At 65.7% G+C, this 57,671-nt stretch carries 48 protein-coding genes (2 of these 48 only partly in view); 21 read left to right on the forward strand and 27 right to left on the reverse strand.

Going from position 1 to position 57,671, the window contains the following annotated elements:
• The 6 genes from C167_RS0131630 to C167_RS0131655 all read right to left on the reverse strand — a co-directional run.
• Positions 1-458 carry the beginning of a pilus assembly protein gene (locus C167_RS0131630; RefSeq protein WP_017522325.1) on the reverse strand. 2,596 nt of this gene lie to the left of the window's left edge, so only the first 458 of its 3,054 coding nucleotides appear in the window; the start codon lies at positions 456-458; the stop codon falls past the left edge of the window.
• Positions 459-460: 2 nt separating this feature from the next.
• Entirely contained in the window at positions 461-949 is a 489-nt protein-coding gene (locus tag C167_RS0131635) for a hypothetical protein (protein ID WP_017522326.1), read from the reverse strand.
• Positions 946-2,061, reverse strand: coding sequence for a PilW family protein (locus C167_RS0131640; protein WP_017522327.1), 1,116 nt, complete (start codon positions 2,059-2,061; stop codon positions 946-948). The genes C167_RS0131635 and C167_RS0131640 overlap by 4 nt, the downstream gene beginning before the upstream one ends.
• Positions 2,058-2,609 carry a type IV pilus modification protein PilV gene (gene pilV / locus C167_RS0131645; protein ID WP_200860191.1) on the reverse strand — a complete coding sequence of 184 codons (552 nt, stop codon included), beginning with the start codon at positions 2,607-2,609 and terminating at the stop codon, positions 2,058-2,060. The genes C167_RS0131640 and pilV overlap by 4 nt, the downstream gene beginning before the upstream one ends.
• 5 nt (positions 2,610-2,614) lie before the next feature.
• Positions 2,615-3,004, reverse strand: coding sequence for a type IV pilin protein (locus C167_RS0131650; RefSeq protein WP_017522329.1), 390 nt, complete (start codon positions 3,002-3,004; stop codon positions 2,615-2,617).
• Between the two features lie 580 nt (positions 3,005-3,584).
• Complete coding sequence (locus tag C167_RS0131655) at positions 3,585-5,132, reverse strand: cyclic diguanylate phosphodiesterase (protein ID WP_017522330.1); 1,548 nt, start codon at positions 5,130-5,132, stop codon at positions 3,585-3,587.
• Between the two features lie 161 nt (positions 5,133-5,293).
• Here C167_RS0131655 and C167_RS0131660 point away from each other — a divergent pair, with 161 nt between their 5' ends.
• Positions 5,294-5,809, forward strand: coding sequence for an RDD family protein (locus tag C167_RS0131660; protein WP_017522331.1), 516 nt, complete (start codon positions 5,294-5,296; stop codon positions 5,807-5,809).
• A gap of 69 nt (positions 5,810-5,878) precedes the next feature.
• On the opposite strand, the gene lptG is transcribed toward C167_RS0131660, so the two are convergent.
• Positions 5,879-6,946: an LPS export ABC transporter permease LptG gene (lptG, locus tag C167_RS0131665; protein WP_017522332.1), complete on the reverse strand. Its 1,068-nt coding sequence runs from the start codon at positions 6,944-6,946 to the stop codon at positions 5,879-5,881.
• The gene (gene lptF, locus C167_RS0131670) at positions 6,939-8,063 is read right to left on the reverse strand and encodes an LPS export ABC transporter permease LptF (protein ID WP_017522333.1); all 1,125 of its coding nucleotides are present in this window, start codon (positions 8,061-8,063) and stop codon (positions 6,939-6,941) included. Before lptF ends, lptG begins: the two co-directional genes overlap by 8 nt.
• A 190-nt stretch (positions 8,064-8,253) precedes the next feature.
• Between lptF and C167_RS0131675 the strand changes: the two genes are divergently transcribed.
• From C167_RS0131675 to C167_RS0131690, 4 genes are all read left to right on the forward strand, one after another.
• Positions 8,254-9,744 carry a leucyl aminopeptidase gene (locus tag C167_RS0131675; RefSeq protein ID WP_017522334.1) on the forward strand — a complete coding sequence of 497 codons (1,491 nt, stop codon included), beginning with the start codon at positions 8,254-8,256 and terminating at the stop codon, positions 9,742-9,744.
• Between the two features lie 34 nt (positions 9,745-9,778).
• The gene (locus C167_RS0131680) at positions 9,779-10,207 is read left to right on the forward strand and encodes a DNA polymerase III subunit chi (RefSeq protein WP_017522335.1); all 429 of its coding nucleotides are present in this window, start codon (positions 9,779-9,781) and stop codon (positions 10,205-10,207) included.
• A 19-nt stretch (positions 10,208-10,226) separates the two neighbouring features.
• Positions 10,227-10,598 (forward strand): hypothetical protein, encoded by a 372-nt coding sequence (locus C167_RS0131685; RefSeq protein ID WP_017522336.1) that lies wholly within the window; start codon positions 10,227-10,229, stop codon positions 10,596-10,598.
• Positions 10,599-11,330: 732 nt separating this feature from the next.
• Positions 11,331-14,180 (forward strand): valine--tRNA ligase, encoded by a 2,850-nt coding sequence (locus tag C167_RS0131690; protein ID WP_017522337.1) that lies wholly within the window; start codon positions 11,331-11,333, stop codon positions 14,178-14,180.
• Between the two features lie 241 nt (positions 14,181-14,421).
• Here C167_RS0131690 and C167_RS0131695 read toward each other — a convergent pair whose 3' ends face one another.
• Together C167_RS0131695 and C167_RS0131700 are read right to left on the reverse strand one after the other, a co-directional pair.
• Positions 14,422-16,326: a M14 family metallopeptidase gene (locus tag C167_RS0131695; RefSeq protein ID WP_017522338.1), complete on the reverse strand. Its 1,905-nt coding sequence runs from the start codon at positions 16,324-16,326 to the stop codon at positions 14,422-14,424.
• A 175-nt stretch (positions 16,327-16,501) separates the two neighbouring features.
• Positions 16,502-21,463, reverse strand: a complete 4,962-nt coding sequence (locus C167_RS0131700) for a C39 family peptidase (RefSeq protein ID WP_017522339.1) — start codon at positions 21,461-21,463, stop codon at positions 16,502-16,504.
• Between the two features lie 196 nt (positions 21,464-21,659).
• Between C167_RS0131700 and C167_RS0131705 the strand changes: the two genes are divergently transcribed.
• From C167_RS0131705 to rlmF, 5 genes are all read left to right on the forward strand, one after another.
• On the forward strand, positions 21,660-23,312 hold the full coding sequence (locus C167_RS0131705; RefSeq protein WP_017522340.1) for a thiamine pyrophosphate-binding protein: 1,653 nt from the start codon (positions 21,660-21,662) through the stop codon (positions 23,310-23,312).
• Between the two features lie 96 nt (positions 23,313-23,408).
• Complete coding sequence (locus C167_RS0131710) at positions 23,409-25,238, forward strand: SLC13 family permease (protein WP_017522341.1); 1,830 nt, start codon at positions 23,409-23,411, stop codon at positions 25,236-25,238.
• Between the two features lie 25 nt (positions 25,239-25,263).
• Positions 25,264-25,560, forward strand: a complete 297-nt coding sequence (locus C167_RS0131715; protein ID WP_017522342.1) for a winged helix-turn-helix domain-containing protein — start codon at positions 25,264-25,266, stop codon at positions 25,558-25,560.
• A gap of 14 nt (positions 25,561-25,574) precedes the next feature.
• Positions 25,575-25,766, forward strand: a complete 192-nt coding sequence (locus C167_RS34165; protein ID WP_200860192.1) for a hypothetical protein — start codon at positions 25,575-25,577, stop codon at positions 25,764-25,766.
• Positions 25,767-25,905: 139 nt separating this feature from the next.
• On the forward strand, positions 25,906-26,913 hold the full coding sequence (gene rlmF / locus C167_RS0131730) for a 23S rRNA (adenine(1618)-N(6))-methyltransferase RlmF (RefSeq protein WP_017522344.1): 1,008 nt from the start codon (positions 25,906-25,908) through the stop codon (positions 26,911-26,913).
• A 61-nt stretch (positions 26,914-26,974) separates the two neighbouring features.
• Here rlmF and C167_RS0131735 read toward each other — a convergent pair whose 3' ends face one another.
• Positions 26,975-28,498: an MFS transporter gene (locus C167_RS0131735; RefSeq protein WP_017522345.1), complete on the reverse strand. Its 1,524-nt coding sequence runs from the start codon at positions 28,496-28,498 to the stop codon at positions 26,975-26,977.
• Between the two features lie 158 nt (positions 28,499-28,656).
• Between C167_RS0131735 and C167_RS0131740 the strand changes: the two genes are divergently transcribed.
• Positions 28,657-29,547 (forward strand): LysR family transcriptional regulator, encoded by an 891-nt coding sequence (locus tag C167_RS0131740; RefSeq protein ID WP_017522346.1) that lies wholly within the window; start codon positions 28,657-28,659, stop codon positions 29,545-29,547.
• Between the two features lie 19 nt (positions 29,548-29,566).
• Here the strand turns inward: C167_RS0131740 and C167_RS0131745 are convergent, their stop codons facing one another.
• Entirely contained in the window at positions 29,567-30,109 is a 543-nt protein-coding gene (locus C167_RS0131745) for a hydrolase (protein WP_017522347.1), read from the reverse strand.
• A gap of 37 nt (positions 30,110-30,146) precedes the next feature.
• Positions 30,147-30,872, reverse strand: a complete 726-nt coding sequence (locus C167_RS33430) for an energy transducer TonB (protein ID WP_017522348.1) — start codon at positions 30,870-30,872, stop codon at positions 30,147-30,149.
• Between the two features lie 201 nt (positions 30,873-31,073).
• Here C167_RS33430 and C167_RS0131755 point away from each other — a divergent pair, with 201 nt between their 5' ends.
• Positions 31,074-32,309 (forward strand): dienelactone hydrolase family protein, encoded by a 1,236-nt coding sequence (locus C167_RS0131755; RefSeq protein ID WP_017522349.1) that lies wholly within the window; start codon positions 31,074-31,076, stop codon positions 32,307-32,309.
• 29 nt (positions 32,310-32,338) lie between these two features.
• Positions 32,339-33,139 (forward strand): hypothetical protein, encoded by an 801-nt coding sequence (locus C167_RS0131760; RefSeq protein ID WP_017522350.1) that lies wholly within the window; start codon positions 32,339-32,341, stop codon positions 33,137-33,139.
• A gap of 124 nt (positions 33,140-33,263) precedes the next feature.
• On the opposite strand, the gene C167_RS0131765 is transcribed toward C167_RS0131760, so the two are convergent.
• The 4 genes from C167_RS0131765 to sbcD form a co-directional block, all read right to left on the reverse strand.
• Complete coding sequence (locus C167_RS0131765) at positions 33,264-33,947, reverse strand: Dps family protein (RefSeq protein WP_017522351.1); 684 nt, start codon at positions 33,945-33,947, stop codon at positions 33,264-33,266.
• Between the two features lie 145 nt (positions 33,948-34,092).
• Positions 34,093-34,548 carry an aminoglycoside 6'-N-acetyltransferase gene (gene aac(6'), locus C167_RS0131770; protein ID WP_017522352.1) on the reverse strand — a complete coding sequence of 152 codons (456 nt, stop codon included), beginning with the start codon at positions 34,546-34,548 and terminating at the stop codon, positions 34,093-34,095.
• Positions 34,548-38,012: an SbcC/MukB-like Walker B domain-containing protein gene (locus tag C167_RS0131775; protein ID WP_017522353.1), complete on the reverse strand. Its 3,465-nt coding sequence runs from the start codon at positions 38,010-38,012 to the stop codon at positions 34,548-34,550. Before C167_RS0131775 ends, aac(6') begins: the two co-directional genes overlap by 1 nt.
• On the reverse strand, positions 38,009-39,229 hold the full coding sequence (sbcD, locus tag C167_RS0131780; RefSeq protein WP_017522354.1) for an exonuclease subunit SbcD: 1,221 nt from the start codon (positions 39,227-39,229) through the stop codon (positions 38,009-38,011). Before sbcD ends, C167_RS0131775 begins: the two co-directional genes overlap by 4 nt.
• 133 nt (positions 39,230-39,362) lie before the next feature.
• On the opposite strand from sbcD, the gene C167_RS0131785 reads away from it, so the two are divergent.
• Positions 39,363-40,727 carry a TAXI family TRAP transporter solute-binding subunit gene (locus tag C167_RS0131785; RefSeq protein WP_017522355.1) on the forward strand — a complete coding sequence of 455 codons (1,365 nt, stop codon included), beginning with the start codon at positions 39,363-39,365 and terminating at the stop codon, positions 40,725-40,727.
• Between the two features lie 115 nt (positions 40,728-40,842).
• The gene (yejK, locus tag C167_RS0131790; protein WP_017522356.1) at positions 40,843-41,850 is read left to right on the forward strand and encodes a nucleoid-associated protein YejK; all 1,008 of its coding nucleotides are present in this window, start codon (positions 40,843-40,845) and stop codon (positions 41,848-41,850) included.
• 82 nt (positions 41,851-41,932) lie between these two features.
• Here yejK and C167_RS0131795 read toward each other — a convergent pair whose 3' ends face one another.
• Positions 41,933-42,841, reverse strand: coding sequence for a hypothetical protein (locus tag C167_RS0131795; RefSeq protein WP_017522357.1), 909 nt, complete (start codon positions 42,839-42,841; stop codon positions 41,933-41,935).
• A 185-nt stretch (positions 42,842-43,026) separates the two neighbouring features.
• Between C167_RS0131795 and C167_RS33175 the strand changes: the two genes are divergently transcribed.
• On the forward strand, positions 43,027-43,953 hold the full coding sequence (locus tag C167_RS33175; protein WP_235154369.1) for a DUF4344 domain-containing metallopeptidase: 927 nt from the start codon (positions 43,027-43,029) through the stop codon (positions 43,951-43,953).
• Here the strand turns inward: C167_RS33175 and C167_RS0131805 are convergent.
• The 4 genes from C167_RS0131805 to C167_RS0131820 all read right to left on the reverse strand — a co-directional run bounded on the left by C167_RS0131805 (position 43,934) and on the right by C167_RS0131820 (position 46,492).
• The gene (locus tag C167_RS0131805; protein ID WP_017522359.1) at positions 43,934-44,869 is read right to left on the reverse strand and encodes a glutathione S-transferase family protein; all 936 of its coding nucleotides are present in this window, start codon (positions 44,867-44,869) and stop codon (positions 43,934-43,936) included. The genes C167_RS33175 and C167_RS0131805 overlap by 20 nt on opposite strands.
• A gap of 63 nt (positions 44,870-44,932) precedes the next feature.
• Positions 44,933-45,238: a GIY-YIG nuclease family protein gene (locus C167_RS0131810; protein ID WP_037006437.1), complete on the reverse strand. Its 306-nt coding sequence runs from the start codon at positions 45,236-45,238 to the stop codon at positions 44,933-44,935.
• Positions 45,235-45,936, reverse strand: coding sequence for a glutathione S-transferase C-terminal domain-containing protein (locus C167_RS0131815; RefSeq protein ID WP_017522361.1), 702 nt, complete (start codon positions 45,934-45,936; stop codon positions 45,235-45,237). Before C167_RS0131815 ends, C167_RS0131810 begins: the two co-directional genes overlap by 4 nt.
• 73 nt (positions 45,937-46,009) lie before the next feature.
• Positions 46,010-46,492, reverse strand: coding sequence for a nuclear transport factor 2 family protein (locus C167_RS0131820; protein ID WP_017522362.1), 483 nt, complete (start codon positions 46,490-46,492; stop codon positions 46,010-46,012).
• 124 nt (positions 46,493-46,616) lie between these two features.
• Between C167_RS0131820 and C167_RS0131825 the strand changes: the two genes are divergently transcribed.
• Positions 46,617-47,573 carry a GlxA family transcriptional regulator gene (locus C167_RS0131825; protein ID WP_017522363.1) on the forward strand — a complete coding sequence of 319 codons (957 nt, stop codon included), beginning with the start codon at positions 46,617-46,619 and terminating at the stop codon, positions 47,571-47,573.
• 111 nt (positions 47,574-47,684) lie between these two features.
• Here C167_RS0131825 and pcsA read toward each other — a convergent pair whose 3' ends face one another.
• The 5 genes from pcsA to C167_RS0131850 all read right to left on the reverse strand — a co-directional run bounded on the left by pcsA (position 47,685) and on the right by C167_RS0131850 (position 53,041).
• On the reverse strand, positions 47,685-48,380 hold the full coding sequence (gene pcsA, locus C167_RS0131830; protein ID WP_017522364.1) for a phosphatidylcholine synthase: 696 nt from the start codon (positions 48,378-48,380) through the stop codon (positions 47,685-47,687).
• 420 nt (positions 48,381-48,800) lie between these two features.
• Positions 48,801-49,577, reverse strand: coding sequence for an amino acid ABC transporter ATP-binding protein (locus C167_RS0131835; RefSeq protein WP_017522365.1), 777 nt, complete (start codon positions 49,575-49,577; stop codon positions 48,801-48,803).
• Between the two features lie 12 nt (positions 49,578-49,589).
• The gene (locus C167_RS0131840) at positions 49,590-50,687 is read right to left on the reverse strand and encodes an amino acid ABC transporter permease (protein ID WP_017522366.1); all 1,098 of its coding nucleotides are present in this window, start codon (positions 50,685-50,687) and stop codon (positions 49,590-49,592) included.
• 22 nt (positions 50,688-50,709) lie between these two features.
• The gene (locus tag C167_RS0131845; RefSeq protein WP_017522367.1) at positions 50,710-51,894 is read right to left on the reverse strand and encodes an amino acid ABC transporter permease; all 1,185 of its coding nucleotides are present in this window, start codon (positions 51,892-51,894) and stop codon (positions 50,710-50,712) included.
• Between the two features lie 118 nt (positions 51,895-52,012).
• Positions 52,013-53,041 carry an amino acid ABC transporter substrate-binding protein gene (locus tag C167_RS0131850; RefSeq protein WP_017522368.1) on the reverse strand — a complete coding sequence of 343 codons (1,029 nt, stop codon included), beginning with the start codon at positions 53,039-53,041 and terminating at the stop codon, positions 52,013-52,015.
• 512 nt (positions 53,042-53,553) lie between these two features.
• On the opposite strand from C167_RS0131850, the gene C167_RS0131855 reads away from it, so the two are divergent.
• From C167_RS0131855 to C167_RS0131870, 4 genes are all read left to right on the forward strand, one after another.
• A complete protein-coding gene (locus tag C167_RS0131855) occupies positions 53,554-54,207 on the forward strand; it encodes an alpha/beta hydrolase (protein WP_017522369.1) in 654 nt (217 codons plus the stop codon).
• 31 nt (positions 54,208-54,238) lie between these two features.
• The gene (locus C167_RS0131860) at positions 54,239-56,131 is read left to right on the forward strand and encodes an acyl-CoA synthetase (protein ID WP_017522370.1); all 1,893 of its coding nucleotides are present in this window, start codon (positions 54,239-54,241) and stop codon (positions 56,129-56,131) included.
• 151 nt (positions 56,132-56,282) lie between these two features.
• Complete coding sequence (locus C167_RS0131865) at positions 56,283-57,221, forward strand: GGDEF domain-containing protein (protein ID WP_017522371.1); 939 nt, start codon at positions 56,283-56,285, stop codon at positions 57,219-57,221.
• A gap of 75 nt (positions 57,222-57,296) precedes the next feature.
• On the forward strand, positions 57,297-57,671 hold the 5' portion of the coding sequence (locus tag C167_RS0131870; protein WP_017522372.1) for a dipeptidase. The gene runs 783 nt beyond the window's last position; only the first 375 of its 1,158 coding nucleotides appear in the window; it begins with the start codon at positions 57,297-57,299; its stop codon lies beyond the right edge, outside the window.

Raw genomic sequence — 57,671 nt, forward strand, 5'->3', positions numbered from 1 at the left:
TAGGGAGCACTGGCCGAGTAATACAGCCAAGCTTCCTCCATTGCCTTGGCAGCCTTGCCGCCGTTGGATTTGTCGGCCCCAACATCCAGAGCATTGACCAGAGCCTGGTATTTGGGCTTGTTCGTCGCATCAAGCAGACGGATCGCTGCCCGTACATAGGCGCCATCGTTGCCCTTGTTGCCCCCGCCGGACTCGGTGTACATCATCAGGCCGACACGGAACTTGCTGGCCGCCAGGCCATTGATCACCGAGACCAGAGCGGCTTTTTCGTTGGTGAATGGCGTATTCCAGTTGGCGGTATTGTCCAGGATGATAAGTACGTTGGGCGCATCCGCGGAATTGGGCGGCGTGCCGACGAACAGGTCGATATCCTCGGCGAACACGGCCATGGAGCAAGCGAAGAGCGCGCAGAGTGCAAAGGCGCGTCGGAACAGCCTGAGATTGCGTTGAGCTTTCATCGTCATACTCCGCACACTGCAAGCTTCTGCGTATTGGTCAGTTGTACTCGCACACCCGACCGCACCTTGACCGCCGCCCCGCTCACCGCATCGGTGACCGTGGCATTGAGTTCCCAGACGGTATTCCAGTCCTGGCTGCACATGGGCTGAGTCTGCTGGCCGCAGAGCGAGGCAACCGAACTCTGCTTGGCGCTCAGGCAGACCGGGACAGCCATCGAGACCTGATAGTCGGTAGTGCCGTCATTGTTGATATCGACATTGAGCTGTTCCGCCTGTGGCGCAGTAGTAAACGCCGACCCCAGTACCCGCTCGATGCCGATATTGGCCGAGGCGATCGCCTCGTTGCGGAACTGCATGTTGCCCACCGCCTGGAGATTGGTGCCGCTGAGGGTGTAGGCGCTGCCCACCATCAGCATCAGCATCAGCAACATCACCAGGGCAACCACCAGGGTCGCGCCGCGCTGGCCGACCCGCTTGCCGTTCATCTTCATGGCGTCTGCCTCCGCCGGGAAACGTTCACCAGCGTGGCGCTGGAGGTGAACAGGTGCCGTTTGTAGCCATCGGTGTAGGGGCCAAGCGTGGCCCCGCCCAAGGCAAAGGTCTTGTCGGAGCTGTATCCGGGGGTCGTGGTGCGCGCACGGGCGAGAACATAGAGCCGCGCCTGGACGACGTTGATCAGTTCGGCGGCTGTGCAGGAGGTGGAACCGCAATGCACGAAGTTGCCGTCGGGTATCCCGTCGCCCCGGTTGGTGGGCGAGGTCTTGGTGGTGATGTCGGCCCAGGACACGGCCTGTGCATAGTTCACCGCGGCGCCGGCATCGCTCAGGTTGTCCAGCCCCAACTCGACGCGGAACGCCTCCACCCCCTCGATCAGCGGCAGCGCTGGCTGGAGCACGCTGGGAGCGGTGCCGTCGGGCGAATCGAACTGTGCGCGCATCAGGGTGGGAATGCCGTCGCCACTCGTCACGGCATAGGTGCGCACGTAATAGACGTTGGTGATGAACTTGCGCCGCTCGGCCAGGGTCGTGCAGTCCCGCTTGTGCAGCAGGAAACCGCTGGTGCCCAGAACGAAGGCATTGGCGGTTTCCGAGTCGCAGAACGAGGACTGGAAATACACCTTGCCACTGACCTCCGCCGCGCAATTGCCTACTCCCGGCGAGCAGGTTTCGGCATGGCGGATCACTACCACATCGGAATTGGCGGCGAGGTTGGTGATGATCGATGAACAGCCGCTGGGCACCGCCGAATAGGTTTGCACGACGATTCCCACGGCGTTGACCTTGTCCTGCGGCGTCCAGGTAGAGAACTCAGAGCACACTGGCGCGAGGGCCGTGGGCACGTCGGCAGGGATGTCGCTGGCCGTGAGGTCATCGAACTGCGGCACGTAGCCGTTCCAGAAACCGGCATGGGCGAAGTCTTCCTGCAGCAGCCCGATCGCGAAGCGACCGTTCTCGATCAGCGAGTTGGTCTTGGCCATGTCGTCGTTGGCCCGCCGCAGGTTCAGGTAAAGCGTCAGGACGCCCGCCATGATCAGCAGACTGACGGTGGCTGCGACCATCAGCTCGACCAGGGTGAAACCCTGCTGCCGGGTTGCGCGCCTCATAGCGTGGCCACCCGCACGACGGTGGTGACCACACGCCGGCACAGGTCATTGGCGCAGCCTGTGCCGTTGTAGCTGCCACTGCCACAGGACACGCTGGTGGGCGGTGCCGAAACAGGGCTCATACCCTGCCAAGCCACCGTGATCATGTACTGGTTGCTGCCCAGCGACTGGATGCAACCACGGCCGCCCAGCATCGCACCGGCCTTGACGTTGCCGCCACCAACCTCGGCAGCGCCCTGGAGGCTGTTGCACCAGTCCGCCAGATCCGACTGCTGGCGCGTGGCTGTGGTGGTCGGACAGGTCATGCCCGAGCCAACCGGTGAAGTGGTCCCGGTCACGTAGTTGGCCGCGTTGTTGGCGTTGGCCAACATCCGGCTGGAGATGTCGTTGAGCAGCAGCAACGCCTGGGCGCGCTGGTAGGACTCCATATCCGACAGTTGCATGCGCATCTGCAGCTTGGCGAGGCCGAGCAGGCCCAGCGAGATGATCAGGATGCTGATCAGCAGTTCGATCAGGGTCAAACCTCGTTGCCGCCGGAAGGTCGCCATGTCGGTCACCACTTGCCCGACGGCGACCTGCTGCCGTCGCTGCCTAGAGTCAGGTTGCCGTCGCTGGCCTGGGAGCCACTCGGGGTGAAGGTAATGGTGAAGGTCGGCGGCGTGCCGGAGCCGACGGTGATGTCATAGCTGTAATTGCTCGACACTTCGCTGGGCAGTGCGTAGCCGCCACTCTCCAACTGCGTCTTGCTGGCATAGGCGCGGTTGGCAAGCAGGTACTGCTGCTGCCGATTGGCGATATCCATCATCTGGGCCTGGGCCGCTGAGCGCTTGCCCCGGATGACGTACTGCTGGTAGCTCGGATAAGCGATGGCGGCCAGGATTGCCACTATCGCCGCGACTACCATCAATTCGATCAGGGTAAAACCACGGGAACTAACCGGCATTATCCAGACTCTCTTTTAACGGTCCTTTTTCAAAGACTCTATTAGTTAAATGGCGAATCGCCACCCCGCCGACCCGGTAATTCAATACCAATCGTCGCCAGCGGGACCGCAATATAAGTAAATAGCTAACCAGAAAGTGCTGCTATTCCAACGCCTGAAAAGGCCCGGAGCGTCAGAAAATACGCGGCATTAGAACGAAACTTCACATACGCGACAAGGGCCACTTCTCAAGCAGTCCAGCAACAGAATCAACGCCGAACAACTCTCCCGACCTCATCTTTTCGAACTTCCGTACCAATTATAAAAATCACATAAATAATTTGTGAAAAAAGCGTCAAACGAAGTTCAGGCGTCTGTATTAAATGCCGAGCGCAATTGCGTCGATCACAATAAAAAAACGCAGAAAACTCGAAAACCGACGTGAATTTCAATAATCCGGGAAATTCTTCAGCGGTATTCATGAGCGAGCTATCGAGTCAAGTTCTTCGCGGATAAGAACGATGAAGACCGGAAATTATTTTTTCCAGGTCGAAAGGCAGGCGAAAAAATCGTCATGGCCGATCCGCCCAGGCAGTTCGTTTCAGGGCGGGCTGCGCCGCTCCTGCAGCAGGCCTACGAACCTGGCCAAGGGCATCGGTCGGTCAAAAAGGTACCCCTGCAGCACCCTCACCCCACGAGCGGCCAGGTACTGCCGCTGCTGCTCGGTCTCGACACCTTCGGCAATGATCATCAGGTCCAGCTTGCCGCACAGTTCGACGATGCTGTCCAGGACATGGGATGACAGCGCGTCCACTCCGATCATCGCCACGAAGCTCTTGTCGATCTTCAGCGCATCCACCTTGAAGCGGTGGAGGTAGGCCAGGCTTGAATTGCCGGTGCCGAAATCATCGATGGCGAGCTTGACGCCCAACCCGTGGAGCTTGGCGAACAATTCGTCGGTCACTTCGCTGGAAACGATCAGCTCGCGCTCGGTGAGTTCAAGGGTCAGTTCCGGGCGATGAGGCAGAAAGCGCGCCTGGAAGGCCCGGCAATCCTCGAACAACCCAGTTTCGGTGCAGTGCCGGGCGCTGATGTTGAAGCTCAGGTGAAAGCCCTTGCCCAGCAGATGCCCGTGCGGCGCCAACCCGTCGGCGACCTGGCGGAACAGCTGTCGGGTCATCGAGACGATAAGGCCGGATCGTTCGGCCATGGGGATGAACAGATCAGGGCCGACCATGCCTTCACGTGGGTGGACCCAGCGCATCAGCACTTCCGCGCCGACCCACCGGCCGTCCCGGGCATCGACCAGCGGTTGCAGGTACGGCACGAATTCGCCAGCGAGCAAGGCCCGCTCCAGTTCCAGGCTTGGCGTCGCCGAGCGTCCCCACAGCCAGTAGCAGGCCATCCCGGATACCCCGCCCAGCATCAGCATCAGCGCAACCAAGGGCAGCGAATCCTCGCGGATATGCTTCCATTGCGCCCCCGCGGGGAAGCCACCGATCACCTTGTACGGAAAACGCTCGGAGGCCAGCTCGACATGCCCCAGCGGCAGCGGCGCGGGAATACCGTCCAACACGCGGCCCTGCTCGTCCATCCACTGTCGGCCAACCTGCAACTGCAGGTCGCTGCGCTGGTCGACCAGTTGCAGGGTGTTGCTCAGGTAGCGGCCATCCACGGTCGCCAGCGCGGCAAATCGCCCCTGCGCGAGGCGCAGGATCAGCAGCGCGTAATCGGGCGTCACCTCATTGCCCGCCATCATGCGTAGCTGACCCGCAACATACAGGTCAATGTCCAGCGGTGCCTGGAAGTCACCAAACAGGGACGTGCAATAGATGTTGTCATTGCGGGTCAGGTTGACCGAGCGGACGAAAGGCACCACGGCCACCTGCTCGCGCAACACCAGGGTCGCGTCGTCGCAACCCTCATCCACATGCAGCAAGGCCACGCGTGCGGCGCCCGCCGCGTTGTTCAGCATGACATCGAACAGCCGCACCGCCTCGTTGGCGGCGGTCCGCGCTTCCACGGACAGGGTTCGCAGGCTCTGCCAATAAAGGATGGCGCTGCCCAACAGAAGCGGCAGCAGCGCCATGGAAACGGCGAAGACCAGACGGGGCAGCAGCCTGCGCCGGGCATAGCTGTGTAGCGGCATCCTTGTTCCTTGCGCGACGGCGCCGCGACCTGCGACGCATTGCCACTCCCCGGCGGGCAGCGACATGGTTTGAGCTTAGAACAGCCCCGGCCACAGAGCGCCGGACGGCGGAACCCGTATAATCCCCGCCCTCTTCCACCTGATCGCTACAGAAGACACTCATGCCCAAGCCGCAGCAGCTCAAGCCCCAGGGAGACTTCCCGCCCGCCACGCTCCTCCGCCGCTTCGCCGCGATGTTCTACGACTTCCTGCTCTGTGTGGCCTTGCTGATGGTGGTGACACTGATCTATCAGCAAGTGTTCCTGCGCCTGATCTACGGCAGCGAAAAGCTCCGGCTGCTGGCCGACCAGGGCGCGCTGACCGGTGACCCGCTGCTCTCCAGCCTGCTGTTCATCAGCGTGTTCGCCTTCTTCGCGAAGTTCTGGACCTACAGCGGCCAGACCCTGGGCATGCAGGTCTGGGGCGTGCGCGTGCAGAACGCCAACGGAACGCGCATCACGCTGATGCAGGCGCTGTTGCGTTTCGTCATCGCCATCGCCTCCTGGGGTTGCGCCGGCCTAGGCTTCCTCTGGATGCTCTGGGACAAGGACAGGCGCACCTGGCACGACCGCTATTCGGAAAGCGTGGTGATCCAGATCCCCAAGGCGGTGCGCAAGGCAACGCAGGGCCGCGGCTGAACCTCAGGCAATAAAAAAGCCGGCGATTGCCGGCTTTTTCATGACTGCAGGATCCATCCCACGAAGGGATCAGCCTGCCCGCTTCAGCAGCAGGGTGCCGAGCAACGCACAGATCGCCGCCGGCACCAGCACCGCCAGCAGCGGCGGGAAGTTGAACACCTGGCTGGACGGGCCGAGCAGGTCCTGGGCGATGCGGAAGGTGAAGCCCACCAGCACCCCGGTGAACACGCGCTGCCCGAGGGTCACGCTGCGCAGCGGGCCGAAGATGAACGAGATCGCCATCAGCACCAGAGCCGCGGTCACCAACGGCTGCAGAATCTTGGTCCAGAACGCCAGCCAGTAGCGGTTGGAGCTCAGGCCCTGCTCCTGCAGGTAATGGATATAGCTCCACAGACCCGTGATCGACAGTGCCTCCGGTTCCATCACGACGGTATTGAGCAGTTGCGGGCTGAGCTGGATGTTCCAGGTCTCGCTCTGCCGGTTCACGACCTCGCTGCGTTTTTCCGCGGCGTGCAGCACGGTGGTGGTCACATCCTGCAACTGCCACTGGTTGTTTTCGAAGACGGCCTGGCGGGCGAAGCTCGCGGTCTGCAGACGGCGGTTGTCGTCGAAGTTGTAGCGGGTCACGCCCAGCAGCACGCCGTCCGGCCGCACCACGTTGATGTGGATGAACTCATGCCCCTGGCGGTGCCACAGGCCCGACTTCGAGCTTTGCGAGCCGTTGCCGCTCTGGGCCAGGGCGCGGCCGCTCTGGGCAGCGGTTTCGGTGTAGGGAATCACGTATTCGCCGACCAGGATGCCGGCGAACATCAGCACCAGCATCGGCTTCATCACCGCCCAGACGATGCGCTGCAGCGACACGCCGGCGGCGCGCATGATGGTCAGCTCGCTGTTACTGGCCAGGGTACCCAGGCCCACCAGGCAGCCGATCAGCGCAGCCATGGGGAGCATGTCGTAGCCACGGCTCGGCGCGGTCAACAGGACGAACTTGAGGGCTTCGGTGAGGGTATAGCTGTCATCGATCTGCCCCAACTGGTCGACGAAGGCGAACAGCTCGGCCAGCCCGAGGATCACCCCGAGCACCGCGAGAATGGAAACGAAGACAGTCGTGCCGATGTAACGATCCAGCTTACGCATGCTTCAGCTCCCCGCCCGACTTCGCTCGCTTGGCGGCCAGCTTCAGGCGCAGCGGCTCCCAGTACAGCAGCAACAGGCCGATGGCCAGGAATATCCCGTGGATCCACCACAGGCCGAGGGCCATGGGAATCCGGCCCTTGTCGAGCATGCCGCGGCCGGCAATCAGCAGCGCCAGGTAAGCCATGTACAGCAGCACCGCCGGCAGCAGCTTGAGGAAGCGGCCCTGGCGCGGATTGACGCGCGACAGCGGCACCGCCAGCACGGTCACCACGAACACCAGCAGCGGGATGGACACGCGCCATTGCAATTCGGATTGCATGCGCGGGTCATCGCTGCCGAGCAATTGAGAGGTCGGGATGGCGTCGCGGTCATCGATCTCGCTGCTCACTTCCGGCTTGGGCAGGAGCGCAGCATAGGTGTCGTACTTGATCTCGCGGTAATCGGCCTGGCCGGGCGTGCCGTCGTAGCGATAGCCGTCCTTGAGGATCAGGTAGCGGCTGCCGTCGGCATGGATTTCCTGCACGCCGGTTGTGCCGACCAGCACCGAAGTGCCGCCGTCCTTGCCATTGCGCGGGCGGTTCTTGTCCGAAATGAACACGCCGCCCAGTTCAGTGCGTTCGTTGGCCAGGGTTTCGGTATAGGTCACCCGCGTACCGTCGCGCATCGACTGGAAGCGCCCCGGCGCCAGGGTGTCGAACTCGGTCATCGCGTCCTGCTTGTTCAGCAGCAGCTGCATCTGGGTGATGCCCTGCGGCGCCAGCCACAGGCTCAGCCAGGCCACCAGCAGGGCGATGAACAGCGCCGGCGCCAGGGTGATGGCCAGCAGGCGCTGCTGGCTCATGCCGGTGGCGGTCAGCACGGTCATCTCGCTGTCCAGATACAGGCGGCCATACGCCAGCAGGATGCCGAGGAACAGGCCCAGCGGCAGGATCAGCTGCAAAAAGCCCGGCAGGCGCACGCCCATGATCATGAACAGCGAACCCGGATCGAGCAGGCCTTGGGCCGCCTGCGCCAGGTACTTGATGAAACGGCCGCTCATGATGATGACCAGCAGCACGGCGCTCACCGCGCTCATGGTGATCAGCACTTCACGGGACAGGTAACGGAAGACAATCAAACCGGACACTCCAGGGTTGTCACGCTCAGGCGGCTACGCTCAAACTAGCCGCCGTGAAGCATTGCCGGGTGCGCGCGGACGCGACCCAGCGCAAATAGCCGGCATTATCCTGCGATTCGCCAGGCCTGTCACTGCGCAGTCCATCTTCATTCGCAGACCATTCTGCTCTTTGTCCCGGGGACACTCAGCCATGGAATTCCTTGTAAAAAGCGTACGTCCGGAAACTCTCAAGACCGCCACCCTGGTCATCGCCGTGGGCGAAGGCCGCAAGCTCGGCGCTACCGCCCAGGCCGTCGACGAGGCCACCGGCGGTGCCATCGCCAAGCTGCTCAAGCGTGGCGATCTGGCAGGCAAGGTGGGCCAGACTCTACTGCTGCAAGATTTACCCAACATTAAGGCCGAGCGTGTCCTGCTGGTCGGCGCCGGCAAGGAGCGCGAACTCTCCGACCGCGCCTACCGCAAACTGGTTTCCGCCGTCCTCAACAATCTGAAGAACCTGGGCGGCGCAGACGCTGTCCTGGCCTTGGGCGACCTGGCGGTGAAAGGCCGCAATGCCCACGGCAAGGCCCGTCTGCAGGTAGAAACCCTGGCCGACGGCACCTACGTCTTCGACCGCTTCAAGAGCCAGAAGGCCGAAGCGCCGAAGCTCAGGAAAATCACCCTGCTCGCCGACAAGGCCGATGCCGCCGCCGTCGAGCAGGGCGCCAGGGAAGCCCAGGCCATCGCCAACGGCATGGCCCTGACCCGCGACCTGGGCAACCTGCCGCCGAACCTGTGCCATCCCACCTTCCTGGGTGAACAGGCCAAGGCGCTGGGCAAGGAGTTCAAAGGCCTCAAGGTCGAAGTGCTCGACGAGAAGAAATTGCGCGAGCTGGGCATGGGTTCCTTCCTCGCCGTCGCCCAGGGCAGTGACCAGCCGCCGCGCCTGATCGTGCTGCAGTACAACGGCGCGAAGACGAAGGACGAGGCCCCGCACGTACTGGTCGGCAAGGGCATCACCTTCGACACCGGTGGCATCAGCCTCAAGCCCGGCCTGGGCATGGACGAGATGAAGTTCGACATGTGCGGCGCGGCTTCCGTGTTCGGCACCTTCCGCGCCGTGCTGGAACTGCAGCTGCCGATCAACCTGGTGGGCGTGATGGCCTGCGCCGAGAACATGCCCAGCGGCGGCGCGACCCGTCCGGGCGACATCGTCACCACCATGAGCGGCCAGACCGTCGAAATCCTCAATACCGACGCCGAAGGCCGCCTGGTGCTGTGCGACGCACTGACCTACGTCGAGCGCTTCAAGCCGCAATCGGTGGTGGACATCGCCACGCTCACCGGCGCCTGCATCGTCGCCCTGGGCTCCAACACCTCGGGCCTGATGGGCAACAACGACGCGCTGATCAAGCAACTGCTCAAGGCCGGTGAAGTCGCCGACGACCGCGCCTGGCAACTGCCGCTGTTCGACGAATACCAGGAGCAGCTCGACAGCCCCTTCGCCGACATCGCCAACATCGGCGGGCCCAAGGCCGGCACCATCACCGCCGGCTGCTTCCTGTCGCGCTTCGCGAAGAAGTTCCACTGGGCGCACCTGGACATCGCCGGCACCGCGTGGATCAGCGGCGGCAAGGACAAGGGCGCCACTGGCCGTCCGGTCCCGCTGCTGACCCAGTACCTGCTGGACCGCGCTAAGTAATGGCACCGTGCAATCTGCCGAAGGGATCGAACGCATGACCCGGGTCGACTTCTACGTCATCCCCAGCGCCGATCCCGACGCACGCCTGACCATCGCCTGCCGCCTCGCCGAAAAGGCCTGGCGGCAAGGCATGCGCATCTTCGTGCTGTGCGAAAGCGAGGCACAGCGCGAGGCAATCGATGCCCGGCTGTGGAACTTCCGGGGCGAAACCTTCATCCCACACAACGCGGTGGAAGAAGATGCCGACTCGCCGATCGTGCTCGCCCTCGGCGAGCCGCCGGAAAGCCACCGGGACCTGCTGATCAACCTGACCCTGGCCATTCCCACCTTTGTCGACCGCTTCAACCGGGTTGCCGAGCTGGTGATCGAGGAACCGGCGACTCGTCAGGCCGCGCGGGAGAATTTCCGTCGCTACCGCGAGCAGGGCTATCCTTTGCAGGACCACCGCCTGCCGCGCCCTTGAGAGCGTCTCAGCCAAGACCATGGACAACCGCAAGCCCCCGCACGACCCCGACCACCTGCTGGAAGACCTGAAGAAGATCCAGGACCTGCTGGACGAATCGGGCGCCGAGCCGCCCCTGCTCACCGAATCCTTCGAGCCGGACAACATCCCGCTGCTCTCCGACGTGGTCGCGCCCGCCCCCCAGCCGCCCACCCCGGCAGCCGTGTCGCCGGCCGCGCCAACCGTATCGTCAACGGCCAGCGAGCTGAACCGCCTCGACCTGGAACTGCGCGCCGCGGCCCAGCTCATCCTGCAGGACGTCCTCGACGACTTCGCCCCGCAGATCGAAGCCGAGCTGCAGCGCCGCCTGGAGGCACGGATGCAACGGCTGTTGGCGCAGCGCAAGCCCTGAACCGCCGCGCGGCCTCGCGCCAATCGCGGACAAGGTCCGCTCCTACGCCCCCCTTATCTGTAGGGGCGAGCTTGCTCGCGAACCGGGCTTCGCAGCGGGGGGTTGTTCGCGAGCAAGCTCGCTCCTACGAAGAGCCCTGCCCCACCCCGTCTCTGACGCTGGCTTTTTAAAGGCTTCCAGAGAAATCCCCACGCACTCCGAACGGCCCCGTTCAGGAGGCCGAGTGGAAGCGGAGTTTCAGGGGTTGAGCGGCATGGATGCCGCGAGAGCTGCGATGGGCCAGGGATGGCCCTTCGCAGCGTGCCCCTGAAACTTCGCTGGAGCGAGGGAATTTTTCGCCTAAGCGAAAAACCGGATGTCGGGGCAAGCCTTCTTGGTTACTTCTTCGGCGTCTGGAAAAAGTGACTCGCCGAGGAGCGAAACAAGAAGCTCGCGCGCACACCGAAGCGGCGCAGGAATGCCCAAGCCGAGGCCCGCCGCATCCTGACAGGTGCTGCCCCTGCAATATCACAGGGGCACGCGCCGGCCCTGCCGGCGGATCGCGGGCATGGCCCGCTCCTACAAGGCCCCAGCCGAGCGGCCGGAGGGCAAACGCGGACGGAGTCCGCTCCTACGCCCACAGCAACGCCTGTAAAAGCAGGCCCGCCCAACCCGCACTGGTGGCCTGTGAGCCCCGCCTCCCGTTATACTCAGCGGTTTTCCGTCTAGCCTTATCAGGGTCCCGCCGCGCTCATGGACAAGACCTACCAGCCCCACGCCATCGAATCCCACTGGTACCCCCTGTGGGAGAAAGAGAACTACTTCGCCCCGCAAGGCTCCGGCGAGCCGTACACCATCATGATCCCGCCGCCGAACGTCACCGGCAGCCTGCACATGGGCCACGGCTTCAACAACGCCATCATGGACGCGCTGATCCGCTACCGCCGCATGCAGGGCCGCAATACCCTGTGGCAGCCGGGCACCGACCACGCCGGCATCGCCACCCAGATGGTGGTGGAGCGCCAGTTGGCCGCCCAGGGTATCGCCCGTCATGACCTGGGCCGCGAGAAGTTCCTGGAGAAGGTCTGGGAGTGGAAGGACCAGTCCGGCGGCACCATCACCCGCCAGATTCGTCGCCTGGGTTCCTCCGTGGACTGGTCGCGCGAGCGCTTCACCATGGACGACGGCCTGTCCAACGCCGTGAAGGAAGCCTTCGTGCGCCTGCACGAGGACGGCCTGATCTATCGCGGCAAGCGCCTGGTCAACTGGGACACCAAGTTCCACACCGCCATTTCCGACCTGGAAGTGGAGAACCACGACGAGAAGGGCCACCTCTGGCACCTGCGCTACCCGCTGGCCGACGGCAACAAGACCGCCGACGGCAAGGACCACCTGATCGTCGCCACCACCCGTCCGGAAACCATGCTGGGTGACAGCGCCGTCGCCGTGCACCCGGAAGACGAGCGCTACGCCGCGCTGATCGGCACCTTCATCGACCTGCCGCTGGTGGGCCGGCGCATCCCGATCATCGCCGACGACTACGTCGACCGCGAGTTCGGCACCGGCTGCGTGAAGATCACCCCCGCCCACGACTTCAACGACTACGAAGTCGGCAAGCGCCACGACCTGCCGCTGATCAACATCTTCGACAAGGACGCGGCGATCCTCGCCACCGCCCAGGTGTTCAAGCTCGACGGCAGCGTCAACACCGAACTGGACGCCAGCCTGCCGGCCGCCTACGCCGGCCTTGACCGCTTCGTCGCGCGCAAGCAGATCGTCGCCGACTTCGAGGCCGCCGGCCTGCTCGAGAAGATCGACGACCACGCGCTGAAAGTGCCCAAGGGCGACCGCTCCGGCACCGTCATCGAGCCCTGGCTGACCGACCAGTGGTACGTCTCCACCAAGCCGCTGGCCGAGCCCGCCATCGCCGCCGTGGAGGACGGCCGCATCCAGTTCGTGCCCAAGCAGTACGAGAACATGTACTTCAGCTGGATGCGTGACATCCAGGACTGGTGCATCAGCCGCCAGCTGTGGTGGGGCCACCGCATCCCGGCCTGGTACGACGATGCCGGCAATGTCTACGTCGGCCGCAACGAGGCCGACGTGCGCGCCAAGCACAACCTGGGCGACGCCAACCTGCGCCAGGACGAAGACGTCCTCGACACCTGGTTCAGCTCGGGCCTGTGGACCTTCTCCACCCTCGGCTGGCCGGAACAGACCGACTACCTGAAGACCTTCCACCCCACCGACGTACTGGTGACCGGCTTCGACATCATCTTCTTCTGGGTGGCGCGCATGATCATGCTGACCATGCACCTGATCAAGAATGGCGATGGCAGCGCGCAGATCCCGTTCAAGACCGTCTACGTCCACGGTCTGGTGCGCGACGGCCAGGGCCAGAAGATGTCCAAGTCCAAGGGCAACGTGCTCGACCCGCTGGACATCGTCGACGGCATCACCCTCGACGAACTGCTGGAAAAACGCACCAGCGGCATGATGCAGCCCAAGCTCGCCGAGAAGATCGCCAAGCAGACCAAGGCCGAGTTCCCCGAAGGCATCGCCAGCTACGGCACCGACGCCCTGCGCTTCACCTTCTGCTCGCTGGCCTCCACCGGTCGCGACATCAAGTTCGACATGGGCCGCGTCGAGGGCTACCGCAACTTCTGCAACAAGCTGTGGAACGCCGCCAACTTCGTCATCGAGAACACCGATGGCAAGGACACCGGCGTGAATGGCGAGCCGGTCGAGCTGTCCTCGGTTGACCGCTGGATCATCTCCGCCCTGCAGCGCACCGAGATCGAAGTGGCGCGCCAACTGGACGCCTTCCGCTTCGACCTGGCGACCCAGGCCCTCTACGAGTTCATCTGGGACGAGTACTGCGCCTGGTACCTGGAGCTGGTCAAACCGGTGCTGTGGGACGAGAACGCGCCGCTCGAGCGCCAGCGCGGCACCCGTCGCACCCTGGCGCGCGTGCTGGAAACCGCACTGCGCCTGGCGCACCCGTTCATGCCGTTCATCACCGAGGAAATCTGGCAGCGCATCAAGACCGCCGCCGGCAAATCCGGTGACACACTGATGCTGCAACCCTGGCCGATTGCCGACGAGGCGAAGATCGACGCCGCCGCCGAGGGCGACATCGAGTGGGTCAAGGCCCTGATGCTGGGCATCCGCCAGATCCGTGGCGAGATGAACATCTCCATGGCCAAGCGCATCGACCTGGTGCTGAACAACGCCTCGCCCGAGGACCACCGCCGCCTGGCCGACAACGAGCCGCTGCTGATGAAGCTGGCCAAGCTCGAGACCATCCGCGTGCTGGACGAAGGCGAAGAGCCGCCGATGTCCGCCACCGCGCTGGTCGGCGACCTGCAGGTACTGGTGCCGATGGCCGGCCTGATCGACAAGGCCGCCGAAATGGCGCGGCTGGACAAGGAAATCCAGCGTCTGGAAGGCGAAGTCAAACGCGTGGGCGGCAAGCTGTCCAACGAAGGCTTCGTCGCCAAGGCTCCGCCGGAAGTGATCGAGAAGGAACGCGCCAAGCTGGCTGAAGCCGAGCAGGCCGTGACCAACCTGATCCAGCAGCGCGAGAAGATCGCCAGCCTGTAAGCCCCACCACAAGGCCCGCCAATGCGGGCCTTGTGTTTTTTGCAGATCAAGATCCCCTCTCCCTGACTCTCTCCCGCAAGCGGGAGAGGGGACCGTTCGGTGGAGGTTGAAACCACAGTATCAGCCGGCACGGACTGCCCCCTCTCCCTGAGGGAGAGGGCTGGGGTGAGGGGGACGCGCGGACACAGACGCCCCAGAGAGACCGCCTCCCTCCGCATAGCGCGTCATCCCGCGGCGCTCGTCAGTACACCGCCCCCACCGGGTACACGTAGGCATTCACGTCATAGAACGGCGTGCGCTGGTAGAACCACTGCAGGCGTGCCTGGGCGTCCTTGGCGAAGGCCTTGTCGTCCTTGAGCTTCTGCTCGAACTCGGCTTTCAGCTTCGGGTCCTCGGCGAGCATCTTGCGCGCCATCGGCTCCATCACGTATTCCTCCGGCTCCTCGGCCACCACCAGGGTCGAATTGAAGAAGCCCCAGGACCAGAACGAGTCAGGGCTTTCCGCCGTCAGCAGGTTGACCGCCAGCACGCCCAGCGGCTGGTCGGTGTCGATCACCACCGAGCCCGCCGGGTAGGTCTGCAGGCGCTGGAACGGCTTGCCGACGCCACTGACCAGCAGATGCCCCTCGTAGCCGGGAATCTCGTTGGTGGCAGCGCGATCCGGCTCGAATCCGCCGGCCAACTTGATGTCGTCCATGCGGTACAGCGTCACCTCGATGGGCGTGGCCTTGTCGAGGGTCTTCATCTGGATGCCGTGGGACTTCAGGCGCGCGATCACCTCGCTCCACTGCACCGGCACCACGTATTGCTTCGGCCGCTTCACCACCAGGTCCGGCACCGAGTTGTCGGTGATCGGCACGTTCAGCTGCTTGGGCTTGTTGCTCCAGACAATGGTCTTCTTGCCGGTGATGGGCGATTCCTCGTAGCGGTAGTCGCCCACGGTGAACGGCGTGTGCTGCGCCTCGCCCGGCTTCCAGGTGAGCGTCACCTGCTGCTGCGTCGCCAGCCGTTCGCGATCCTTGGTGATCGCCTGCTTCAGCGAATCGGCGTTATCGCCGATCACCTGGAACATCGCCTTGAGCATCACGTAGTTGCCCAGCACCTGGGTTTCATAGGGGTGCAGCGCGTGCTGCTCGATCAGGATCGAGGGCACGTTGCGGATGTCGCCGTACTGGTTGGAGAAACGCGCCAGGTCCGTGCGGTACGGGTAGTAGCCCTGGGTCGGGTCCTGGTTGTCGTTGAAGCTGATGCACTCGTGCACCACATGCCCGTCGCCCTCCAGCGCCTTGTACACCGGGCCGCGCATGACGCTGTCCATCCACTGGCTGGAGGCCGGCGACCAGCCATTGCCGTTGTGGCAGTAGGAGCTGTCGTAGGGGTACATGGCGCCGTCGGTGGAATGGGTGTCGGCGAAAAAGCTCAGGTCGTACTGGTTGAACACCCAGGCAACGTTGCGGATTTCCGCGCTGTCGAGCTTGGTGAAGTCGCGGTTGAGGTTGTAGTTCAGGCCGTTGACCCGCCAGCCGGTGACCTCTGGGCCGTTCTGGTTGATCCGCCCGTAGGGGCTGCGCCGCAGGTCGCCGTCGATGTTCACGGTGGGGATGAAGAGGATGTTGACCTTGTCCAGCACGCCGGCCAGCGGCTTGTCGCCGGTGGTCATGTCGCGCAGTAGCATGAACATGGCGTCCTTGCCGTTGGCCTCGCCCGGGTGGATTTCAGCCTCGACGAAGATCGTCGGCTTGCCGGACTTGTTCAGCCCGGCCGGCGACTTGTCCGCCTCGCGGCTGGCGGTCACAAGCAGCATCGGCTCGCCGGTGGCGCTGTTCTCCGGCAGGTCGCTCAGGGCGATGGCGCCGCCGGAGGCATCGGATAGCTTCTGCAGCCAGGCACGGGTCTGGTGGTAGTCGGAGGTCTGCCTGAAGCCGGTGGATTCGGCCAGGGTGATCAGCGAGTTGTCGGCCTTGGCGATGTACTTCGTGCTGGTGAGCTTCTGCTCGAACATCGCCGGGAGGATGCGCGTCTTGGCGGTGGCGCTGTAGCCGCTGTCATCGATGTACCCCGGCGCCGAAGGCAGGGCGGCATACAGGGGCAGGCTGGAGGTGGCAAAGAGGCCGGCGAGTAGCACTCGGGACGAGAGGTGGTCCATGAAAGATTCTCCTTTTGCAGCAAAATCGTCCTGCGGACGCGTCTGCGCCCATGCATGAACCATAGACAACCTGCGAAAAACGCCAGCGCGGTTCGTCGTCGCGCCCTGCGTCGCAGAGCGGCCCGGCTGCCCTGGATGGCCGCCGGCGCCGCCTGCTGATGTCGTTGACAGCGACTCAGTGCAGCTGAATCCGCCACCACAGGCGTTCCAGCCAAGAGCGCTGACGCCGTGCCAGCGCCGCGGCCAGTCGGCGGCGCAGCCGACGATAGGCCGCCTGGCTGCGGCTGGCTGCCGCCTGCCGGCGCGCCAATTCGAATTGCCCTTGCGCATGACGCGCATGCCCACTTTCACGCGCCTCGCGGTAGCCCTCCGCCAGGTGCCACAGGCAGGCGTAGTAAGGCCGCAGCGATTCCACGGGGATTGCCGCCAGGCCGCTGGCCAACTCGCCCAGGTTATCGCTGATCGCGTGATCGACAGCCAACCACAACCGGGCCTCCAGGTTGCCGTCATCCAGGGCCAGGGCGCGCCGGGAGGCCTCACCGGCCTCCTCGTCCCTGCCCAGCTCGCGCAGGCCCAGGGAAAGATTGTCCAGCGCCCAGGCCGGTGCATCGCTGCGCTCGCGCCAGTCGCCCAGCATGCTGGTCAGGGTGTACCACTCGCCATGGTTGGAGAGCGCGTAGCTGGCATGGGACCAGATCCGCATGTCTCTTTTCATCGTCTCGCGCAGCAGGTAGCAGGTGCTGCGCAGCACCGCACTGTCAGCAGGGCGGTCGGCCAGCAGGCCCAACATCGCCACGGCGAGGTTCCCCTGGCGGTCCTTGGGCAGCATGCGCTTGAACGCCCTCAGCAGCCCTCCCGGCACCAGCGCTCCAGCCTGGCGCCGCAGCCAGGCGCGGGCGGCCACCGAATTGGCGCTGCCCTGCTCCAGGCATTGCTCCACCTCCTGCACCAGGACATGTTCGCGCCTGGCCCCCATCACCGAATCTTCGGCCCGGCCCCAGACTTCCCCGGCGTCCTCGTCACTCTGCGCGAGGCGCTTCAGGCCGTCGCGAAGGTGCGCGGCGAAACGGTCCTCGGCCACCCCGAGGCGCACCATCCGTAGATAGAGGGCCGGCCCCGTCGTGTGGACGGCCATGGCATGCAGCATTTCCTCGCAGGCAATAGTCGCCTGGCGATCCAGGCGCAGGTCGAACAGTTGGAACCAGGCGAACGGGTAGTTGGCATCCAGCTGCAGGGCGCGTTCGAAGGAGGCCTCCGCCTGGGTAGGCTGCGCGGCGGCGACCAGCGCATGCCCCAGGAAACCATGGGCCATCGCCAGTTGCGGGCGCAATGCGACCATCTGCCGGGCGGCTTCGACATAAGGCGCGGCCTCGCCATCCTCATCGTGATAGTCGGCCAGTTGGCGCCAGCCTTCGAAGAAGTTCTCCGCCCGCGCCAGCAGTTGCCTCAGCACGCCCACCGCCTCCCGGTTCCGCCCCGCGGCGCGCTGGGCGCGAGCGCGGTACACTTCGAACTCCACCGGCGCGTTGCCCTGCCAGGGCGGCCCATCGAGCCACTGGCCCACCTCCTCGAAGCGGCGCTGCTCGATCAGCCATTTCAGATAGCCCTCTCCTGCTGCCCAGCCGAAAGGCGCCAGGCGCAAGGCTTCACGCCAGGCCGCGCCACGCTCGTCGCCCTGGCTGAGTTCGGCCAAGGCCTGCCAGGCGGCCGGGTCACCGGCGCGCAGCTCCACCAGTTGCCTGGCCAGCGTGACGGCCGCTTCCGGCGTGCGCTCGCGCTCGTCCAGCTCTCGTAGCTGAGTCCACGCCCACTGGTTATCCGGCTCCTCCTTCAGGGCCCTTTCCAGAGCCTCGCGCTGCTTGACGAAGCGCTCGACGCGCCCCAGCAGATAGGCCTGCCAGACCCGCAAGGCAGTATTCTCCGGCTCGCGCAGCAGCGCACGCTTGAGCAGTGCCAGCCCCGGCGCCAGCTCGGCATTTTCCTCCAGCAGCGATTCCAGGTAGGTGCGAATGGCCGGGACCCAGACGAGGTTGATGGCGAAGCTCTTCTCCAGCACCTCGCGACACGCGGCAAAGTCCTTCGCGACAAGGTGCAGCTGGGCCAGCTCCAGGTAAAGGCGCGGCAGCAGAGGGAAGCGCTCGATGGCGCTGTTCAGCAGGCTGCTGGCGGCCTCCTGCTGGCCGCACGCGCGTTGCTGGATCGCGACCGCCAGCCAGGCTTGCCACAGGTCGGGGCGCTGCGCCAGCGCCTCCTGCAGCGTCTGCAGAACCCCCTCCGCTTCGAGCAACGGCTGCGCGACGCGCTGGTAGCCCAGCAGGCCGTCGCCGAAGGTCACCTGCCGCTTGAGCTGGTCGGCCACCAGGGCCAGCGCCTCCAGGCTTTCTTCCCGGCTGGTGGCCAGTTCCACCAGTGTCTCGATGGCGTAGTCGTTGTCGATCGAGCGCTCCAGCGCCAGCCGCAGGTATTCCCGCGCCATCTCGCGCTCGCCGCGCCGCAGGCGCACGAAGGCCATGGTCGAAGCCCCGTTGGACGAGCGCGGTTCCAATCCAAGCGCGGCCTCGGCCAGCTCCAGCGCCTCATCGCCGCGCGCCTGGTTGGCCAGGTTGACCGCCAGTTCGCGCAGCGCCCAGGGATAGGCCGGGTTGATCGCCAGCAGATGGCGCAACGCTCGCTCCTTGTCGACCAGGGGCTCGCTCGAAAGCCATCCGTAGTGCATCTCCGCTACCCCGCAGTGATGGGGGTAACGCGCCACGAGGTCAGCCAGGTGCGCGAGCGCCGCCGCCCGTCCCTGGCGCTTCTGCAGCAGATCGGCGTACAGACGTTGCAGGCCCAGGTTGAGCGGCTCCTGCTCGAGCGCCTCGCCCACCTCCCGCAAGGCCAGCTCATGGTCGGCGCCGCTGCGCTGCAGGTGCCAGGCGTGGGCGCGCACCCAGCGCCCGCGCTGGCAGCGCGACTCGGCCCGGCGCAGGCAGGCCTCGGCTTCCTCCAGCCGGCCGTAGCGCCCATAGGCATCCGAGGCGTACAGCAGCATTTCGGGGTCCTCGGGCAGTCGCGCGAGCCCCCGCTCCAGCAACGTGAACATCTCCTGCACACGCTCCAGTTCATCTAGCAGCTGGCACAGACTGATCACCGGCCCGCTGTTGCGATTTCCCAGGCGTTCAGCCCGTTGCCGGAGGAATTCCAGCGCCACTTCGCCCTGACGCAACCAGCGGCTGGCACGGAAGTAGGCCAACGCGTGGCCTTCATTGAATTCGTCGAGGCAGGCGGCAACCCGATACAGCTCGGTGGCCTCCTCCTGCCGGCCCTCGCCCCAGAGCAGCGAGGCAAGCCCCTGCCAGGCCGTCGCCAGCGTCGGATGACCATACAGGGCACGCTGGAAAAGCGCCTGCGCCTGCGCCTGGCGGCTGCCGTCCTCGGCGAGGAAATGCGCATAGCGCACCAGCACCCAGACGTCCGCGCTATGCTCGGCGATCTGCGAATACCACTCCTGCTGCTCCGCGCGGGTCGCCAACTGCTCCAGCGACGATGCCTTGGACAACTTCAGGTTGGCGTCCTCAGGAAACATCCTCAGCAATTTTTCGGTAGCCGCCAGGCGGCCCGCCTCGCTGCCATCGTACCCGGCCAGGGCTCGTTCGGCCTGCGCAGTCAGGCGGTCATCGGGCCAGTACAGCAGCATCCTGGCGAGACCTTCCCGCGCCTGTTCCCGATGATGCACTTCCAGGGCGCCGATCACGGCGTAATAGGCATCCCACTGCACCGTGTCAGGAAGCTCCAGCCCCTCCAGGCGCGCTGACTCTTCGACCGGCAGCATCAGCATGCCGCGCGGACCGAAAGCCTTGCGTTCGGCAAAGAAGGATTCGGCGAGCAGTTCGTTGTAATCGCGCTGTGATGGGTCGCGCAGCAACAAGGTGCCACGGGGGGCGTCATAACCGATGACTGCCTGCAGGTGTCCGCTGCCGGTAGTCTGCGTGGTGAGGGTGAACGGGATGCCGCGATCGATGAGCGCAACGCAACTGTTCCAGTCGACAGTGAACTCACGCGCCAGCCAGCCATTGCGCTCGGCCCAGTTGCGCTCTGCGAAATGGGGTGTGCCGTCGTAGCAGATCTCCTCCGCGACCTGCAGATGTTCGACGCCTCGTCCCCAGAACCGTGCAATCGCCGTCAATGTCGCGGGGCCGCAAGTGACGTGATGCTGTCGAACGAAAGACACCGGCAGCAAGCGGCGCTGTCCCTGGGGCGCCTGCAGTTTCTCGGCAATCCCCTGGTAGAAGCCGGGGCCGGCCTGTTCTGCATACAGCCGGCCGCTTTCATAGTCACCGCGCAGGCAGGCGATGTCGCAGTAGCGCGCGGCATACCAGCGCTTGAGTCCCACGTCGTTGAGGCTGGCGCAGGCTTCGGCTCGGCGCAGGGTCTGCTCGGCCTCGTCGAGGCGTTGATGCTCGATCAGCCACCCGCCCAGCTGCGATAACAACGCCGCGCTCTGTGTGTTCCCAGCCGCGCCCTGCAAGCGCTCGATGGCCTCGGCGTCGCGGCCGAGCAGCATTTCCATGGCAGCGGCCTGTTGTTGGGCCGCCCGGTAATCCGGCCAGGTCTCCAGCACACGCTCGCAGGCCTGCAGCGCCTCGGCGTAGCGATCCTCCTGCTCCAGGCAATAGGCCTGCTCGACGTGCAGCCAGGCTTGCCCCGGGCTCAGTTCCAGCGCGCGTTCCATGGTCTCGCGGGAGCGAGTGAAGTCACGCAGATGCGCAGCCAGCAGCGCGATGAAAGACAACCATTCCGCCTCCTCATCGACAGTGCCATGGAGCGGAGCCAGCTGATGAAGCCAGCGCCAGACGAAATAGTGACCGCGCCGCGACAACAGCTCTCGCCCATGCACCAGGCAGCCAGCATAGCTGCGACGGTCGGCACGCCAGGCGCGCCAGGCGAAAACCCGTGCCAGCCGCTGCGCCCCCAGGTGCCGCAGCAGCCGCGCGGCCAACGCCAGGGCCTGTGGCCCCCGCCACTCCTCCAGCGGCCCCAGCCGCAAGGCCTGTTCGTAGGCATCCTGAAATCTGCCGATGTCGCAGAGCCGCTCGATGTGCGCGACGTCCGCGATGCTGCCAGCCGCGACACAGGGTTCCAGATCGAATCCGTTCATTGACTACGCCCTCCTGAATGGCAGGAAGATAGTGCCGTGCCCTCGTAGGATCGGCCAGTGACTTTTCGCCGACAACCAGGCTCTACCGGCTGCACCGCCATTCCTTGCCGGAATGACCTCCGGAAGAATCGTCGCTTGGAAGGCAGCGCTGCTTGGCTGAAGATCAGCGGCACCCATCCCCCTCAAGCGAACAGCCATGCCAGACTCTCCAGCCCGCAACGGCGGCCAGATCCTCGTCGATGCCCTGCAGCTCCACGCGGTTGACACCGTCTACTGCATCCCCGGCGAAAGCTACCTGCCGGTACTCGATGCACTGCACGACGCGTCGGGTATCCGGACCATCGTCACCCGCCACGAAGGCGCCGCGTCGAACATGGCGGACGCCTACGGCAAGCTCACCGGCCGCCCCGGAATCTGCTTCGTCACCCGCGGGCCGGGTGCGACCCACGCAGCCAACGGCGTGCACACGGCGATGCAGGACTCGACGCCGATGATCCTGTTCATCGGCCAGGTGGAAAGCGCCTTCAAGGGCCGCGAAGCCTTCCAGGAAGTGGATTACCGGCAGATGTTCGGCGGCCTGGCCAAGTGGGCCACCGAAGTCGAGGACATCCGCCGCCTTCCCGAGATCGTTGCCCGCGCCTTCCGTGTCGCCCAGTCCGGACGCCCCGGCCCGGTGGTCATCGGGCTGCCGGAGGAAGCGCTGTTCGGCTCCGCGCAGGTCGCAGACATGAAGCCGACACCGATTACCCGAGCTACGCCAAGCGCCGACTCGTTGGCCGAACTGCGTGAGCGCCTGAGCCGGGCCAAGCGCCCGCTGCTGATCGTCGGCGGCACTGGCTGGACCCAGGAGGCGTGCGCGCAGGTTCGCGCCTTCGCCCGCACCAACCGCCTGCCGCTGGTGGCTTCGTTCCGACGCCAGGACCTGATCGACAACCGCGACGAGCAGTACGCCGGCCAGCTCGGCTTCGGCGCCTCGCCCAAGCTGACCGACCGCGTGCAGGAGGCCGATCTGCTGGTCGTGCTGGGGTCGCGCCTGAGCGAAACGCCAACCGCCGGCTACACCCTGGTCCAGAGCCCGCGCCCGGTACAGGGCATGATCCACGTCTACCCCGATGCCAGCGAACTGGGCCGCGTCTACCAGGCGGACCAGAGTATCCAGGCCGGCATGCCGGAGATCGCCGCCGCCCTCGCCAACCTCGCGCCCCTCTCCGGGACGCCCTGGGCCGAATGGACCGCCGCTGCCCGCGCCGATTACCTCAGCTACATCACGCCGCCGACCGCGGAACCGCCGCAGGGCGTGGACCTCGCCCAGGTCATCCAGCACCTGAACGAGACGCTGCCGGACGACGCGGTGATCAGCAACGGCGCCGGCAACTACGCCGTCTGGGTGCACCGCTTCTACCGCTATCGCTCGCCGCGCAGCCAACTGGCCCCCACCAATGGCGCCATGGGCTACGGCTTCCCCGCCGCCATCGCCGCCAAGCTGCGCGATCCGCAGCGCAGCGTGGTGTGCTTCGCCGGTGACGGCTGTTTCATGATGTACCCGCAGGAACTGGCCACCGCCGTGCAATATGGCGCCGCGCTGACTGTCATCGTGGTCAACAACGGCATGCTCGGCACCATCCGCATGCACCAGGAGCGCGAATACCCCGGCCGCATCAGCGGGACCGAGCTGCGCAACCCCGACTTCGTCGCCCTGGCCCAGGCCTTCGGCGCCCATGGCGAGCGGGTCGAACGCACCGAGGATTTCGCCGCCGCCTTCGCGCGCGCCCAGGCCAGCGGCAAGCCGTCCCTGATCGAGCTGCGCACCGACCCGAAGCAGATCACCCCGGTCGCCCGGCTGCCGTGACCTGGGGCGTGAGGCTTCGCTAAGCTGCATCGGATCAACGCAACGTGCCCGCCACAACGGGCACAATGGCGAGCCGAACATCTGCTAGGGAAGCGCATGAGTCTGCAACTGATCTGGGTCCTCGCCCTGCTGGCCACCGCGGTCGGGCTGTTCGTCATCAACCGGCCACGGATGGACGTGGTCGCCCTGCTGGTGATGGTCGCCCTGCCGCTGTCGGGCATCCTCAGCGTGCAGGAATCGCTGGCCGGCTTCGCCGACCCCAACGTCATCCTGATCGCCGCGCTGTTCGTCATCGGCGAGGGCCTGGTGCGCACCGGCGTGGCCTATCGAATCGGCGAGTGGCTGACGCGCCGCGCCGGCGCCAGCGAAACACGCCTGCTGGTGCTGTTGATGCTCGCCGTGGCCGGGCTCGGCTCGGTGATGAGTTCCACCGGCGTGGTCGCCATCTTCATTCCCGTGGTGCTGAGCATCGCCTCACGCCTGCATGTGTCGCCGCGCCGGCTGATGATGCCACTGAGCTTCGCCGGGCTGATCAGCGGCATGCTCACCCTGGTTGCCACCGCGCCCAACGTAGTGATCCACAGCGAGCTGGTGCGCGAGGGCTCGAAGGGCTTCGGCTTCTTCAGCTTCACGCCCTTCGGCCTGGTGGTGCTGGTGCTCGGCATCGGCTACATGCTGGTGGCACGCCGCTGGCTGGGCGATGACGATGGCGACGACAAGCAGAGCGCCAAGCGCCGCACCCTGAGCGATCTGATCCGCGACTATCAACTGGCCGGGCGCGAGCGTCGCCTGCGTATCCGCGCCGATTCGCAACTGGTGGGCATGAGCCTGGGCGATGTCGAACTGCGCGCCCGCGCCGGTACCAACGTGGTGGCCATCGAGCGCATGGTGCACTTCCGTCTGAAGATCCTCAGCCCCGGCGCCAGCATCATGCTGCAGGCTGGCGATGTGCTGCTGGTGGACATCTACGGGGACCGCAGCGACCTGCTGGGCATGTATCACGAATTCGGCCTGGAGCCGCTGAGCCTGCAGGGCGACTACTTCACCGAGCGTGCCCATGAGGTGGGCATGGCCGAAGTCACCCTGCCGCCGGAATCCACTTTGTTGGGCAAGAGCGTGCTGGATCTGGAGTTTCGCAGTCAGTTCGGCCTCAACGTGGTCGGCCTGCGGCGCAACCGCGAGGCCCTGGTGGAAGGCCTGCTGGAGGCCAAGCTGAAGGTCGGCGACACCCTGCTGGTGATTGGCGGCTGGAAGGAGATTCGCCAGCTGCAGGCGCGCGGACGGGACTTTCTGGTGCTCAGCCTGCCCGCCGAGGTGGACGAGGCCGCTCCCGCCGCCAGCCAGGCGCCGCACGCACTGTTCAGCCTGGCGGTGATGGTGATCCTGATGGTCAGCGGTCTGGTGCCCAACGTCATGGCGGCACTGATCGCCTGCCTGTTGATGGGCGCGTTCCGCTGCATCGACATGGACAGCGCCTATCGCGCCATCCACTGGCAGAGCCTGCTGCTGATCGTCGGCATGCTGCCTTTCGCCCTGGCGTTACAGAAGACCGGCGGTATCAGCCTGGCAGTCAGCGGCCTGGTCGGCGCGCTCGGCAATGCAGGGCCCTATGCCATCCTCGCCAGCCTGTTCGTGCTCACGGCAGTGATCGGCCTGTTCATCTCCAACACCGCCACAGCCGTGCTCATGGCGCCGGTAGCCATCGCCACGGCCAAGGCCCTGGGCGCATCGCCGGAAGCCTTCGCGATGATCGTCGCGCTGGCCGCGTCGGCTGCCTTCATGACGCCGATTTCCTCGCCGGTGAACACCCTTGTGCTGGGGCCGGGTCGCTATCGCTTCGCCGATTTCGTCAAGGTTGGCGTACCCTTCACGATTCTGGTGATGATCGTCAGCGTTGTGCTGGTACCCTGGCTGCTGCCGCTGTAGCCGTCCGCAAAAAGGAATCATCTCGATGGAAGTGAGCAAGACCAAAAGCAGTTTCTACCGCCGTCTCTATGTGGCCTGGCTGATCGACAGCGGCGCCGCCACCAGCGTCCCGGCATTGATGGCAGCCACCGGCATGCCCCGGCGCACGGCCCAGGACACCCTGGCCGCGCTGGCCGACCTGGACATCGACTGCGCCTTCGAACAGCACGACGGCGAACGCAACAACGCCGGCCACTACCGCATCCGTGACTGGGGCGCCATCGATCCACGCTGGATCGCCGCGCACCTGCCCAGGATCAAGGACATCCTGCAGTACCCCTGAGCCCGCCCGCATGCTTGCCGTCCCGCCCTGTGGCGATCGCGCCACTGACCCTGCTGACCTTCGCCGTGCTGCTGGTACTGCTCTACCGTGCCAGCGGGCTGCATGAGGCGTTCTGTATCGACGCCCTGCGCCGAGAGCTGACCGATCACCGCCTGGGCGGGCTGAACTACAGCCTCGCCCCCTCGGGCATCGGCTTCCGGCCGTAGATGCTCGGCACCCTGCTTGGCCTGCCGATCCCGCTGCTGCTCTGCTGCCTTCTGTTCGAGCGCCTGGGCAACGTGCTGCTCGGCTGACGCGCCCATCTGTGGGAAAATCGCCCACCGCTTCCCTGTCCCGCGCGCCCTCATGTCGAAAGCATCCAGACCGCCCAAACGCCCCGCCGCCCAGGCAAAGCCTGCCCAGCCCCTGCGCGACCCCGCCGCCAAGCGGCCGAACCTGCTGCACCCACGCAACCGCCACCAGGGGCACTACGACTTCCCGGCACTAATCGAGGGCTGCCCGGAGCTGGGCCGCTTCGTCATCACCAACCCCTACGGCAAGCCGAGCATCGACTTCGCCAACCCCGAGGCGGTGCGCCTGTTCAACCGCGCGCTGCTGAAGGCGCAGTATGGCATCGGCCAATGGGACATTCCCGCCGGCTTCCTCTGCCCGCCGATCCCCGGCCGCGCGGACTACGTGCACTACCTCGCCGACCTGCTCGCCGAGGACAACGGCGGCAGCGTGCCGCGCGGGCCGGAGGTGCGCGTGCTGGACATCGGCGTCGGCGCCAACTGCATCTACCCGCTGATCGGCCACCGCGACTACGGCTGGCGCTTCCTCGGTTCGGACATCGAACCCGCCGCGCTGGCCTCCGCGCACGCCATTGTCAACGGCAACCCGGGCCTGGTCGAGGCCATCGAACTGCGCCAGCAGCACGAGCCGACGCATATCTTCCGCGGCCTTCTGAGCGCGGACGAACGCTTCGACGCCACCCTGTGCAACCCGCCCTTCCATTCCTCGCCGGAGGAAGCCAGCAGCGGCAGCCGGCGCAAATGGAAGAACCTCGGCAAGCTCGACCCGTCGCGCCAGTTGCCCAAGCTGAACTTCGGCGGGCAGAGCAACGAGCTGTGGTGCGAGGGCGGCGAGATCGCCTTCCTCCGCAAGCTCGCGGTGGAAAGCGCCGAAGTCGGCCGGCAGGTGCGCTGGTTCAGCTCGCTGGTGTCCAAGGCCGGCAACCTCGACGACTTCCGCCGCGCCCTGAAGAAGGCCGGCGCCATCAGCATTCGCACCGTGGACATGGCCCAGGGCCAGAAGCAGAGCCGCTTCGTCGCCTGGACCTTCCTCGAACCGGAACACCGCCGAGCCCAACCGTAGGGCGCATAACGCGGCACGCGTTATGCGCCGTCGTCGAGAGCTGGGCGGATAAGCGCCGCTATCAGACTTCGGCTGCCATGGCCGGTATGCGCTCCCGGCCCAGCAACAAGAACACCAGCCCGGCAACGATGAAGGTCACGCCCGCGAGCAACTGCAGCACTCGGCTGAACACCGCCACGTAATCGCTGCGCAATTGCTCGGGCGCCAGCTGCGGCAGTTGCTCGACCACCGCCGCCAGGTTGCCGATGGCCAGCTGGTTGGCGCTCATCAGCCGATCCGCTGTGGGCAACCCCAGCGGCTCCAGCTGCGCCGCGATCAAGGTCGCCAACAACGCACCGACCACCGCGATGGCCACCGCGTCGGCGGACACCCGCACCGTGTTGAAGATGCCGGTGGCCATGCCTGCGCGCTCGCGCTCCACCACGCTCACCGCCAGCCCGTCCATCAGCCCCCAGGGCAAGCCGATACCAATGCCGATTACCAGCAACGGCGCATCCGGCGCTATGCCCGCCTCCAGGCTGCGTGCAAGCCAGAGCAGCCCGCTCGCTACGATCAACAGGCCCACCGCCGACAAGCTGCCTGCACTGAAATGCTTCGCCAGCAATGCCGCAACAATGGGCACCACCAGCAGCGGCGCCGACAACGCCAGCATGGTCCAGCCTGCCTGGAGTGCGCCCTGCCCCTCGATACCGATGAAACGCCCTGGCAGCAGCACGATCAAGACCACGTAGGCGAACGCCGGCGACGCGCCCAGCAACTGCACGCCGACGAAGCGCCATTGGCTGAACAGCGACAGGTCCAGCAATGGGCGCTCCACACGCCGCTCGATGACGATGAACGCCGCCAACAGCAGGGCGCTCGCTACCAGCGTGACAATGACTGCAACGCTGCTCCAGCCCTGTTCCGGCGCCAGCAACAGACCGTAGGTAAACAGGCTGAGCGCAGCGGTAAAGCTCAGGGCGCCGGGCCAGTCCAAGCCATGCGCCTGCGGGTCCCGCGTCTCGCGGCAATGGCGCACCACCACAGGCACCGAAGCCAGCGCGCAAACCGCTGGCACCAGGAACACCCAGCGCCAGCCCGGCCCATCGGTGAGCCAGCCGGCGAGTAGCGGGCCGAATGCGAGGCCGACGCCGAAGGTGGTGCCCAGCAGGCTGAACACGCGCGTGCGGATCGGTCCGTCAAACTCTTGTGCCAGCGCCGCCATGGCGGCGGCGAAGGCCGCCGAACCACCCGCGCCCTGTAGCAGGCGCAGCACATCGATGGTCGCCACCGAACCGGCCAGCGGAATCGCCAGCGTAGTGACGCAGAACAGCGCCAGGCCGACCAGCCAGACACGCTTGCGCCCGTACACGTCCGCCAGGCTGCCGGCCGCCATCATCGCCGCGCCGTAGGCCAGCACGTAACCGTTGACGATCCAGTTCAGCGCCACGGCCGAGCCGCCCAGTTCAAGGGCGATGGCTGGCAACACCACGGCAGGGCCGGTGAAGCAGAGAGGAATCAGCACCGCCGTCAGGCTGGCCGCGAGCAACAGCAGCCAGCGCGACGTGGCGGGCTGGTTTTCGGAAGTGTCGTGGGAAGGGTTCATGGTGGGTCCGCAATGATCCGAAGAAGACCCGCCGAACGCTACTCAACCCGGCATTGCGGAAAAACAGGCTAGGATTCCGAACAAAACGGACATCAGCGTCCGCAATCGAAGGTTCGCGACGCGGCACAATGGCCGCCCGCCCAAACGGACGCATGCACATGGACAGCCTCAACGGCCTTCGCGTGTTCCTCCAGGTCGCCGAGACTCTGAGCTTCGCCCAGGCCGCGCGCCTGCTCGGTCTTTCCGCCTCGGCGGTGGGCAAGAGCATCGCCCGCCTGGAGGAACGCCTGGGCGTGCGCCTGTTCCATCGCAGCACACGCAGCCTCAGCCTCTCCAACGAAGGCCAACTGTTTCTCAAGCGTTGCCGGCGCATCCTCGACGAGCTGGAAGCAGCAGAGCAGGAGCTGGCGCTGTCCACCCAGCAGGCCCGTGGCCGACTGAAGATCAGCATGCCGCTGGTGGCCGGGCTGCTGCCCCAGGTGCTGCCGGAGTTCCTCCGCTGCTACCCGCGCATCCAGCTGGATATCGATTTCACCGACCGCCTGGTGGACGTCATCGACGAGGGCTTCGATCTCGTGGTGCGCGGCGGCGAGCTGCGCGACTCGCGGCTCAAGGCGCGCAAGCTGGGCGACTTCAGCCTGCTGCTGGTGGCCGCCCCGACCTACCTGCGCCAGTACGGTACGCCCCGGCGCCCGGCGGACCTCAACCAGCATCTGTGCCTGCATTACCGCTACCCCAGCAGCGGGCTGGTGCAGCGTTGGCCGTTGAACCTCGCACCGGGCGAAACGGAACCGCGCCTCGACGGCGGGCTGATCTGCAACACCGCCGACATGCTGATCAACGTCGCCAGCCAGGGCATGGGCATCGCCTGCCTGCCCGACTTTGCGGTGCGCAGCGCGCTGAGCGATGGCCGCCTGGTGCAGGTGCTGAGCGAACACACCATGCACCAGGGCAGTTTCCACGCCTTGTGGCCGGCGGGTCGGCGCATGCCGCTGAAGCTACGGGTGTTCCTCGACTTTCTCGGCGACCGCCTGTTCGTCACCCGTTGAGGGTGGACTCACAGACCGATCAGCGGATGAACTGCTTGCTGATCTCGCGGAAGACTTCCGTTCCGGCGCGCTCCATCCATTCGAAGGCGACCATCTCCCGCGAGACGATCACCGCCCCGGCCTGACGCATACGCTCCAGCGCCAGCGCCTTGTCCTGCGGGCGGCGCGAGCCGACGGCCTCGTCCACCACATAGACCTGGCGATCCTCGGCGAGCAGCCCGAGCACCGTCTGCAACACGCAGACGTGCCCCTCGGTGCCACACACCACGAATTGCCGGCTATCGCCGCCAGCCATCTGCAACAGTCCGGGGTCGGTGACGGCAGAGAAAGCGATTTTCTCCAGCAATTCGCCCTCGGTCAGCTCGTCGCGCAGCGCCGGCAGCGTCGGACCGAGGCCCTTCGGATACTGCTCGGTGGCCAGAACCGGCACGCCCAGGCGCCGTGCGATGGCCAGCAGCCAGGCGCTGTGTTCCAGCACCGCCTCGTTGTCGTGGATGGCCGGGAACAGGCGCTCCTGGATGTCGATGATCAGCAGGCAGGAGGTTTGGGCGCGCATCAGCATGGAGAAATTCCTCGCAGGTCCAGCCCTGTTTTTGGGCTCAGGAGCGGGCGCTGTCAACACGCGCGCGACGCATTTCCTCGCCGAGCACCTTTCCGTAGACCGCTTCGGGCTGTTGCTGGCAGCGCTCCACGACGCGAGGCAGGGCGGCATCGAACCTGCGGTTCATGATCTGCGCTTCTTCCACGCCCATCTTTCCACTGAGGGAGGCCAGGAAGACTGCACCGCCCGTGAGCTTGAACGTGTCCATCTCGTCCATCGGCTTGTCGGGGGAAGCCTGGCGGAACGCCGCAACTTCGCGATTGATAGCGCTGCAAGGCTGACCGACCAGTGCGTGAATCGTTCGCTCCATCGACACGGCGGCTTTCTCCGTCTCAGTGGCGGGTACCGCATCGATTCCGCTTTCCACGGACTTGGGGTCGAAGTAGAGGGTTCGGCTGGCGGTGCGCGGCGCGGGATACTCGGCTGTCGGCGTCCAAGGCTGGAAGCGCCAGAATTTCACCCGCTCCTCCGCCACTTTGGCGAACGCCGGATGGCCCGCGTCGAGAATACGAACATGGGTGACTTCGCCGCTCGCCTCGACATCGAACTGCACCTTCACCGAGCCCGCAATTCCCGTCGGGCGCAGGTCCTCAGGATAGTTCGGTGCCACCATATAGCGGGGCACTAGTCGTGGCCCTTGCTCGGTCGGTGCGCTGGCGCAGCCCATCATCGAAGCCAGCATCAGCGCCACAGCAACGCGTGGCAGCATTTTTCCCTTCTCCATGAGCACCTTCCCGGGCAGTCCGTTATGACGAGGGCACGGATGGTAGCGCCGCCGTGCCGGAGTTTCCATTAGGCAGCGTGATGTGCAGACGGACCTAGGCCCGCTATCGATCAGTCGCATTCGCCACTTGGCAGGCGGTCCGCCAGCACGCACCCTATGCCGCCAGAACAACACAACAACGAGCCTGGGAGAGAAGGGAACATGGGCAAGAGCATCAGCATCGCCGCGCGTGACGGCAGTGGCAGCTTCAACGGTTATCTCGCGGTACCGGCCAGCGGGCACGGCCCCGGCGTGGTGATCGGCCAGGAGATCTTCGGCGTCAACGCCAACATGCGCAGCATCGCCGACAGCTATGCCGAGGAAGGCTACGTCGCCCTGGTGCCCGACCTGTTCTGGCGCCTGCAACCCAACCTCGAACTGGGCTACAGCGAGGCCGAATTCGGCCAGGCCATCGGCCTGTTCCAACGCTTCGACGTGGACAAGGGCGTAGACGACATTGCCGCTGCCATGGATGCCCTGCGCGCCCTCCCGGAAGTCGAGGATCGCGGCATCGGCTACGTCGGCTTCTGCCTGGGCGGCAAGCTCGCCTACCTCACCGCCGCGCGCACCGACGCTGCATGCTCCGTGGGCTACTACGGCATGGGCATCGAACAGATGCTCGACGAGGCAGCGAACATCAAGGGCCGCCTGGTGCTGCACTTCGCCGAGCAGGACGTGTACTGCGACGCCAACGCCCGCGCGGCCATCGGCGAAGTCCTCGGCAAGCTGCCGAAGGCGGAAATCTACAGCTACCCCGGCGTCGACCACGCCTTCGCCCGCCCGGGCGGCATGCACTTCGACAAGCCCGCCGCACTGATGGCCCATGAGCGCAGCATCGGCGCACTCAAGCGCGAGATAGGCCCGGACTTCGACCTGTCGCAGCTGTGGGAAGACCACATCCATCACGAATTCGCCGCCCGCGACGTGCCCGCCACCATGGCAACCATGGTCGCCCAGCCCTACGTCAACCATATCCCCACCATGACCGGCGGGGTCGGCCAGGACGAACTGGCGCGCTTCTACCGCAACCACTTCGTCCACGGCAATCCGCCGGACATGAAGCTGGTGCCGATCTCCCGCACCGTCGGTGCGCTGCAGGTAGTGGACGAGTTCGTCATGTGCTTCACCCATACCAGCGAAATCGACTGGATGCTCCCCGGCGTGCCGCCCACCGGCAGGTATGTGGAGATCCCCATGCTCGGCGTGATCCGCTTCCGTGGCGACAAGCTGTGCCACGAGCACATCTACTGGGACCAGGCCAGCGTGCTGGTGCAGATCGGCCTGCTCGACCCCGCCGGGCTGCCGGTGGCCGGAGTGGAGACAGCGAAGAAGCTGCTCGACGAGAGCCTGGGATCGAACACCCTGATGACCAAGTGGAAGGACAGCGAAGGCCGCTGATCCTCCTCGATGAACCCAAGGAGCACCCGATGTATCCCATAAGGAAATGGACCTGCGCCGCGCTGCTCGCCCTTGCCGGCAGCGCCGGCGCGGCGGAGCGCACCGCGCAACCCTGCGATGACGCCACCTTGCAGACCCTCGCCGGGCAGCTCGGCCAGCAAGGCTGGCAGGCGCCGGGGGCCGCAGCGGAAGGGCCGGTGATCGCCGCCGCCTGCAAGCCCTGGCCGGACGATCCGCAGTTGCAGGTGGTAGCCGTCGCCTACCGCGCCGCTGGCGATCAGGCCGAGCCGGGCGAGCGCAACCTGAACCTGCTGGTCGGCCAGCTCGACACCAGCAGCGGCAAGCTGGTGACGCGCAGCGACGACAGCATTGGCGAAGACGCCATGGTGGAAATCGACAGCTCCAGCCTGTGGCTCGACACCGCGCGCTATCGCCTGTCACCGGAGGTGCGCGGCTTCGGCCTGGTGATCGGCAGCGTGGCGCGCGGTGCAAGCTGTCCGGACGCCTGGTCCTATGACGACTTCAGCCTGTACGCGCCGCAGGGCGACACGCTCAAGGCGGTGTTCCGCACCTACCTGCGGCAATGGACGACGCTGGAAGGCCAGACCTGCAGCAACGAGCGCACCGTGATCGAACGATCGCAACTCACCTTGTCGATCGGCCAGGAAAACCATCACGGCTATGCCGACCTTATCGTCAGCGCGAAGGTACAACGCGAGCAGGAAGGCAACGACGTCGGCGCGCCGAAGACGGTGCGCACCACCGTCACCTACGACGGCACACGCTATCCGTTCGAGGAGTTCTCCACCTTCTGGCAGAGCCATCCCTGAGCGTAGGAGCGGACTCCGTCCGCGATGGGTGTCCGGCGCGCGGCGATCCAGGACCTGCCGGCAGGCAAGAAAAAACGCCGTGGCCCATTCGGGACACGGCGTCATGGAGGACTGACCGTACCGATCAGTGACCGGTGTTGTCCCCGCGGCGGCTGGTCTCGAAGAGGAACCAGGTGCGCTGCTCGGTCTCGTCGATCCAGTTCTCGATCAGGCTGGCGGTGGCGATGTCGTGGTACTCGTCACACAAGTCATGGACCTCGCGCATGTAGGAGGTCAGCGCTTTGTTGTCCTCCTGCAGCTCGGCGAGCATGTCCAGCGGCTGGACGAATTCGGCGTCGTTGTCGAGGATGCGCTTGAGCTTGGCGATGTGACCAATGGAGCGAATGCTGTTGCCGCCGATCTTTCGGGTGCGCTCGGCGATGGCGTCGGTCATCGCGAAGATTTCGGTGGCGTGATCGTCCAGCAGCAGGTGATAGTCGCGGAAGTGCGGGCCGCTGACATGCCAGTGGAAATTCTTGGTCTTCAGGTACAACGCAAAGACATCCGCCAGCAGGCGGTTGAGCGCAGCCGACAGATCGCGGGTGGCATTCTTGCTCAGGTCCGACGGAGTGGCCAGCGCAGGGGCGCGGCGCGGAGCGGCTTTTGCCGCGGCGGCTTTTGCTGCGGTGGGTCTGGCGGCAGCGGCCTTGGCAGCCGCCGGTTTGGCGGCGGCAGGTTTTGCGGCAGGTTTGCTGGCCGCTTTGGCAGCCGGCTTCGCGGCGGGCTTGGCCGCTGCGGGTTTCTTCGGAGCCGATGCGGATTGCTTCATCTCAAATCACCTCTACGAAAGATCACGATACCTGTGGGTGCCGACTCGGGCGCGATTGGCTGAGTTACGCGGTCTTGAGCCTATCTCGCCTGGCGTCGATTGCAAGTTGACAGCACTGCCGCACTCGCGTTCCGCCTGATATGGATCAATCGTGGAGCGGCTTTCTGAAGTACACGACACGCTCGGTTTCGACGAAACCCAGGGCGCGATGCAAGGCATGGCTGGCGGTGTTGTCCAGCGCCGCGTCGGAAGCAAAATCCACACAGCCGCGTGCACCACCCCAGGCCTGTACTGCGCGTACCAGAGCCCGCGCCACGCCTTGCCGGCGGGCGTCCTCACGCACGTAGATGCCTTCGAGAAACAGCACGGGCGACCCTTCCGTGCCATTCACGTAATCGCGCCGCACCGAGGCTTCCGCAAGGCCCAGAGCCCTGCCCTTTTCATCGCGCGCCAACCACGCACCGAAGCGTTGCGGATGCGCGAGAATATCGCGCGCCTCCTCGAAGAACTCTTCCGCGTGATCGCCTGGCCAGAGTTGCAGGCGCAGGTCGACCCAGTCGGCCAGATCGTTCTTTTCGCAGTGGCGCACAGGCATGTCCATCAGCCTTTCTCCTGCTCGATTCGCTCTGGGTTGAAACGGAAACGTGCGTCGAGCTGGCTGTACCCCATGCCGACGCCCTTGTGCACCTTGAGCTGCACCGGGATACGCTCCTTCAGCGCCTCGACGTGGCTGATCACGCCGATGGTCTTGCCGCTGGCGTTGAGGCTGTCGAGGGCATCCAGCGCGACCTCCAGGGTTTCGCCGTCGAGGGTGCCGAAGCCTTCATCGAGGAACAGCGAGTCGATGCTGGTCTTGTGGCTGACGAGGTCGGACAGCGCCAGCGCCAGCGCCAGGCTGACCAGGAAGCTCTCGCCGCCCGACAGCGTCTTGCAGTCGCGCGCGGTGTCGCCCTGCCAGGTGTCCACCACTTCCAGTTCCAGCTCGCCGTCGCTGCGCCGCGCCAACTGGTAGCGACCATGGAGGCGTTGCAGTTGGCGATTGGCGAGGTGCACCAGGTGGTCGAGGGTCAGGCCCTGGGCGAAGCGTCGGTAGCGCGCGCCATCGGAGGCGCCGATCAGGCTGTTGAGACGCTGCCAGAGATCGTGTTCCTCCTCTTGCCGGGCGATTTCCGCGAACAGGCTCTGCTGGCTGGCGCGACGGCTGTCGTCGCCTTGCAGCTGGGCGCGAATCTCGCCCTGGCGCTGACCGAGTTCGCGCAGCTGCGTGACAAGCGCCTGCAACTGCCGGTCGAGTTCTTCCAGCGGCAGTTCGCCATGGGGTTCGGCCTGCAGGCGCTCGACGTCCTGCGCGGCGGCCGCACGCAGGGTGACGGCCTCGGTGATCGCCGTTTCCAGACGCTGGCGCAGCTGGCTGAGTTCGCTGCGCTGGGCATCGTCCAGCAGCGCGGCGAGGTAGGCCGTCTCGTCGGCGAAGGGGCTCGCGGCCAGTGCCTGCTGCCAGCTCGACTGGCGCTGCGCAAGGCGCGCCTGCTCCTGCTCCAGCCGTTCGGCCAGGGACTGCTCACGCCCCTGCAAGGCATCGGCCTGGCGCTGGGCGGCGGCCAATTGCTCCTCTGCCTGCACCAATGCCTGTTGCGGTGCTGCCTGCATCACCAGCGCCTGACGCGTATCGAATCCGGCAGCCTGCCAGCGCTGCTGCCAGTGCGCGGCGATCTGCTGCGCCGTACGTGCAGCCTGTTCGGCATCACGCTCGGCGGCGGCCAGTTCCTGACTGCGCTGCTGGTCCTGCTGCCATTGCTGCCATTGCGCCGTGCGCTCGGCCAGCCACTGCTCGCCGTCTTCCGGCATGCCGTAGCCCAGTTCGCCCAGGGCGGCGGCGAGTGCCTGGTCCTGCTGTTGCAGATCCGTGCGCTGGACCGCGAGTTGCTGCGCGCGCTCTTCCTGGCGCTGGCGTTCGTGGGCCCGTTGCTGGTCGAAGAGCGCCAGCTGCTGCGCCGCCGCGGCGTGATCGCGCTCTGCGCGCTGGCGTTGCTGCTGCGCCTGCTGAAGCTGGGTCCGTAGCGCTTCCAGCACCGTCAGTTGCTGCTGCAAGGCAGCCAGCGAGGCCTCATGGCGCTCGCGCTCGGCACTGAGCTGCTGGTCGTCGTCAAGCGCGACCCCCTGCGCTTCACACTGTTGCTGCCACGTCTGCTGGTGCTGCGCCAACGCAGCCTGGGCTTCGTCCAGCTGACGCTGCCCCTGCTGCAGTTGCGCATCCAGTTCGGCCAGCTCGCCACGCAGGGCGATGCCCTGGCTTTCCAGCTCGGCCAATTGCTGGCGCGCCTGCTCCAGCGCCTGCTGAGTAGAGGACACATCCAGCGCCTGGTAGGCCGCCACCGCCGGGTGCTCCGGCGAGCCGCACAACGGGCAGGCCTCGCCGGGCTGCAATTGCGCGCGCAGGTGCTCCAACTGGTGAATGCGCTGATCCTGCTGCAGGAGTTTTTCCTTGTCCGAGACCCGCTGCTTGGTCGCCTGATAACGCTCACGCAGCGCGACGATGGCCGAGTCGCGCTCGGTTTTTTTCCGACGCAGCGTATCCAGCTCCGGCTGCCATCGCGCCAGCTGCGCAGTGGCCTGGGCGCGGGCCTGGGCCAGTTGCTCGAGGCGGTCGAGCCCACGGCTTTGCAGCTGTGCGTGTTGCACACGCTCGCGCAATTCACCTTCGCTGGCGCCACCGAGCAGGGCATCGAGCTGCTGCTGATGCTGGCTTTCCTGCGCTCCAGCCGATTCGAGCTGCTGCTGCATGAAGGCGACATTGCCTTGCAGCGTCGCGCGCTGTGCGGTCGCTGCCTGCAAGGACAGGTCGGCCGTCTGTGCCTGCCGCTGCAGGTCGGCAATGGCCTGCGCAAGACGGGAGCGCTGGGAGAATTGTGCGCGCCAACCGCCGAGCAGCTCGCCCAGCCTGGCACGCTGCGGATGTTGCGCCAGACGCGCCTGAAGCGCCTGCCGCTGTTCGCTGACGGCCTTGTATTCGTCCTCGCGCGCCACCTGTGCCTGCTGCGCGTATTGGCTGGCTGCCCACAGGGCCTGGGCGATTTCCTCACGGCTGACGGCCTGCTGCAAGCGGTTGTCTTCCCGCGCCGTACGGCATTGCTCGACACTCTCGTGGCTGCTGCGCCAGGCCTGGTGCAACGGCTGCAGGCGCGCGGCGGGCTCGCTGTCTGCCAGGCGTTGCAGATCAGCTTGTGCCTGCTCCAGCGCCTGGCGCGCGCTGGCCTCTTTCGCGCCGGCCTGTTCCACCTGTTGCTGCGCGCGGGTCAGGTCTTCGCGCCAACGGCGTTGGGCCTGGACGGCCGCATGCTGGGCCTGCAAGGCAGCTTCCTGCGTGGCGGCGTCACGGCCCTGCTGTTCCAGTTCGCCGCGCTGTTCGGTGCTGAGCAGTTCGAACCCCTCGGAGCGCGCCTTGAGCTGATCGAGCACGCTGCGCATCTCCCGCGTGCGCTCGAACACACGCTGGGAAATCAGCCCGTAGATTTCCGTGCCGGTGAGTTCTTCCAGCAGCTCCGCGCGCTGGTTGGCGTTGGCTTCGAGGAAAGCGGCAAAGCCGCCCTGCGCCAGTAGCATGGATTTGGTGAAGCGCTCGAAGTCCAGGCCCGTGAGCGTCTCGGTCTGCTTCAGCTTGTCGTTGATCTTGTCGGTGAGAATCCGCCCCTCACCTGTGGTGCGGTCGATGCGCACCAGTTCCACCTTCGGCGCCTGCAACGCGCCCTCGGCCTTGTCGCGCGCGCGCCGCTGGCTCCAGAAGGCTCGGTAAGGCTGGCCCTTCACCTCGAACTCCACCTCGGCGAGGCAGTCGGCGGTGTGGCGGGTCATCAGCTCATTGCCGCTCTGCGACAGTACGCTCATGCGCGGCGTGCGGTGGTAAAGCGCGAGGCAGATGGCGTCGAGCAGCGTGGTCTTGCCCGCCCCGGTGGGCCCGGTGATGGCGAACAGGCCATTGCCGGCGAAAGGCTCGGCGGTGAAGTCGATCTTCCACTCGCCCTTGAGCGAGTTGAGGTTCTTCAGGCGCAGGCTGAGGATCCTCATGGGCGCTCCTCCTGCAGGTCAGCGACGACCTGGCGGTAGAGTCCGGTCAGGCGCTCGCGCAGCGGCGCCTCCAGGTCCTCGGCGTCGAGGCGCTGGCGGAACACATCCTCGGGGCTGAGTTCGTCGAGGGTTTCCTTGGCCTCGCTGAACAACGCTGCCTGCCCGGCACCGCGCTCGCGGCGGGTGCGCAGGACGATCACCGGCAGTTCTTCGCAGAGTTTCTCGACGCGCAGCTGGATGTCGCTCAGGTAGTCGTCGGTGTGCACCATGACTTCCAGCCAGACCGGCCGCTCCACGCTGCCTTCGCGGGCGACGCGGGCCAGTTCGGCGGGCAGTTCGGCGAGGCTGCCGGACACCGACTTCAGCGGCTGGAAGCGTGGCACCGGCAGCGCGGTGACGCTGCGCAGGCCGCTGTCATCCAGGTCCACCAGCAGCACTTCCTTGCCCTGGGTCGCTTCGTCGAAGCTCAGCGCAATGGGCGAGCCGCAGTAACGGATGTGCTCCAGGCCGCCGACCTTCTGCGGCCGGTGGATATGGCCGAGGGCGATATAGTCCGCCGCCGGGAAGGCGCTGGTCGGGAAGGCTTCCAGGGTGCCGACGTAGATTTCCCGCACCGATTCGCTGGCGCTGGCGCCCACCGTGGTGAGATGGCCGGTGGCAATGATCGGCAAATGCCGGCCGAGTTTTTCGCGCTGCGCCTCGGCGCGCTCGAACAGCTCGCGGTAATGCGCCTGGATCGCCTGCTGCAGGGCCAGCTGCTTGTCCTGCGCACTCTGTCCGGCTTGGCTGGTGAGCACGTCGCGCGGGCGGATAAAGGGGATCGCGCAGAGGATGGCGCCGGGCTGGCCGTCACGTTGCGGCAACACCAGCAACTGGCGGTCGAGGTCGGTGCCGACGGCGGCGATCACCTGGGTATCCAGACAGGCCAGCAGGTCGCGGGACTCCTCCAGCATCGCCACCGAGTCGTGGTTGCCGCCCAGCACCACCAGTCGCGCGCCGGTGTCGCGCAGCTCGACGATGAAGCGGTTGTACTGCTCGCGGGCATAGCTGGGCGGCGCGCCGGTGTCGAACACGTCGCCGGCGATGATCACTGCGTCCACGGCCTGCTCGCGCACCTGTTCGACCAGCCAGGCGCAGAACGCCTGGTGCTCGGCCTCGCGGCTCTTGCCCATGAAATGCTGGCCCAGGTGCCAGTCGGAGGTGTGGAGAATGCGCATGCCCTGAAGTCCGCAGCCGTGTTTCGAGGCTTGCGATGATAGCGGTTTGCGCCTTGCCGATGGCGGATTCGCCGGCCGCCCTCGCCCAGGCTGGCTATCTTTTCAGAACGGAACGCCGCCACAAGGACTCCCCATGCAACGCCTTCTGAACATGCTCAAGGACCTCGCCATCCTGGTGCGCGCCAACCTCTGGCTGGTGCCGGTGCTGGCCGCACTGGTCGCCGCGGTCTTCTACTTCGTCGCCCCGCCGCCGCCGATGAGCGCCACCCTGGCCACGGGCGCGCCGGGTGGCGGCTACGCAGTGTTCGGCCAGCGGCTGAAGGAGGAGCTGGCCAAACAGGGCTTCGACCTGCACCTGGTGCGCACCGCAGGCTCGCGGGAGAACCTCGGCAAGCTGCTGGACGGCAACAGCGGCGTGGACCTGGCGCTGGTGCAAAGCGGCCAGGAACTGCAGCTGGAACCCGAAGAGCGCGCCCACCTGCAGACGCTCGGCGCGGTATTCCAGGAGCCGCTGTGGCTGTTCCAGCGTCGCGAGGCGAAGATCGATCGCCTGGCCGACCTGCTCGCCCTGCGCGTCGCCATCGGTGGTTCCGGCAGCGGCACCCAGGCGGTGACCGAGGCCATCCTCGAGGCCAACGAGATTCCCACCGATCCGCTGCCCGCCGGCTGGCAGGCTCGCGGCGGCAATGCGGTGGCCAACCAGTTGCTGGCCGGCGAGCTGGACGCCGCCTTCTTCGTCGGCCCGGCAGAGAACCCGTTGATCCAGCGCCTCGCCGCCAGCCCGGACCTCAAGCTCACCGGCTTTCGCCGCGCCCATGCCTATGAGGCGCGAATTCCCTTCCTCAAGCGCGTGGAGGTCAGCGAAGGCCTGCTGAACCTGGCGCAGAACGTGCCGGACCAGGACCTGGCCACCCTGTCGCCGGTTGCTACGCTGGTGGTCAATGGCGACTTCCACCCGGCGCTCACCCCGCTGATCCTCGAGGCGGCGCGCACGGTGATGAAGAGCGGCAGCCTGCTCGATGCGGCGGGCGCCTTCCCCAGCGCCGAGCCGCGCACCCTGGCGCTGCAGGAAGACGCCGAGCGCTACTACAAGAGCGGCCCGCCGCTGCTGCAGCGCTTCCTGCCGTTCCGCATCGCCTCCCTGGCGGACCGCTACATCATCCTGCTGATCCCCTTCATCGCCATCCTGATTCCGCTGTTGAAATCCATCGGTCCGCTGTACCGCTGGCGCATCCGCGCACGCATCTACCGCTGGTACCGCTACCTGCGCGAGATCGACCGGCGCCTGGACGAGCGCACCGGCAGCGCCGAGCTGAGCACCGAGATCGAGCGCCTGGAGCAGCTGGAGGCCGAGCTGGCCAAGGTCGAGGTGCCGCTGTCGTACTACAACGAGCTGTACGAACTGCACCTGCACCTGAACTACGTGATCCGCCGCCTGCGCCAGCTGCGCCGCAACCGGCGCGAGCGTGACGAGGGGCTGGTGCCGACGGCGGACTGATCGGCGTCGCGCATCGCGCCGGCTTGTCGGGTAAACTCTGGCGTTTTCCAATCCGCCCGCCCCGCCGCCGCATCGATGCGCGCGGCGCCGCCGGCACTGAACATCCGGGTCCGCCATGCCGATTCGCCACGCCATCGTCCACCTGATCGACAAGAAGCCCGACGGCAACCCCGCCACGCTGCACGCGCGCGACGCCGAGCTGGGCGACTCCCAGGCCATCGAGAACCTGATGGCCGACCTCAACGAGAGCTACAACGCCAAGCCGAACAAGGCCTGGGGCCTGTTCCAGGGCGAATCCGGCGCCTACCCGTTCAGCGGCTGGCTGACCGAGTACCTGGATGGCGGCAAGGATTTCGTCGCCTTCTCCAAGCAGGCAGTGGAGCACCTGAAATCGCTGATGGAAGAATCGAATCTGTCCACCGGCGGCCACGTACTGTTCTGCCATTACCAGCAGGGCATGACCGACTACCTGTCCATCGCCCTGCTCCACCACAGCGAAGGCGTGGCGGTGACCGAGTCGCTGGAAGTGACCCCCTCGCGCCACCTGGACCTGGGCCAGCTGCACATGGCCGCGCGGATCAACATCTCCGAGTGGCAGAACAACAAGACGTCCAAGCAGTACATCTCGTTCATCAAGGGCAAGGGCGGCAAGAAGGTCTCGGACTATTTCCGCGACTTCATCGGCTGCACCGAGGGCGTCGACGGCCCGAGCGAGACCCGTACCCTGCTCAAGGCCTTCAGCGACTTCGTGGAAAGCGAAGACCTGCCCGAAGAACAGGCCCGCGAGAAGACCGACGTGCTGGTGGACTATGCCACCAGCCAGGCCAAGATCGGCGAGCCGATGGCCCTGGACGCGCTCTCCGAGCTGATGGACGACCAGGCGCCGCGCGCTTTCTACGACTACATCCGCAACAAGGACTACGGCCTGTCGCCGGAGATCCCGGCGGACAAGCGCACCCTCAACCAGTTCCGCCGCTTCACCGGCCGTGCCGAAGGCCTGTCGATCAGCTTCGAGGCGCACCTGCTGGGCAGCAAGGTGGAGTACGACGAGGCCCGCGACATGCTGATCATCCGCGGTCTGCCGACCCAGCTGCAGGACCAGCTCAAGCGCCGCAAGGACTGAGCCCCGGTTGAAACGAAAAGCCCGTCTCGCGACGGGCTTTTTTGTGCGTACGGGAACTGGCACTTCCTGCGGGCGGGTCTGATCAGCAGGCCCAGTCGATCTTCATGTCGCGGAAATCCAGCTGGGCGTTGCCGGTGCCGAAGTTGTACCCGCCCAGGTATTCCTCGAAACCGATGTAGTAGGCGCTGACGTCCGGCATGCCCTGCACCGGGCGCATGGTGCCGCCGATATGGTTGGGCTGGTGGCCCTGGCTCCAGGCGTGCTCCCGGTAATTGTCGCGATGAATGTCATCGTTCTCCCAGTAGTAGAACAACTGGTAATCGGTGCCACCGTACTCGTCGGGCTGGATCCCGGCGTTGGGGTCGCTGGCGCGCGGCGACCAGCGCAGCAGGTAGCGCGTCTCCAGTCCCGGTTGGGGAATGCCGCCGAACAGCCCGAACAGGTAGTCGCCCTCCTTCATGGTGGTGTCGAAGGTGCTCGCCGAGCCCGATGCCAGCCACTGCGGCGCGGCTGTCTGCGCCAGTAGCGGATTGCCCGCAGGCAGTCGTGGCGGCTGGCAGGCGGCACCGTTGAATTCCGCTTCGGTCAGCAGGATCACCGCATAGGCGCCGCCGAGAATATCCTCCATGCGGTGCAGGCGCGGGTGGCTGGCGCGGCCGGCTTGCCAGAACGGCAGCAGATCTGGATCGGCCGGCGGCTGTTCGCCCGGCGAGACAAGCTGCTCGGCAATGCCATCGACCGAGTTCGGGCCGCCGTCGTTCTGGTCCGGCGACAGCGAGAAGAAACTCAGCGCAACGATCTCCGGCCCGTGCACCCGATAGTCCTCGGGCAGGCGCAGGGTGAAGCCGTGCATCAGCGGGTAACCGGTATCCGGGTCCAGCGGCCATTGTTCGGGCGTAATACCCGGCGGCAGGCCGAAGCACCAGCCCTGGAGCTCCTCCCCGGCGGCAGGCGTTGAATATTTCAGCAATTCGATATCGTAGGCGTGCATGCGCGGCGTCCCTTCTCGTGCATTGAGTGTTCGGCAATGAGTGTCGTGCAAGGAGAGATGGACGATAGACTCCCGCGCCAGACGCCTCAAGCGACCTGCGCACAGTCTTCCGACAAAGCACCCCACAGCCCCCGCGTTGCGGCTGCTAGAGTCAAATCAGGCGCCTCTCGCTCGCGGTGGCCGCCATGTCCGCCTTGCATGCTCTCCCTGTCGCTGCGTCTCCGCTCTCCGGGCTGCCCCGGCCGCACTGCTCATGCTTCGCACTGCTGTTGCTGTTCTGTACCCGCCTGCTTTTTGCCGACCCCACACCGCAGCCACTCACACCGAATGTCGCGCGCTTCGTGCTGGCCAACGCCGAGTTCAGTGTGATGCACGAGATGGGGCACGTGCTGATCGCCGAGTACGACCTGCCGGTGCTCGGGCGCGAGGAAGATGCGGCGGACCAGCTTGGCTTCATCCTGCTGTTTCACCTTTACGCCAAACTACCGCGTGACGAGGTGGACGCGCGCCTGCTGGACATCGCTGACTACTGGCGGCTGGAATGGCAGACGCCCAAGCCGCCACCGGACCAGGTACTGGCGTGGGACAGCCACCCGCTGGACGAGCAGCGCTACTACAACATCGCCTGCCTGCTCTACGGCAGCGACATGGTACGGCTGGACTGGCTGCCGCCACTGATCGGCCTGCCCTATGAGCGGGCGGTCTACTGCGACCAGGAATTCCGCCAGGCGAGCAAGGCGTTCGAATGGATCCGGCATACGCGACGTGCGTCCTCGATTCAGCACCACGCGGCCTGGCGCCTGAGCTGGGACGCGCCGTCGATGAGTCCAGCGGAAGCCGGGCCGCTGATCGCCCTGCTGCGCGATGGCGACCACTTGCAACTGATGGTCGACGAGGTCTTCCGCCTGTTCCGCCCGCCGCGCGCGCTGAACATTCGCCTGGTCAGCTGCGGCGCGCCGGACGCCTGGTACAACAGCAACAGCGGGGAAATGGCGCTCTGCTACGAGCGCCTGCAACACTTTCGCGAGATGGCCGAGAACCTGCCGCGCCTGCGTACGCCGGTGACGCGGCAGTGTCCCGGTCCGGCCGGACTCAGGCCTGGCGGATGCTGAAGCCGATGCGTGGGAAGTGTACGTGCACCGTGCCGGCGCGCTCATCTTCGCGACGCAGGACCAGGCTCTCCAGCCCGACGTGCAGCAATTCGCCTTCCACCGGGTCGCAACCGTAGTCGGTGGCGGCGATCGCCACGCGCTGGCCGGCCTCGAAGCCGTTGGGATCGACGAGGGTTTCCTCCGGCAGTGCCGCTGGCTGGCTGTCGCGGGCCACGGCAATGGCGTCCTCGGCGCTCATCTCGCTGGACGCGCCGTGGCCGAAGCCCAGCACGCGGCCAAGCCAGGCGGCGACCGACGGGTAGTCGTCCACCAGCGGCGCGGTGACCGGCGTGCCCTTGAGGAACCACAGGCAGTGGGCCAGGGCGAAATCGGCGATGGAGGGCTCGCCGAACAGGAAGTCGCCTTCTTCTCGCGCCAGTTGCTGTTCGACGCGCGCCATGAAAGCCGGCCACTGATGCTTGGCCTGCTCGGCCGGCAACCGGCTGGCGGTGCCGCCGCTGAACAGCCGGCTGCGGTCGGCGACGAAGGCCTGGAGGAACTGCGGCGGCAGCTTGCCAAAGCGCATGGCGATGGATTCGGGCTGGAACACCAGGCTGACGGCGTGCTGGAAGATCACCGAGTCGGCCCACAGGGCGAAGCTCGCCGAGGTGAACTCGTGGCCCTCGGGGAACAGCGCGGGCACGGCCTTTTCCTGCTCCAGTCGACGGGCGATCAGCGCGGTGTCGCAGTAGATGTCGGCGCCGACCTGCAGCACCGGCGTCTTGCGGTAACCACCGGTAAGGGCCATGAGGTCCGGCTTGGGCATCAGCGGCGGGATGGTTACCGAGCGCCAGGACAGCTGCTTGAAGCCCAGCATCAGACGCGCCTTTTCGGCGAAGGGCGAAGTCGGGTAGTGGTGCAGGATCAGCTCGGACATGGGGGGCTCCAGCGGCCGGAAGGTGGTCCGGCAGCTTAACCCGTACGTAGGATGAGTCCTACCTCATCCCTCGGATGGCACGACATCCACGGCGCTGATGGTGAAGGGATTGGCCAGCACCAGGCGCTCCTTGGCCTTCTTGGTCAGCGCCTTGATCGCGCGCTCGCGGCGCAGGGCATCGCCCTTGCCGGGGCAGGCCTCGACATAGACCAGCGCCTGGGCCGGGCTGGAATGGAAGAAGCGCGCGCCCTTGCCGGTGCGATGGGTTTCGAAGCGCCGTTGCGCGTCGTCGCTGATACCGCAATACAGCGCGCCGTTCTCGGCGCGCACCAGGTAGACGAACCAGGGCTTGGGCTCGGCGGCGGTCACGACGCCCACACCCGCGCCTGCATACGGTCGCAGTAAGCGACCAGGCGCTCGTAGCTGCGCGCCATATCGTTGAGAGGGGTTTCCAGGGTGCTGAGGACGAGGTTGGCCAGCACACCGTAGGTCGCGGCATCGGCGCTGCACGGCTGGGCGCCGCCGAAGTACGGCAGGTCGCCGAGCATGCCGTCCAGGGCTTCGAGATCGTCGCGGGCGAAGCCCAGCAGTTCCTCGCGGCTGTGGCGCAGCAGCCCGCGGCCCTTGAGGTCACCGCGAATCTTGCGCTGCAGCATCGCACCCACCAGCGGCCGCAGCGGCGCGGGCACGCTACGCAACATCACGTCCTTCACCTGACGGAAGCCCTGCTCGTCCAGCCAGCGGAAGTACACCAGCAACGGCACCAGGTGCTCGTCGCACAGGCGAGTGATCGACACCGCCCAGCCACGACCACGGGCGTCGAGGCCGGCATCGAGGTCGAATTCGTAATACTGCTGCAGCGTACGCATGATGATCGCCGTGTCGGCGACAGCCTTGCCGTCCAGCATAATGAACGGCAGCTTGCCCTTGGGCCCTTTGCGCGGGTCCATCACGTGCTTGATCTGGTACTCCAGCCCGGCGAGGCGCAGGAAGGTCTCCAGCTTCAGGCAGAAAGGGCTGACATTGGGTACGTTGAAGGCGGGCGGGAACTGGAAAAGTGTGATCATGGCGGCGTCCGGCTCTCAGTCGCCTGTCATTTAAGCCTATCCCGCCGTCACGGGCGAGCCCGAAAGCCCGCGATCAGGCCTTCCCCACCCGTTGTGCGCGGTACGCCGCGAGGCTTTTCGCGGCCTGGGCGCGGATCGCCCGCTGCACCGGCGGCGCCCAGCCCAGCAGGGCGCCCTTGGCGCCCAGGGCCTGGCGCGACCACTTCCAGAGGTCGAAGCTGTCCACGTGCTGACAGATCAATCCGTCGCGGAAATGGAAATGTGCCTGGATGTGATTGATCACTTTCCGCCCCGTCTGGGTGAAGGTGTAGGACGCCACCCAGCGTGCCGAACCGCGTGTCGCGTCGGCCTCGACGCCCTCGTAGGTCAGCGAGAAGTCCTGGGCGCGGGCGGTGAGCATGCGCCACATGTCGCCGGCCTCGGCGCCGCGCAGGTCGGTGAAGACCGGGTCGCTGAACTGCACGTCGGCGCTGTAGCAGGCGACCATGGCCTCGCCGTCACGACGCTGGAAGGCCTGGTAGAAACGTTCGATCAATTGGGCGTTGGGGTGGGCCATGGCGGGGCTCGCGTCGGGAAGGGTGGTCGAAGTATCGGGACTGGATCGACTGGACACGATTGGCAATATCGACAACATTATGATCAATAGCGCCATCTCAGCCGCCAGCAGAAAGCGAGACGCCATGTTCAGGATAGCCCTGTTCGTCTGCCCGCAAACCCTGTGCTCCAGCCTTGGCCTGGCCATGGACAGCTTCCACCTCGCCAACCGCCTGGCCGGCGAGCGCCGCTTCGAGGTGCTGCGGGTCAGCGCAGATGGCGCGCCGGTGGCGTTGCCCTTCGGCCGCGTGGAAGTGGAAGGCGGGCTCGATATTGCCGAGCGTTGCGACCTGCTGCTGATTCCCGCCACCGGTGCGGATATCGACACCACCTTCGCTGCCAATCAACAGCTGCTCGACTGGCTGCGCCGCGCGCCCGCCAGCGTGCAGTTGGGCAGCCTGTGCAGCAGCGCCTTCCTGCTGGCAGAAGCCGGCGTACTGGACGAACGCCGCGCCACCACCCACTGGGCGCTGGAAGCGGCGTTCCGCCAACGCTATCCCCAGGTGCGGCTAGACATCGACGCCCTCTGCACCGACGACAACGGCTGTCTCTGCTCCGGCGGCGCACAAGCCGGCCTGGACCTGTGCCTGTACCTCATCGAGCGCCATGCCGGTGCAGCCCTGGCCCGCCGCGCGGCGGCAACCCTGGTGTTCGAACATGGGCGCGGCCGCCAGCGGCGCTTCACCCCGCTGCTGCCTGACCCGCTGCCCGCCGGCTCACCACTGCAGCCGCTGCTGCTCTGGTTGGAAGACAATTACGCGCAGCCCTTCGACCTCGCCAGCCTGGCGCAGCGCGTGCACTGCTCCACGCGCACGCTGTTACGGCGCTTCCGCGAGCAGGTTGGGATGTCGCCGAACGATTACGTGCAACGCCTGCGCATTGCGTCGGCGCAGGAGGCGCTGGGTGATCCGGCACGTTCGCTGGAGCGCATCGCCAGCGATGTCGGCTATGCCGACCGGGCGAGCTTCGCGCGCTTGTTCAAGCAGGTATGTGGGGAAACGCCGGGGGCTTTCCGGCAGAGACTGATGGGGCGGCAGGCTTGAAACCCGGGGGATGACGGGGTGGCTGTAGGAGCGAGCTTGCTCGCGAACCGCCCAACACCGGCGACGCCGGAGAAGCCGTTCGCGAGCACGCTCGCTCCTACAAGAAGAGCATCAGTGGAACCACTCCATGGCCGTGCGCCACACGCAGACGCCGACGAAGTAGGCGGAGGCGGCGAACCACAGGCCTAGCAGCCAGGGTTGGTCCACCGGATGCTGGAGGATCAGCAGCGCACTGCTGAGCATCCAGATGAAGGTCACGGCGATGTTCAACGGCATGAACTGGCGCACCCGGAAGGGGTGCAGGAACTTCATGCGGGTCAGGGTCAGCGCAGCAAGCACCAGCACGGTGACGAAGCTCACCCAGGGATGCAGGTCGAGCACGAAGAAGTACACCGCCACCACGTTCCACGCCGCCGGGAAGCCGACGAAGTAGTTGTCCTTGCTCTTCATGTTGACGTTGCAGAAGCAGAACAGCGAGGACACCAGGATCACCCCCACCGCCAGCAGTTCGGTGTGCACCGGCAGCGGCACGTAGCGATAGATGAAGATCGCGGGGATGAAGACGTAGGTGAGGTAGTCGATCACAAGGTCCAGGGTCGAGCCGTCGAAGTGCGGCAGCACCGCCTTGACGTCGAACTTGCGCGCCAGGGTGCCGTCGAGGCCGTCTACCAGCAGCGCCACGCCCAGCCACAGCAGGCAGGCCTGGGGCTTGTTGTCGACCAGCGCAAGGAGCGCGAGCAGCGCGAGGATGACACCGCTGGAAGTCACCGCATGGGCGCTCCAGGCCTTGGCTTTGCTCAGGTTCATTGGCGATAGGATCAGGTTCACGTCGGCTCTCTTCCTTTGGACGGTGGATGCAGGGGAGCTACCTCGAACGGTAGTCCATCCCTGACGAACCACTGCACATGGGAACACCGGGGAGGCGGCCGAGTTCAGCCGGTTTTTCTCACAGCGCACCGTGCGGCGGTGGAGTCAGCAGCATACGCCGTAGGGGGCTGGACGTGCCATCGGGGGAAACGAGCGTTATAAAGATGAAAGTACGGAGTGTGCGGGTGGCCCCTCTCCCCCGCCCTCTCCCTGAAGGGAGAGGGAGTTTCCGTGCAAACGGACGTGTTCCGCGTCCAATCATACATTCGCGTCAGGCTTACTCGGGAACCATCGCTGGCACGGTCCAAGTCCCCTCTCCCTTCAGGGAGAGGGTTAGGGAGAGGGAACTCCAATGCCAAATCAGTGCAGGATCTGGCTGAGGAACAGCTTGGTGCGGTCCGACTGCGGGTTGTCGAAGAACTGATCCGGCGGCGCCTGTTCGACGATCTCGCCCTTGTCCATGAAGATCACCCGGTTCGCCACGGTGCGCGCAAAGCCCATCTCGTGGGTCACGCAGAGCATGGTCATGCCGCTCTGCGCCAGGCCGATCATGGTGTCGAGCACCTCCTTGACCATTTCCGGGTCAAGCGCCGAGGTGGGTTCGTCGAACAGCATGATCTTCGGCTTCATGCACAGCGCGCGGGCGATCGCCACGCGTTGCTGCTGGCCACCGGAGAGCTGGCCGGGAAACTTGTTGGCCTGTTCCGGGATGCGCACGCGCTCCAGGTAGTGCATGGCGACCTCCTCGGCCTGGCGCTTGGGCATCTTGCGCACCCACATGGGCGCGAGGATGCAGTTCTGCAGCACGGTCAGGTGCGGGAACAGGTTGAAGTGCTGGAACACCATGCCGACTTCACTGCGGATCGCCTCGATCTGCTTGAGGTCATTGGTCAGCTCGGTGCCGTCGACCACGATGCTGCCCTGCTGGTGTTCTTCCAGGCGGTTGATGCAGCGGATGGTAGTGGACTTGCCCGAACCGGACGGCCCGCAAAGCACGATGCGCTCGCCCTGCTTGACCTCCAGGTTGATGTCCTTGAGCACGTGGAACTGGCCGTACCACTTGTTCACGCCCTTCATGGTGATCATCACGTGATCGCCGATGGCCGGCTGTGCGGTCTTTTGGGTGGCTTCAGACATGACGATTCACTCCTAACGCTTGTGGCCGGTGTCCAGCTTGTGCTCCAGGTGCATGGAGTAGCGGGACATGCCGAAACAGAAAATCCAGTAGACGACCGCGGCGAACACATAGCCTTCGGTGGCCATGCCCAGCCAGGCCGGGTCCGCGGTGGCGCGCTTGATGCTGTTGAGGAAGTCGAACAGACCGATGATGATCACCAGGCTGGTGTCCTTGAACAGCGCGATGAAGGTGTTGACGATGCCGGGGATCACCAGCTTGAGCGCCTGCGGCAGGATCACCAGGCCCATGGTCCGCCAGTAGCCCAGGCCCATGGCGGCCGCGGCCTCGTACTGGCCCTTGGGGATGGCCTGCATGCCGCCGCGCACCACCTCGGCGATATAGGCGGCCTCGAACAGCACCACCATCACCATGGCCCGCAGCAGCTTGTCCAGGTTCATCCCCTCGGGCAGGAACAGCGGCAGCATCACCGAGGACATGAACAGCACGGTGATCAGCGGTACGCCGCGCCAGAACTCGATGGTGGTGACGCAGATGACCTTGATCGCCGGCATCTTCGAACGCCGCCCGAGGGCCAGCAGGATGCCCAGCGGCATGGCCCCGCAGATGCCGACCGCGGCGATCACCACGGTGAGCATCAGGCCGCCCCAGGCGCTGGTCGGCACGGTCTCCAGGCCGAGGAAGCCGCCGTGCAGCAGCCAGTAGGCCAGGATCGGCAGCGCCACCAGGAAGCCCAGGCCGTACTTCACCTTGTAGGCAAAGCGCTTGAGGAACAGCGGCGCCGCACCGAACACCACGAAGAGCACGGTGAGGTCCACGCGCCAGCGCAGTTCCTCGGGGTAGAAGCCGTACATGAACTGGCCGAAGCGCGAGCCGATAAACACCCAGCAGGCGCCCTCGCGGGAGCAGTCGGCGCGGGTCGTGCCGGTCCAGTCGGCCTTGATGATCGCCCACTCCAGCAGCGGCGGCAGGATCAGCCAGACCAGGTAGATACCGACCAGCGTCAGCAGGGTGTTGAACCAGCTGGAGAAAAGGTTGGCGCGCAGCCAGGCGAGCACGCCCACGCTCATCGCGGGGGGCGGCAGGTCGGGCTTGAAAGTATGAGTAGTCACGGGTTTCTGCACTCCATACCGATCAGCGCTCGACCAGCGCGATGTGCTTGTTGTACCAGTTCATCAGCAGCGAAATGCTGATGCTGATGGCCAGGTACACGCTCATGGTGATGGCCATGGTCTCGATGGCCTGGCCGGTCTGGTTGAGCACCGTGCCGGCGAACAGCGAGACCATGTCCGGGTAGCCGATGGCGGCGGCCAGCGAGGAGTTCTTCGCCAGGTTCAGGTACTGGCTGGTGAGCGGAGGGATGATCACCCGTAGCGCTTGGGGGATGATCACCAGGCGCAGCGTCTGTCCCGGACGCAGCCCCAGGGAGCCGGCCGCTTCGGACTGGCCGTGGCTGACCGCCTGGATGCCGGCGCGCACCGTCTCGCCGATGAAGGCGGCGGTGTAGACCGACAGCGCGAGCACGATGGACACCAGCTCCGGTATCACCACCCAGCCGCCGCGGAAGTTGAAGCCCTGCAGCACCGGCACGTCCCAGTGGAACGGCGCCCCGGCCACCAGCGACACCAGGCCCGGCAGCAGGATCAGCAACGCCAGGCCGCTGAGGAACACCGGGAAGGCCTTGCCGGTGGCATGGCGGCGGGCCTTGGCCCACTTCCAGATCACCGCCCAGCCCACGATGGCCAGGATCACCGCGACGATGAACGGACCGAGACCATCGGCGGCAATCGGCGCGGGCATCTGCAGGCCCCGGTTGTTGATGAAGAACAGGTCGCCGAAGCTGATGCTCTGCCGCGGATTCGGCAGCGGGCCGAGCACGGCGAAGTACCAGAAGAAGATCTGCAGCAGCGGCGGGATGTTGCGGAAGGTCTCGATGTACAGGGTCGCCAGCTTGCGGATCAGCCAGTTGGGTGACAGCCGCGCCACACCGAGGATGAAGCCCAGGATGGTGGCGAAGACGATGCCGATCACCGTGACCAGCAGCGTGTTCAGCAGGCCGACCATGAACACCCGTCCGTAGGTGTCGCTTTCGCTGTAGTCGATCAGGTGCTGCGAAATGCCGAAGCCGGCGCTGTGGTCGAGGAAGCCGAAACCGGACTGGATGCCGCGATGGGCGAGGTTGGTCTGGGTGTTGTCGAAGAGGTACCAGCCGACCGCCAGGACGAAGATGACGGCGATGATCTGGAATGCCCAGCCGCGCACGACGGGATCGTTGAGCGATACCCCCCGCGGGCGCTGGGCCTTGATGGAATTCTGCATGTAAGCCCTCTCGCAAGCCGCGCCGGGCGGGCACGGGCTACGCCCGCGACCGCCCGACAGGCTTCACGTCGTTCGAAACACTCCGGCGCCCACACTCCGGGCGCCGGAACGGGTCAGGTCAGCGCACCGGCGGTGCGTACTGCAGACCACCCTTGTTCCACTGGGCGTTGAGGCCACGCTTGATCTTCAGGTCGCTGCCGTCGCCGACGTTGCGGTCGAAGATCTCGCCGTAGTTACCCACTTGCTTGACGATCTGTACCGCCCAGTCCTTGGGCAATTTGAGGTCCTTGCCGTAGTCACCTTCGGCGCCGAGCAGACGCGCGACGTCCGGGTTCTTGGTGCTCTTGGCCTGTTCCTCGACATTCTTCGAGTTGATGCCCAGTTCCTCGGCGTTGAGCATCGCGAAGAGCGTCCAGCGGGCGATGTCGAACCACTCCTCGTCGCCCTGGCGCACGGCCGGGCCGAGGGGCTCCTTGGAGATCACTTCGGGCAGCACCACATAATCGTCCGGCGCGGCCAGCTTGATGCGCTGCGCGTAGAGCTGCGACTGGTCGGAGGTCAGCACGTCGCAACGGCCGGACTCCAGCGACTTGGCGCTCTCGTCGGAGGTGTCGTAGGTGATGGGGGTGTACTTGAGGTTGTTGGAACGGAAGTAGTCGGACAGGTTGAGCTCGGTGGTGGTGCCGGCCTGGATGCACACGGTGGCGCCATCGAGTTCCTTGGCGCTGGAGACGCCGAGCTTCTTGTTCACCAGGAAGCCCTGGCCGTCGTAGTAGGTCACGCCGACGAAGTTCAGGCCCATCGCACTGTCGCGGGAACTGGTCCAGGTGGTGTTGCGCGAGAGGATATCGATCTCGCCGGACTGCAGCGCGGTGAAGCGCTCCTTGGCGGTCAGCGGGCTGTACTTGACCTTGGTCGCGTCGCCGAACACGGCCGCCGCCACGGCGCGGCAGACGTCCACGTCGATGCCTTTGTACTGGCCCTTGGCGTCGGCGTACGAGAAGCCGGGAAGACCGTCACTGATACCGCACTGCACGTAGCCTTTCTTCTTCACTGCATCCAGGGTGGCGCCGGCATGCGCGAGGCCGCTGATGCCGAACACGGCGGCGGTGGTCAGCACTGCCAGGGTGGATTTCACCATCTTCATCGATCTTCTCCGTTGCTTTTTTAGTGTTTTGGAGTCCCGGTTCCACCGCCGTACCCTCGTGAGGCACCAGCAAGACAACAAACGGGATGGAGACCTGAAGGTGAGTCTAGACGGCCTATGAAAAATCCTACGGACGCCGCGAACACACCTTCGAGCGCACAGGTCTTGCGCGCTGGAACGGGTCATCTAGGGATCATTGCGTGAAGGCGAAGGCCCGCCGCGCCGGCTGTTGACCGCAGCCAGCACGGCGGGCCCTGAAACAGCCCAAGACTTTCGCGGCGCCACTTCCAGTACAGCTTTCCGGATGGGGTCGGTAGAGTGTTACCGGAAAACGGGGCCGCACAGCCTACGGTTGCGATAGCAAGGGGCGTACCAGCTCAGGAACGCTCTCACAATTTCGTGCAGTCAAGTCCCACAAGTTATGGCCATGCGACATCTTCTTGCATCGCCCCTCCACCCTTTCTCTCACGCAGCGCCCCTTCCTAGAGCGCCCGCCCCATCCTGGAGCCTCCATGACCCAGCCCCTGATCCTCGAACCCAGCCAGCGCGTCGATTCCTGCGTCATTTGGTTGCACGGCCTGGGCGCCGACCGTTACGACTTCGAACCGGTAGCACAGATGCTGCAGCGCAGTTTCACGTCGACGCGTTTCATCCTGCCCCAGGCGCCGACCCGCCCGGTCACCGTGTTCAACGGCATGCCAGCGCCAAGCTGGTACGACATCCTCGCCATGGCCCCGGCCCGTGCCATCGACGAGGCGCAGCTGGAAGCTTCGGCCGACAGCGTGATCGCGCTGATCCAGGGGCAGATCGACCAGGGCATCGCGGCCAAACGCATCATCCTCGCCGGCTTCTCCCAGGGCGGCGCGGTGGTGCTGCATACCGGCTACCTGCGTTGGGACGGCGAACTGGGCGGCGTCATGGCGCTCTCCACCTATGGCCCGACATTCAGCGAAGGCATAAGCCTGCCGGCTACAAAAAGACAACTGTCCGCGCTCTGCCTGCATGGCACTTTCGATGATGTGGTGCTGCCCGCCATGGGCCGCGCCGCGTACGACTTCCTGCAGGCCAACGAGGTGCCCGCCCAGTGGCGCACCTACCCGATGAGCCATGAAGTGAGCAACGAGGAACTCGGCGATATCGGCGCCTGGCTGCGGGAGCGCCTGTGATCCCCTGACCCTGCGGAGAACAAGAAGAAGCATGAACGCCCCGATCAGCAGCCTGCGTGACGTCGAAGCACTGGAACAGGTCCCGCTGCAGGACCGCGACCTGCCGCCCAACACCTATGAACTGCTGCGCCGCTCGGCGCAGCAGTTCGGCCCCTCCACCGCCCTGAGCTTCCTGCTGCAGGGCTCGGCGGCGGAGGAGCCACTCAAGGTCAGCTACGAGCAGTTGTTCGCCCGCGTCACCCAGGCGGCCAATGCCTTTCACCGCCTGGGCGTAAGGCCGGGCACCGCGGTGTCGTTCCTGCTTCCCAACCTGCCGCAGACCCACTACGTGATCTGGGGTGGCGAAGCGGCGGGGATCGTCAACGCGATCAACCCGCTGCTCGATCCCGAGCACATCGCCGAGCTGGTGCGCGCCGCCGATTCCCGCGTGCTGGTGACCCTGGCGCCCTTCCCCGGCACCGACCTCTGGGACAAGGTCGCCGGCCTGCGCGAGCAGTTGCCGGAGCTGAACGCCATCGTCACCGTCGACATCGCCAACCTGCTGCCCGAGCCGCAGCGCTCGGCCATCAAGACCCAGCGCGGGGCACTGCCCGACGGCGTGCTGGACTTCGACGAACTGCTCGACCAGTGCCCGGCGGACCATCTGGAAAGCGGCCGGGTGATCGGCCCGGACGAAGTCGCCTCCTACTTCCACACCGGTGGCACCACCGGCACGCCCAAGCTTGCCCCGCACAGCCATTTCAACGAAGTGGCGATGGCCGAGATCATGGGCCTGAACTCTGACTACGACGGCAACGACGTACTGCTCTGCGGCCTGCCGCTGTTCCACGTCAACGGCGTGATGGTCACCGGTCTAGCACCCTTCATGCGCGGCGGCGAAGTGCTGCTGGCCGGCCCCCAGGGCTATCGCAACCCGACGCTGATCCAGGATTTCTGGAAGCTGGTGGAGCGCTACAAGGTCACCAGTTTCAGCGGCGTGCCGACCATCTACGCCGCCCTCCTGCAGGTACCCAGCGAAGGCCGTGACCTTTCCAGCCTGCGCTTCGCCCTGTGCGGCGCAGCGCCCATGCCGGTGGAGCTGATCCGACAGTTCGAGGCCAAGACAGGCCTGAAGGTCATCGAAGGTTACGGCATGACCGAAGGCACCTGCGGCACCAGCTGCAACCCGCGCGGCGGTGAACGCCGGCCCGGCTCCATCGGCCTGCGCCTGCCCTACTGCGAACTGAAGTCGGTGATCCTCGACGGCGACGGCCAGTACCTGCGCGACGCCGCCGTCGACGAAATCGGCACCCTCTGCCTGCGCGGCCCCACCGTCTTCAAGGGGTACCTGCAGGCCAGCAAGAACAAGGACATCTGGGTAGACGGCGACTGGTTCAATACCGGCGACCTGGGGCGGATCGACGCCGACGGCTACATCTGGCTCACCGGCCGCAGCAAGGACCTGATCATCCGCGGTGGCCACAACATCGACCCGCAGATGATCGAGGAAGCCCTGCATCGCCATCCCGCCGTGGCCATGGCCGCTGCCGTGGGCAAACCCTGCCTGAAGGCCGGCGAGCTGCCGGTGGTGTACATCCAGCTCAAGCCGGGCATGCAGGCGAGCGAAGCAGAGCTGCTCGAACACGCCGCGCAGCATGTGCCCGAGCGCGCGGCGGTGCCCAAGGACGTCTGGCTGCTGGACGCCATCCCGGTCACCGCGGTGGGCAAGACCTTCAAGCCGGCGCTGCGCCTGGATGCCATTCGTCGCGTGCTCGAGGACGAGACCCGGCACCTGTCTCCGGCCCCGCGCATCGAGGTGGTCGCCGATGACCGCCATGGGCAGAAAGCACGTCTGTTCGTCGGCGGCCTCGCCCCAGACTCGCGCGCCGCATTGGCCGACCGTCTGGGCGGTTACGCGGTCCATGTGGAGTTGTTGGAAAGCTGATGAAACACCCGGCCGACCGCCGGTCGGCCGGGTCTGGCTGCGAATTGCCAGTACTCAAATCTGACTAATACTGATGGCTCAATGTGCGAAGCGGACTACAGGGAGAGTCAGTCGTGCACATCATCAGCTTGCGCCCGATCCCCGCTGCACCATGAAAGCTGCGCAGTGGAACGAAGACATCCGCCAACTCCAGCACCTGCGTCTGTTCCAGAACGTGGCCGCGGCCAACCTGCAACAGCTGCTCAAGGATTTCCGCGCCTGTGAACTGGAGCGCGGCGAAATCCTGCTGTCGCCGTTCAACCGCAATCACTTCCTTTATATGGTCCTCTCCGGGCACCTGACGGTATACCTGGGCTCGCTGGACAACCAACCGGTAAGCACCCTGCACCCGGGCGACTGCGCCGGCGAGATCAGCTTCATCGACAGCGACCATCCTTCGGCCTATGTCGTCGCCAGCGAACCGACCACCGTGCTGCGCCTGCACCGCGAGGCACTGATCGGCCTGTTCGAACACTCCCCGCAGGTCATGCAGAACCTCCTCTCGGTACTTTGCGAGCGGGTGCGCCAAGGCAATCGGATCATTCTCGACACCGAGCAGAACGCCAACATCGACACGCTCACCGGCCTGTTCAACCGGCGCTGGCTGGAGCACATCTACGACCGCGAGAGCACACGTTGTGCCTTCAACGAGCAGCCCATGTGCATGCTCATGCTCGATGTCGATCACTTCAAGAACTACAACGACGAGCACGGCCACCTGGCCGGCGACTATGCGCTGTGCCTGGTCGCCCATACCCTGCGCAGCCAGTTGCGCCCCAAGGACAGCATGGCGCGCTTTGGCGGCGAGGAGTTCGTCATCCTCCTGCCGGAAATCGCCATCGAGGAAGCCCGGCGTATCGGCAACCGCCTGCGCCAGAGCCTGGAACAGATCGCTTCCTTCTATTCGCCGGTGGGGGTATTGCCCGGCGTCACCGTGTCCCTGGGCCTTGCCGAGATGGACATCCAGGAAAACCTGCCGAGCCTGATCCTGCGCGCCGACAGCGCCCTCTACCAGGCCAAGCAGAAAGGCCGTAACTGCCTCTGCGGCTGAATCCCGCTGCCCTGCGCCCACCCTTCTGCTAGATTGCGCCCGCAAGAAAACCAATAACAAAGCTGGGAAGCTGACATGCGCAAACTGCTGATCGTCCTGCTCGTCCTTCTGGCCGTTGGCCTGGGGATCTTCTTCAACCTGCCGGGGTATATGGATCGGAAGATGAACACCGTGGCCAGCCCGCCGCCCTACCAGGCCTCGCCCGCGGCTCAGGCGCTGCACCAGGCACTGTTCGTCGCCGACCTGCACGACGACGCACTGCTCTGGGACCGCAACCTGCTGGATCGCCACGACCATGGTCACACCGACCTGCCGCGCCTGCTCGAAGGCCACGTCGGCCTGCAGGTGTTCTCCACCGTCACCAAGACGCCGCGCGGCCTGAACTACGAAAGCAACAGCGCCGACAGCGACAACATCACCCCACTGGTCATCGCCCAACGCTGGCCGGCA

The sequence above is a fragment of the Pseudomonas nitroreducens TX1 genome, assembly GCF_000313755.1.
GTDB lineage: Bacteria > Pseudomonadota > Gammaproteobacteria > Pseudomonadales > Pseudomonadaceae > Pseudomonas > Pseudomonas nitroreducens_A.

Coding starts and splice junctions, on each gene's coding strand:
- C167_RS0131635 (WP_017522326.1), bottom strand. CDS start 949: ATGAAGATGAACGGCAAGCGGGTCGGCCAGCGCGGCGCGACCCTGGTG.
- C167_RS0131640 (WP_017522327.1), bottom strand. CDS start 2,061: ATGAGGCGCGCAACCCGGCAGCAGGGTTTCACCCTGGTCGAGCTGATG.
- pilV (WP_200860191.1), bottom strand. CDS start 2,609: ATGGCGACCTTCCGGCGGCAACGAGGTTTGACCCTGATCGAACTGCTG.
- C167_RS0131650 (WP_017522329.1), bottom strand. CDS start 3,004: ATGCCGGTTAGTTCCCGTGGTTTTACCCTGATCGAATTGATGGTAGTC.
- C167_RS0131655 (WP_017522330.1), bottom strand. CDS start 5,132: ATGCCGCTACACAGCTATGCCCGGCGCAGGCTGCTGCCCCGTCTGGTC.
- C167_RS0131660 (WP_017522331.1), top strand. CDS start 5,294: ATGCCCAAGCCGCAGCAGCTCAAGCCCCAGGGAGACTTCCCGCCCGCC.
- lptG (WP_017522332.1), bottom strand. CDS start 6,946: ATGCGTAAGCTGGATCGTTACATCGGCACGACTGTCTTCGTTTCCATT.
- C167_RS0131675 (WP_017522334.1), top strand. CDS start 8,254: ATGGAATTCCTTGTAAAAAGCGTACGTCCGGAAACTCTCAAGACCGCC.
- C167_RS0131680 (WP_017522335.1), top strand. CDS start 9,779: ATGACCCGGGTCGACTTCTACGTCATCCCCAGCGCCGATCCCGACGCA.
- C167_RS0131685 (WP_017522336.1), top strand. CDS start 10,227: ATGGACAACCGCAAGCCCCCGCACGACCCCGACCACCTGCTGGAAGAC.
- C167_RS0131690 (WP_017522337.1), top strand. CDS start 11,331: ATGGACAAGACCTACCAGCCCCACGCCATCGAATCCCACTGGTACCCC.
- C167_RS0131695 (WP_017522338.1), bottom strand. CDS start 16,326: ATGGACCACCTCTCGTCCCGAGTGCTACTCGCCGGCCTCTTTGCCACC.
- C167_RS0131700 (WP_017522339.1), bottom strand. CDS start 21,463: ATGAACGGATTCGATCTGGAACCCTGTGTCGCGGCTGGCAGCATCGCG.
- C167_RS0131705 (WP_017522340.1), top strand. CDS start 21,660: ATGCCAGACTCTCCAGCCCGCAACGGCGGCCAGATCCTCGTCGATGCC.
- C167_RS0131710 (WP_017522341.1), top strand. CDS start 23,409: ATGAGTCTGCAACTGATCTGGGTCCTCGCCCTGCTGGCCACCGCGGTC.
- C167_RS0131715 (WP_017522342.1), top strand. CDS start 25,264: ATGGAAGTGAGCAAGACCAAAAGCAGTTTCTACCGCCGTCTCTATGTG.
- rlmF (WP_017522344.1), top strand. CDS start 25,906: ATGTCGAAAGCATCCAGACCGCCCAAACGCCCCGCCGCCCAGGCAAAG.
- C167_RS0131735 (WP_017522345.1), bottom strand. CDS start 28,498: ATGAACCCTTCCCACGACACTTCCGAAAACCAGCCCGCCACGTCGCGC.
- C167_RS0131740 (WP_017522346.1), top strand. CDS start 28,657: ATGGACAGCCTCAACGGCCTTCGCGTGTTCCTCCAGGTCGCCGAGACT.
- C167_RS0131745 (WP_017522347.1), bottom strand. CDS start 30,109: ATGCTGATGCGCGCCCAAACCTCCTGCCTGCTGATCATCGACATCCAG.
- C167_RS33430 (WP_017522348.1), bottom strand. CDS start 30,872: ATGGAGAAGGGAAAAATGCTGCCACGCGTTGCTGTGGCGCTGATGCTG.
- C167_RS0131755 (WP_017522349.1), top strand. CDS start 31,074: ATGGGCAAGAGCATCAGCATCGCCGCGCGTGACGGCAGTGGCAGCTTC.
- C167_RS0131760 (WP_017522350.1), top strand. CDS start 32,339: ATGTATCCCATAAGGAAATGGACCTGCGCCGCGCTGCTCGCCCTTGCC.
- C167_RS0131765 (WP_017522351.1), bottom strand. CDS start 33,947: ATGAAGCAATCCGCATCGGCTCCGAAGAAACCCGCAGCGGCCAAGCCC.
- C167_RS0131775 (WP_017522353.1), bottom strand. CDS start 38,012: ATGAGGATCCTCAGCCTGCGCCTGAAGAACCTCAACTCGCTCAAGGGC.
- sbcD (WP_017522354.1), bottom strand. CDS start 39,229: ATGCGCATTCTCCACACCTCCGACTGGCACCTGGGCCAGCATTTCATG.
- C167_RS0131785 (WP_017522355.1), top strand. CDS start 39,363: ATGCAACGCCTTCTGAACATGCTCAAGGACCTCGCCATCCTGGTGCGC.
- yejK (WP_017522356.1), top strand. CDS start 40,843: ATGCCGATTCGCCACGCCATCGTCCACCTGATCGACAAGAAGCCCGAC.
- C167_RS0131795 (WP_017522357.1), bottom strand. CDS start 42,841: ATGCACGCCTACGATATCGAATTGCTGAAATATTCAACGCCTGCCGCC.
- C167_RS33175 (WP_235154369.1), top strand. CDS start 43,027: ATGTCCGCCTTGCATGCTCTCCCTGTCGCTGCGTCTCCGCTCTCCGGG.
- C167_RS0131805 (WP_017522359.1), bottom strand. CDS start 44,869: ATGTCCGAGCTGATCCTGCACCACTACCCGACTTCGCCCTTCGCCGAA.
- C167_RS0131815 (WP_017522361.1), bottom strand. CDS start 45,936: ATGATCACACTTTTCCAGTTCCCGCCCGCCTTCAACGTACCCAATGTC.
- C167_RS0131820 (WP_017522362.1), bottom strand. CDS start 46,492: ATGGCCCACCCCAACGCCCAATTGATCGAACGTTTCTACCAGGCCTTC.
- C167_RS0131825 (WP_017522363.1), top strand. CDS start 46,617: ATGTTCAGGATAGCCCTGTTCGTCTGCCCGCAAACCCTGTGCTCCAGC.
- pcsA (WP_017522364.1), bottom strand. CDS start 48,380: ATGAACCTGAGCAAAGCCAAGGCCTGGAGCGCCCATGCGGTGACTTCC.
- C167_RS0131835 (WP_017522365.1), bottom strand. CDS start 49,577: ATGTCTGAAGCCACCCAAAAGACCGCACAGCCGGCCATCGGCGATCAC.
- C167_RS0131845 (WP_017522367.1), bottom strand. CDS start 51,894: ATGCAGAATTCCATCAAGGCCCAGCGCCCGCGGGGGGTATCGCTCAAC.
- C167_RS0131850 (WP_017522368.1), bottom strand. CDS start 53,041: ATGAAGATGGTGAAATCCACCCTGGCAGTGCTGACCACCGCCGCCGTG.
- C167_RS0131855 (WP_017522369.1), top strand. CDS start 53,554: ATGACCCAGCCCCTGATCCTCGAACCCAGCCAGCGCGTCGATTCCTGC.
- C167_RS0131860 (WP_017522370.1), top strand. CDS start 54,239: ATGAACGCCCCGATCAGCAGCCTGCGTGACGTCGAAGCACTGGAACAG.
- C167_RS0131865 (WP_017522371.1), top strand. CDS start 56,283: ATGAAAGCTGCGCAGTGGAACGAAGACATCCGCCAACTCCAGCACCTG.